Raw genomic sequence first — 57,671 nt, 5'->3', positions numbered from 1 at the left:
AAGTTTATATGCGGGGCTAAAGTACCTAATTGAATAGGTCTATTTAGGTCAAAAGGATTGGTAATGCGGGAGGATAGGCGTGGCTTTTGGCTATATCTACAGGGATAGTCCGAATGTTATTTAGTGAAGTCAATCACCACCATGAATGAAAATAGGTTTTGTCTTTTGTAATAAATTGGATTGCACAAAATAATAAATTCTATTTATAAGGAAACGGTTTTGAAACAGACGCAAAAAATAACCCGCAGCCGACTGCCTGTCTTCAACAGGACAGCCGCTTGAAGGTTATGAATGATCAGAATCAGCATTAGAATTAAAAAGGATTCATGACGTGGAAGAAGACGTTCGGGCTTGCCATCCGGTAATAATGGCTGCTCCAGCCAACTCCTCTGCTGTTAAAGCGATTGACGGTGCTAAATGGCAGCCGCTCCTGCTCCAATTCTTCGATTCGGTCGATTTCATTGTCAGCGAAGGCAAGCACACGGACCGATGCGGTATTGAGCCTATTGATGACGCCGCCGTAACGTATATCGAGCACTTCCCAGCCGAATGGCTTGAACATCTTAAGCCATTGCGTGCGGTGAGCGACGCGGAGTTCGTCAACCGCTGCTGCAATAACGGGAATTACCTCAGTCGCCAAATGCCGCAGCGCAGCTATATCCGCTGTATCGTAAGCGTGTTTTAACTGCAAACCTAATTCGCTTTTTTGTTTCAATACTGCGCACAGCTTCTGCGGAACTTCGAAGATCCAATCCAGCGCCGCGTCCTTGACCCTCGCATCGCTCAATTTCTCTTCAAGCGCCGCATAATGCGCATTTAATGGTAAGCCGTTGATCTGGCAGTCGAATAAACCAAGCAAGGCATCTTGGTAAAGCAGAAACTTCGAAGGATTGCTTTGTTTCCGGTTGTCCGGTTCAGATCCGGGCACTTCGTCCAAGTCTTTCAGCAGCAAGTACGCATCTGCGTCGATGCCGGTACAGAATTTTGCTCGTTCAGCGACGATGCGTGAGTCTGGTTGTTCCTCTGAATAGGCATGCTCCGCGTAGAGCTGCAGACCAAGCAGCGCCGCGAATGGATTGCCTTCGTTGCCATCATCGCCCCACATCGTCGCGTAAGCCTCGCGTATTCCTTCACGCTTACAGGTTTGAAGCGCGACATTAGTCGCATTGAGCGACATCCCGTAATTAACGCCAAATGTATTGAAGATCCACACCGCTCCAGCGAACACAAGGTTGCAGCCAAGCGGACGGTGATTGGCAATAACACCCTCATAGTGCTCCTGCTCCATATGGACATAATCCCAGTACACCATATCCACGTCTTTCGGAATCCGGCGGGCCATCTCTTCGGGGATTTTCGTATTCGTATTGTAATAATCGCTTTCAGTGCCTGTATTGCCAACCGCAAGTTTTAAGAACATATCGCTCCACATCATTGCCTTCAGCCCATGGCGGCGAGTAACATCGAGCACCTTGTCCAGATGTCCGGTCATGATGTCGATCCGGTCAGCAAAGCCGAAGCGGTCCAAATATTTGCCGCGCCCAAGCTCTTCCGCTTCATCCATACCGATATGAATTTTGCGGCTGCGGAACGGCGCCGAAGCAGAATGGATCATGCGCTCCACCAGCAGGTCTACTTGATTGTCGCCGACCAGAAGCGCGCCTTTTGTATCCTTGTATCCTTTCACAGGCTCCCACTTCAAGAATTCCTCCAGATGTGCAAGCGTCTGAATACTTGGGAAGGCTTCGATACCAAATAGGTCGGCATAGTCATCAATGGCTTTCAATTCCTCTGCGGAGTACCGTCCGCGCATATAGCCAAAGTAGGGCTCACCCTCGATCGCATAAGTATCTTCCATATATAGCATGACCGTATTAAGACCCATTAGCGCCATTCGGTTCAGCATCGTCTTGAACGCGTCCACGGTCAGTACCCCGTTGCGGGATAAATCGAACATCGGTCCAATTGTATCGAATTGCTGCTTCTCGATGCGCGTCAGAGGCTCGCCTTTGCGTGCGTGCTGCACAATCAAGCCAAGTCCGCGATAGAATTGATGTCTTCGCTCGTAACGGATATAAGCTTTTCCTGCGCCTGGTTCGTATTCTATCTCCAGGCCGTCTGAAGAGTGGCCGACGACCACCGTTAATCCTTCATTCTCATCGAGTGTACGCGCAAGCTCAAGCGTTATGCCAAGTTCCGGAACGATGGCCTGAATGCCAGGCAGCAATTCCTCCAGTTCGCCTTCGAAACACAATTTCATAGGAATACTCCTCCCAAATATGAATCTAGAGCCCATACCACATAGGCACGGACTCTAGTTAGACTTTAACCTTTTACAGCGCCAGCGACCATGCCCTGCATGATCGAACGTTGGAAAATCAAGTAGAGGATAATGGTTGGTATTACCGCGATGGTGAGTGCAGCCATCGTCAGTTCGTAATCGGTCATATATCCTGTTGCGAACTGCGATAAGCTAAGCGGTAAAGTTTTAAGCTCTGGCTTACTGATAAATACGAGCGCGAATGAGAAGTCATTCCAGAACCGCAGGAGCGCCAGAATGCCCACGGTAGATAATGCAGGAGCGGACAGCGGAAGCATGATTTTCAGGAATGTACCCCAGTATCCCATGCCGTCGAGATGAGCCGCTTCTTCGATTTCTTTCGGAAAAGTGTTCATATACGCCTGAATGATAAAGATTGCAATTGGCAGTTCAAATGCGACATACGGGAGTATAAGGGCACCGTACGTGTTGAGAAGATCAATCTTATTCATAACGATAAACAGCGGAACAAGCGTGCTGTGAACTGGAATGAGCATGCCGAGCAGGAATAAGCCCATGACAGCTAGTTTGAGGCGAAACTGGAAACGGGACAAAATGTATGCGGCCAGCGCGCCGATTATTAGTGTAAGTACAAGCGAAGCTCCCGTAACGATAATGGAGTTGAACATACTCGTCCCCATATCGGATACTTTCCACGCGCGGGTGAAGCTGTCCCAGTGCCAGGTTGTTGGCAGCTGGAACGGACGGGAATAAAACTCTTCGTTCGACTTGAATGCACTAGTAAACAACCAGAACAGCGGATAAAGCGTGACAAGCGCGTAAAGGGTCATCAGACCATTCGCGAGTCCGCTTGAAAAACGGCGTTGCAGCATGCGAGGTCCCCCTTAACGATTTTTCGATTTCATAAGATATTGGCTGCCGGCGATCAGGAACAGACTGATGATAATAATCGCGGTTGATACCGCGCTGCCGTAACCGAACCGGTAAATTGCAAATGTATTATTGTACATATAAGATGCGAGCAGTTCAGTCGAATGGGCAGGTCCGCCTCCGGTCATGATATAGATCAAGTCGAATGACTTGAGACTGCCGGAAATACACAGGACTACCGCGACCTTGATCGTATCCCATATTAATGGCAAGGTTAAAGAGAACAGTTTTCGGGAGCCTTTAGCTCCATCAATTTTGGCTGCGTCGTCCATCTCACTCGGAATATTGTGAAGAGCGGCAATGAACATAATCAAATACGGACCAATGTAGTTCCAGATGATTGGAACCATAAGCGAATACATCGAGACGGCCGGATCGCCAAGCCATTGGCGTTTCCAGGACTCAAGTCCAAGGCTGTCCAGCAGGAAGTTGAGAATGCCGATTTCCGGGTGATAAATATAACCCCAGATAATGCCGACAACAACCGACGATAATACCATCGGCATAAAAACAGCGGTACGGATGAATTTATGAATCCAAGAGTTTTTGAGCAGCAAAAGCGCAAGCACGAGTGCAATCGGCACTTGGCCAAACACGGATGCGGCGACAACAAGCATGTTGTTCTTTAATGAACGCCAGAACACTTCGTCATGAATAATCTCTGAATAGTTATCGAAGCCGATGAATTTCGCGGTGCCGATTCCTTTCCAATCGAAGAAACCGTAATAAGCAGACCAGATAATCGGGATGATGACAAAGAAAGAGAATAACAGCAGCGCAGGGAGAAGACCAATAACGATAAATCTTCTAGTCCGTACAGTAGACGTCATAACGCCCCCTCCATTTCAATCGCTAGTAGAACGGTAATCCGTTCCGCCCCCGGCCTTGCAGCATGAGGAAGAACGGACCCCGTATATTGCAGTGTGGTTATTACTTTGCTTCTTTTTCTTGTGCAGCCTGGACCTTCTTCGCGATCTCTTCCGGCTTGCCGCCCATAAGCAGATCCTGCAGACCGTTGTTCAGCTCATCGGCTACTGCGGAAGACATAACACCATCATAGACAGGAGTAGTGGTAACGCTGTTCACGAGATCATACACTTCGGCGAAGATTGGTGTAACCTTCGTTTTATCAAGATCAACCTTGTAGCTGACAAGCTGATTGCTTTCCAGCACACGTTTTTGAGCATCTGGACCAGCCATTGCATACATGAGGTCGTATGCAGCCTGCTTCTTCGCATCTTTTACTTTCGAGCTCATGCCGATACCCGTTCCAACCACACCAGAGATCGTATTAGGATCCCCTTTGCCGCCAGGGATAGAAGGCAGCACAGTCGCACCCATTTGCTCAAGCGTTTCCTTCGAGGCCGAGGCCGCTAGGTTCGTCAATGCCCAACCGCCGTCGATCATCATAGCCGCTTTGCCCTGAGCGAAATATTGTTCCATCTGCGTATTATCGATGGAGTTGAAGCCGTCTTGGAACGCGCCTGCTTTACCCAGATCTTGAAGGTAAGTTAGCGCCTCTACGAACTCTGGATCTGTGAATTTCGCACCGTCTTGCGCCGCTGCTTTCAGGAACCATTCCGTACCCGTCACGCGGTCAGCCAATGAACTGAAAATACTAGATTGTGCGAGCCATGCCGCTTTGTTGCCGAGCGCGATTGGCGTGATTTTCTTTTCTTTCAGCACGGTGACAGCATTCATGAGTTCATCCCATGTTTTTGGAGGCTGCAGACCGTTCTCTTCGAGAATTGATTTGTTGTAGTACAGAATGGAAGTCGGGGACAATGCAATTGGTGCACTGAAGATGTCCTCGCCAATCGAGAAGCCGTCAAAGGAGCCTGGCAGGAATCCGTCTTTCCATTCCTTCTTGCTGTCCAGCAGCTCGTTAATCGGTTGAAGCAGGTTGCCTGATTGGAATTCCTTCGTCATGACACCTGGCCACATAACGAACAGGTCCGGCATTTCGTTAGCAGCTGCAACCGTTTTCAATCGAGTGCGATAGCCGTCTGGTGGAATCGCCTGAACATCAAGCTCGACTTCCGGGTGATCCTTCTGATATTGCTCGATGATTGCACGCATCGTTTGAGCACGTTGATCATCGCCTGTATAGTTGTGCCAAAGCGAAAGCGTTACTTTCTCTTTGCCATTGCCGTTGGAATTAGAATCGTTGTTGCTGCCGCAGGCAGCCAGTAGGATTGATGCGGTGACGAGTGATGTCGCCACAATGGATAGCTTCTTATTCATCGGAAAATCCCCCCTGATTGAAGTTTATAATCGTCTAGCAATGTGTTGCGTTAGTATACTTTCAGTATAGACTTGGGTGTAGCGAAGAGGCAGGGGACACCCTTCAGGTCATGGGGGGACATCGATCAGGTCTTATTGCGATATTCGGACGGTGTCTGGCCGGTCGCCTTCTTAAATAATTGACCGAAATACTTCACGTCCTCGTAGCCAACCCGCCCGGCAATATCACTGATCTTGATTGGAGTACTGTCCAGCAGTTCCTTCGCACGAGTGATCCGCTCCTTAGTCACAAATTCGATATAGGTAAAACCAGTCTCCCGCTTGAATACTTCGCTGAAGTGGTTCGGATTCAAATGCACATGCTTCGCTACTTGCTGAAGCGTTAAGTTTCTGTCCAAATGGTCTTTAATGTAAGTAATCGCTCTTTTGATATAAGATACTCGATCGCCCGACATCGTTTCTCTGTACAGGTCCATGATCGAGTTCAGCAAACGGAACAGTGCTACATACGAATTTTCCGACTGATTAAGCAAATCTAGGCGCAGCGGTTCTGCTGCAGGCGGCGGTTCACCAACCGTTGAAGTGACCCTCTCCAGAAAGCGATGTCCAGACAGAACGATTGAGTTCAAGTATGCTTGCAGAGAGTCTGGCGTCACTTCTGGATCGGACAACTGCGCAGCTATCGTCTCGTTGACCCAATGCCGCAGATCGATAATGCTTCCGGATTTAGCAATGGCGATAAACTTCGCTTCCTCCTCTTCCGAGCAGACCGTCTTACCGCCTGTCCGATCCTTCACGAGCTCGTAGCGGATAAACGTGTCTTCGTTGGTGCTCGAAATGGAACGGTAGGTGAACGCATGCTCCGCTTCTTTGAAAGAACGTTTCAGCTCCTCTATTGACCCCACTGTTGAACCAACAGCCACGTAGAGCTTGCACTTGAGTTTCCGGCTGACTCTTCCAAGCTCTTTCTCCAGCTTATCGTCAGCCTCAACAGCCTTGTTATTCATGACAACGAGAACTCGATCCTTATGCAGGAGTGTCTCGCAGGGCAATATCTCCTGTACGATATTGGCGACGGCAAAATGTGCAAGCGAAGAGTCATCCGGCCGCCCTCCCCAACCACTCGCTGCCAATAGCAATACCTGCAGGGACAAGGGTTGTTCCTCAAGCCCAAGATGCGGCAGCAGCTCGCTGGCTGATTCGACGGATTGATCACTCAGTGTCCCTTCCCGGGTCAGACTCTCTAGCAGACGATCACGGAACGCCGAACGGCCGCGGCTTTCCTTCTTAATCGACTCCCATCGTACCTGCAGCCTCTGCTTTGCCTTCATCGCCGCCCTGATGATTTCTTCGGGACGGCTAGACTTCAGCAAATAATCGCTCACGCCTTCTCGGATCGCCTGCTGGGCATAAGAGAACATATCGAAGCCGGTCAAAATAATAATTTCTGTATCCGGCCATTTCATCTTGATTTCGGCTGCCAGGTTGATACCATTCATACCTGTCATCTGAATGTCGGACAGGACAATGTTAGGCTGTTCGTCCGGAAAACGGGCCAATGCCTCCTCGGCGGAAGCGGCTGGCGGGAGAAGCTTGAACCCGAGCTCCTCCCAATTGATGACGGTGCTTAATCCGTTTCGTATGATGACCTCGTCGTCTACAATCATTATTTTCATGCTATTGATTCCTCCGTTACCGGCAGCGAGAACGAAACGATCGTTCCAACGCCCTCTGTGCTTTCAATTTTCAGTCCGGCATCAGCGCCGTAGTGAAGCAGCAGTCTCAAATTCACATTCCGTAGTCCGTAATGTTCTTTGGACTCGCCACGTACATCCTCCGGCTCGTTAAGCCGGGTACGGATATTCGCCAGCTTCTCTGGAGCGATGCCCGCACCCGAATCTTCTACGGTGAATGTCATGAGTGATGCCTGCAGACTCGCGTGTACACTGATCGCCCCTTTTCCAGGCTTCTTCTGCAAGCCATGGACGAGCGCGTTCTCTATTAGGGGCTGCAGCAGCAGCTTCAGAATCTTCTTGCGATACAACTGCGAATCAATCGCGAATACGATGTCGAACTGATCCGGATAGCGGATCGCTTGAATATTCGCGTAATGGCGTACATGAGCAATCTCTTGCTCGACGGATGTAAATTGGGCACCTTTGTTAAGGCTAAAGCGAAGGAAATCACTTAAGTTGCCGACCATATCGGCTGTTTGATGATCCTGATTCATGAGCGCCATCCAATGGATCGACGAGAGTGTATTGTATAGGAAGTGGGGGTTGATCTGCGCCTGCAGAGCCTGCATATCCGCTTCCGTCTTCATCGCTTCGGTTAGCTTTACTTGGTCAGTGAGCGCCTCGATTTTACCGCTTAGCTTGTTGTAGCTTCGTACAAGCTGGCCAACCTCATCCATGGATTCGACCGGATACAAACGCATGGGCTCTTCCGGGTCGGTGTTGTTCAGGAAATTCGTCAGCATGCGAAGCGGCCGGGTGAGCCGTTGGACAAAGAAAACGACGAGCACAACAATGGCCAATAGCGCGACGCCAACTGCCGCGGCGGTAAGCGTGAGCACATAGCGGTTCTGCGACTTGTAATCTGCGAAAGGGATGACACCAATCAGTGTCCAGCCGGCTTCAGGAAGTTTACGGTACAGCAGCGTCTTTTTATCCCGTCCGGTTCCGTAGTTAATAGAGCCTGCCGTTCCGTCTATGGAAGGCATCTCTGGCAAGATGTCTGCGATTGCACTCGGAAGTGGAGACATGGAACCAGACAGGACATTTCCGTCCCCGTCGATGAGCAGCATAAACCCATTATCGCCGATACCTGATTTCTTAAGCGTCTTCGCCACCATGCTTTCGTCGAGACTAATGACAAGCTTGCCTAGATATTGGAACGTATTCACGTTACGGATCGGACGGATAAGAGAAAGGATGTTTTTCTTGCCTGCCGCCGTGTGAATGGGATAAAGCGATGTCCACCAGTAAGGATGATCGACGAAATAATCCGGTTCAGAGATTGTAATGTCCGGAACACTAACCTTAAAGATCGTCGTATTGGACACAGGAAGCGCCTGGCTGGCGGGATAAATCGTAATATCCGATACATAGTTCTTGGAATACATCAGGTTCGATAGAAATTCAGTCATGCGGTTCTGTCGCAGGTTTGCTTCTTTCTCGGAAACGTTCAAATACATTTGAACATCTTTGTTACCGATGAGGAATAAAGAGCTGTTCTCGATGTCGCGCATGAAAAACTCAAGGTTTGAGCCCATCTGTCTCATAATGCTCATCCCTGATTCTTTCACCTTTTCTTCCGTTATGTTGGATGCAATAAAGTAGGAAAACAAACCTAATGATAATAGCGGCAGCAAAATCGAAATGAGGAGCAGGAACGTGATTTTGCGCTTCAGCGATCTTCTAAACCAGCCGTTCATGCCGTCGATTCGACCTCCATTTAAGAAAATTCGTTCCTTATAAGATTTATTCTGAGCAATTAAGCTACAATAAACTCCCTCTCGGGAGAGAGGGAGTTGTCTCACACATCGTAATTGATAATGTAATGATGCTGGTCCGTATCGTAGAACCCTTCGCTGTATTCAACCGGCTCGCTATTCCCGGCGAAGGAGTAGCGTGAACGCTTTAGAAGCAGTCTCCCCACTTCGAGACCTAATGCCTCCATTACGCGTTCCGGCGCACTTCCGCAAACGGAAAATTCGTCACGGTACTTCTCGAGTGTCACTTGGCTTTCTTCGAGCAAGCCATATAACGACTGCTCGTTCAAGCCGGCAGATTCAATTCCAGACACCTTGCTCGTTAAGTAATGATTGAAATAGATGTAGGGCTTGCCGTTCAGCCGATAGAGTCGCTCGATCTTCACACAAGTATCACCGAACAATCGCCGCGCTATGGAGTCTTCCTCTGTAGGCACGACTTCCGCGGACAGCAGCTCCTTCTGAATACGGTATCCTTCTTCTACAAGCACTTCGGTAAACCGCTTCAGCTTGGACAGCTTCGAGATGGAAGTATTGCGGATGACCTTCGTGCCTTTACCGCTTCCTTTCTCTACATATCCATCCTGCGCCAGCTCCTTAATAGCGGCGCGCACCGTAATTTTGCTCACATTAAATTCAGCCTCTAACTGCGGCTCGGAAGGAAGCAGCGTGCCGACCGGATACTTCCCGTGAAGAATATGTTCTTTCAGTACGCTCATGACTTGTAAGTAAAGCGGTTTGTCGATGGAACGTCGCATAGACACAGGAATGGCCTACCTTTCTACATCAAGGGCAGCTTCCGTCATGGCTCGAATGATGTCCCGCTCGCTTGACATTGGCGTATCTCCAGTAATCGTATGAGCGAGCATAGCCGCTGCAACCGCGAAGCGGACCGTATAATCCGATTCAAATCCGCTAAGCTCGCCGTGAATAATCCCGCTCGCGAACGCATCGCCTGCACCGATTCTGTCATGAACAGCGAACGTAACAGGATCGGCGAAGAAGAATTCATCCTTGTATAGATAGCCTTGAAGGGTATGCGTATTATTTCCGTTAATCGTACGATGCGTCCCTGAAATGACGGATATGCCGTAACGGCTCGCGACTTGTGGGATGAGCTCGGTTAACTGCTCCTGACGGCTTGTCTGCTCCGTCGGCATGCCGAGGATACGCATCGCGTCCTGCTCATTCATCATGACGATATCCGCCAGGGAGAGCATCTCTTCGTAAAAGGGGCGGGCTGACGCATACCCGTCTTCTCCCCAATGAGCCGGGCGATAGTTGCAATCAAATACGATTCGGCCGCCTTTTGCCTTGACCGCGCGTGCTAAGGAGAGCAGATGGCAACGCACGAGATCGTTCATTGCAAGCGTAATACCGCAAAAATGCACAAGATCAACGCGCTCGGCTATAGCCGCATAATCGTACGTCTCAGCGGATGCCGTATTAAAGCTGCTTGCCTGGCGGTTGGAATAAGTGACCCGGCCGGGGCGTGCACCAAAGCCGTTCTCCAGGAAATACATGCCGATGTATTGCCCGGATCTGGCGACGAGGTCAGTCGACAAACCAAGCTTGCGCACGAACGCTGCAGCCGCGTCTCCAAGCGGATTGTCCGGCAGAGTCGTAACAAGCTCCGTACGATGCCCAAAGCGGGCGAGTGCGGAACCTACGTTAACACCTGTGCCGGAGAAAGAGTAATTTAAGCTGCTCGCCTGGGTTAACAGCTCGTAACCCGGCGTCTGCAAACGCATCATGACTTCACCAAATACGGCAACGGTCAGGCGATCACAGCTAGGACGATCAGCCATGGGCATCGACCAGCCTTTTCATTACAGCGAGCAGGGCTTGCACGTCTGCGACGTTAGTCTTGCCTGTAGCCTTGTCGATAATCGAAGAGTAGACATGTGGAATCACCTGCGGTACTCCTGCTTCCAGCGAGATGCGTAAGATTGGCTCGAAGTTGTCCATGTCAATGCCGCCCGTAGGCTCAAGCGCAAACCCTTCTTCACCGCATGCTTTAGCTACTGCACGAAGCTCGTCTTCCCGGCTAAGTCCGTTCATCGGGAAATACTTGAGTGCATTACCGCCCATGTCCCGGACAAGTGCGATAGCGGTCTTAACGGGTACGATAGCTTGCTCTGGCTGTGCAGCGCTGTAGGGACCAGTCGAGATATTTACGTAGCCAACTTGACCTGTCGGCGAAACAAGGCTGTTGATCCAGCTCTCCTGGCCGTTCAAATTGGCACGGGTTGCACCAACTGCCGGGAATACCTGGTTAATATGCGTTCCCGGATAATATTTCGCAATCTCAGCTACAACTCCCGCTTGCCGATTGTCTCCTGCTCCAAGCCCAATGGAGACAGCCTCTTCAATCGCTTCTCCATAACGCTTCATCGCTTCAACAGCAGCTTCAACAGTCGGATAGTCTTTGGATAGAACACCAACGAGTACATGCCCTTCTGCAGCGTCGAACACTTCTTTGGCATTGTCCACACTGTTTGCAAGTACATTTAGTGCTGCGCGGTTCTTATACAATCTTTTATTCATATTGGACATGTTAGTTGCCTCCTGTTAACTTGCGGATGGTTGCTGCGATTACGTCTATATCGTCGCCTAGAAGTGGACGTGGATCAATGTCGAAGTAGCCTTGCTTCACGCCGTAATCACGGGTATAGATAGCAATATCACCGTTCTGCAGCTGATGGACGACTTCTTTAGCCGTCGTGCCTGCCGTTGCCGGATCGATCTGAATTCTGGCACGGAAGATCGCCCGTCCTGCTTCATCCTGCACAATCGTCACTTGAACGCCCGGCTGCTCGCTCAGCGGCATAAGGATTTGAAGCGATGCTTTCTCCTGCTCGCTGTTATCCGGCTTATCAAGATATTCGTCCAGAGCCTGGAGCAGGCCAAACGTTGTCTCCTTGCCGACCTTCATGCTGCGGCCAATGCCATGCAGCTGAACCTTCACCATCTCCACATATTTGCGCTTGCCGCCAACAATCCCTGAGGTAGGCCCTTCGATTGCCTTGGAGCCGCTATAGATGGCGAGGTCAGAGCATTTCACATACTTGCGAATATCTTCTTCAGCTGCTGCATCAACAATAAGCGGAACGCCGCTGCGCTGTGCTACTGCCCATGCTTCTTCAACAGAAATCATGTTTTTTTGTACCGCATGATGCGATTTCACATACAAGATGGCAGCTGTACGATCGCCGACCGCATCCTCAATATGCTCAGCTTTACCTTCGTTCGCATAACCGACTTCAACGAGCTTGCCTCCGCCTAAGAACACCATCGTCTCAACTGGAGCACCGTATTGAACATTATGACCTTTTAAAATAAGGATTTCATTCTTCTCAATTGGATCTTGGTGCAGCCGTTCGCTTCTGCGACGGTTGCCTTGCGTCACGATACCGGCTACGCATAGGGCAATACCGCTTGAAGCTGAGTTGACAACGACAGCTGCTTCAGAGCCGAGGATACCGGCAATATAATCGCCTGCCTTATCTACGAGATCCGCAATTTCCACGTAGCTTTGCCCGCCGCGCTTCATTGCATCCATAACGGTATCGGTTGGTGCCGATACGCCAAGGATGCTCATGCGTCCGCTTGCGTTAATAACACGCTTCAATCCATATTTAGCATTCAACATATCTACCATTGACGAAAACCCCTTTAGCTTGAATATATTGATCTCCTACACGTGCTTCCCCTTCGGAATCGATGAACTCCGCTTTTTCCTGCTGCACAGTGAAAAAGGTGAGATGAGCCTTGTCACCAGCCTCGATACGTCCTAGCTCAGGCTTGTTAAGCCAATCGGCCGCCCGAACCGTAACGGCGTCGATCACCTCAGCTAGCGGGTAGCCCAGCAGCAAAAACTTGGACATGACATGCGCCAAGCTATATACAGGACCGCCCAACCGGTTGCCTCTGTATATATCTGAGCTGATGGTGTCGAACCTGATTCCACTTTCTTTCGCGGCTTCCGCTGTCCTAAACGAGAAGCTGGCGGTGCCATGCCCTACGTCCATACGGACCCCTTTGCCAATGGCATCCTTGAGCTCTGGCAACGGTTGTCCCGCTGTGTCGAACAGATTGTTGCTCTTTCCGTTCAAATAATGGGTTACAACATCATTCTTCTTCAACAATGGCAAGATCTCCTCGATTCGAGGCGGTGCCGACCCGATATGAACCATAATCGGCAAACCCGTCCGATCTGCGATTTCTCTAGCCCTTCGAAGCGGCTCAATTCCGCTTTCTTTAACGACGCTCCGGCTCATTCTTGCTTTCAACCCGACAATAAAGTCTGGATAGCTATGAATGGTTTCTATCGCTTGCTCCCGATCGATCCAGCTTAAATCGGATAGTTCATCAATTCGGGATAACCCTATCTTCGAGATGTTCAGCATCGCGAGCACGCTTGTCATCGATTGCTTCTGGCTTGCCGCCAAGTCTCCAATCCGGTCCGCGCCGCAGCTACCCGCATCTACGATCGTCGCTACCCCTTGCTTGACGCCGATTTCGTCAATCTCATCGCCGTACGGGTCAAGCTCGGCGAAGGCGTGAACATGCAGATCAATCCAACCGCTTGAGACATATAATCCGGTGCCATCTATATCAACGTCCCCGCTACTAGCGAGTCCAGCACCTGTTACTTCGATAATTATGCCGTTCTCGACGGCGATATCTATTAATTCGCCATCCGTTCGTTTAACGTTGCGCCATACGTGCTTTATGCGAATCACCTTCATTCTTCATTCTCAGTTAGTTATAACGTTATAATGTTAACCTACACTGATTTCGCGCTCAGGTCAATAAACATTATAATGTTTTATGCAAAAATAAAAAAAGCAGACACCGGATTTAATACCGGTGCCTGCTTCATTATGCGAATTTTGAGGAATACCTGCTATGTTTCACGTGAAAAAAGTCGAAATATAGCCCCCGCCTTATTTTTGCGGAATCATGTTGTTGTAAATGCGTGTTGCGTTTACTTTACCGGTGCTGAGATCCTCAGTCGTAAAGCCGGATACCACATTTCCGACTTTAAATTCCTTTTGCAGCAGCTCATCGGATGGTTCCGCCGCTGTTGGACCGTCAATGCCCATAATGGTGTCAGGAGTCACTGTCACCCATACATCATTAACTTTGAAGCTTTTGCCGTCTGCACTTACTTCAGAGATTACACCATCAATATTTACTTGCACTTTAGCTGTAGTAGCAGGCTTCTCACCGCTGTCCGCCTGAGGTGCCATATTGTTATAAATCACATCAGCCGTTACCTTGCCTGTGCTCACATCCTGAGAAGTATAGCCGGATACGATATTACCGACTTTGAACTCTTTTTGCAGCAGTTCTTCGGATGGCTTCTCCGCTGTTGGCTCATTGCTTCCCAGCTTCGTTTGATCCGTTACTTCTACCCAAAGATCGCCAACCTTAAAGCTCTTGCCATCTGCACTTACTTCAGAGATAACGCCGTCTATATTAACCGCAACTTTACCTGAAATAGGCGGTTTTGTTGTCGCCTCAGCCGTTTGCCCTTGATTAGTTGGTGTGGAAGCCGGATTGCTTTGATTTTGATTGATCGAAATAACACCAACCGCCAATATTGCCGCTGCTGCAAGACCTACAGTCAAACCCGTTAACTTTCTTTTGCTTGTTTTCTCCATTTTTACCCGCTCCTCATTCATAGTAGTTGTATGTGTTGTTTTCTCAAGTTCCAGCATTAACTTCTGATAGGTTGCCTCTTTGAAGTCCTCGCTGGTTCTCACACGGGACATCGCGGATTTATAGACAGATTTCTTCATCCTCCAGGCCTCCAATCTTCTCTTTTAAGAGTACACGTCCTCTGGCTAGCCATGTTCCCACTGTTGCGGACTTGGCCTGCATAATAACTGCGATTTCCTGAATCGAATAGCCTTCGTAATAATGCAGATGAATCGGAATACGATACTTCTTGTCCAAGGAGAGTACGGCCTGCAGGACCTCATTCTCTTCCTTGGGGAGGTAGCTCAGGTTTTCGGGAACAGGGTTTCTGCTTTTGAACCATCCGGTTTTCAGCATATTTTTGCTTTTATTAATGGTCGTTCGAATCAACCACGCTTTTTCATGTTCGCTGTTCTCAAATACAGGGCGCTTTTGCAAATAAGTGAGGAAAACCTCCTGCGTCACTTCTTCTGCATCGGCTATATTTTTCAAGTAAGCAAAGGCGATTTTGATCATGCTCTGCGAATATAGATCCAAGGCCCTTCGCACAGATTCATTGAGCTCATATGAATTGTACACCTCAGCACCTCCTTTCACTTGTAATACAACTGAGTGCCCCATTATTTTTCATTCGATACTAATTATTTTTAGTAGACGTAAGAAAGCCCGTGAATGACTGCAATTTGCCCACATGTAAAATAGCCCAAAAACAAAAAAGGCAATGCCCTTACCTGCTCTTGCAGGTAGGACTTTGCCATCTCGACTTATCTATATGAGTATCTATAAAAAAGTGCTAAAGCTTTCTCGCAGCTAACCGGCCATCACGAACGAACCGTGCTGCCTCTGCCATTTGTGATTCGCTTACCGCTTCCATCGTCGCAAAGCCATACGGCTTGTACTGCTCAAGAAGCTCGAAGAATAACGGATAGTTGAGCTCGCCTAAGCCAGCCGCTGTTTCCCTCAGAGTGCCATCTGCTGCACGGTTCAGGTCCTTCACATGCGCGCTTACGATACGTGGACCAAGCAGGCGGAAAGCTTCCCGAATAGTGTGCTCCTGATTTTCAAAACGAGCTGGGTTCATTAAGTTGCACGGATCCATCACGACGCCAACGCAGGAGGACGGGAACCGATCGATTGTCTCGGCCAGTGTCTCTGTCGTATCGATCATATGTCCCTGAGCGGCTTCCAGCCCAATCGTAACGCCCCAACGCTCGGCCTCTTCGACCAGTTCTTCAAGCGCACGGTTTAAACGCTGGACATGCTCGACACGACGCTCCGGATCCGTTACGCCGCCGACCTCTGTCGCCACAATAGGTGCCCCGAAGTGCCTTGCGTTCCGCAGATGCTCCTTAAATCGGTCAACATTATGCCGAAATACTTCATCATCTAGATCAACTAGGCTCGCGTAGCAGCCGAGTACTGCAATACGTACACCATTCTCCGCAAATGCCCCGCCCACCTCTTGCGCCAAACCGGGGCTTAGCTTACCAAGTCTGGCATCCACATCCGAGAAGGCTTTTGCCAAAGCCAATTGAACATAGGGAAACCCTTGTGCGGCAGTCTTCCCCGCCAATTCCTTATAGGGCATCGTTCCAAGTAAATGCGCTAATATTCCAACTGACATGACAATCTCCCTTTCCTGCTTTGGCTCTTATTTGTATCTATTATATACCAGATTTTTAGCTATGCCGAACAAAAGGGTACAGGTACAAAACAGGCCGCAACTAGTTGTTTTCTAGTCACGGCCTGTTCATTATACGTTAGATCTGTTCATCTATAACCTATTCCGCCTCAAACCCCTCGATCAACGCCAACGCTTCTTCATGATCTGGCTCAAGTCTGAGTAGTTCCCTCGTGTAATTCAAGGCTTCATCTATGAGCTCCAGCTCGAAGCAGCAGATGGCCAGGCAATAAAATACGGTGGATACAATCTCTTCCTCGTCTTCTTCTACCGAGATTTCCAAGTACCTTTTGGATTCCTCGTACAGCTCCATCTCGAACAGGACCAGTCCAGCCTCAAGAGAAAGATCATAACGCTGCTCCATAACATAGTACGATGATGTCATAATGTGGATCCCCATCAGGAGATCTTCCTTCTCATCGTCATTCGCATCCGGCAGCAGACTAGAGATCCGCTTCGTACTTTGAATGAAGAATTCCGCATCATAGCCGCCTAGGCGCCAGAAGCTTAAGAATTGCTGCATCCCCATGCTATCGATATTACGATCGACCAATTCCTTCAAGCTGAAGAAATCATCTGGCCCATATCGCGCAATAAATCGACGATAAGCTAATCTGGTTTGGAGACATTCCTCTGGGGAGTGCACATTGATCATACAACCCACATTTATATTTTTATAATGATGGGGTGGGAATAACGTAATGGCTCCTTGCTTCTCCAACACTTGCTGAATGGCATGGTAGTTCGCCGTAAAGGAGAAGCTGCCGTGCAGGATCAGCTCCGGTGGTCCCGCAAATTTAAAGTTGTCGATCAAGTGATCCCCTTTGTCTGCGGTTATTAATAAATATCCTGCTTCAGACAACAGATTAAGGCGGTCTAAACAGGTTAATGCGGAGCTTGGAAATAAAATATGGGAATCCTCCAAATGCTCCTGATAGAAGCCTATGAGCTCACGGTAAGGATAGGAATCTGCCTCGTACTCCGGTGCCCGGCGATGCTCGTAGCTTAAAGATATTTTATGGAGCAATTCGGATGGTTTAAGCCCTTCCCTGTTCTCCGGATATTCGACAGAAACATCTGTTTCATATATCTTACCTTCACCGACATACAGCAGCTCTTGCGGAATACCGTCAAAGAAGTAGTTAGCCACAATGACTAACGGCTGTTTCAAATCTCCCTGACTAATCGTCTCGCCCGATACAGCCAGCTTCAGATCCGTGTCATGAACGGCATCAAATCGTGCAAAATCAAGCATTCCTCGAGCGATAAAGGACTGCATAGCGGGATGCTTCTGCCATGCCACCACATTGTTCATCGCCAAATCCGTCATGATATATCGGAACGATGGCAGCTTGATCCCAGCATAGTCAATCAATTTACATAACTCGTGTAACACATGAAAAGCAAATCGGCCCGCTCCTGCTCCAAGCTCTACAATCTGTACAGACTCAGAGACATGCCCCTTATTTGCACGGTCTTGCAGAAACCCAAAGATCATCTCAGCATACGCCGTTCCGATCATCGGATTACAAGTGATATATTGAGGAACTTGGTCGTTGTTCCAAGCCTTCAGTCCTTCTTCTTCATAATATTCCCGCTGAATATTCCATATCGGGGCTTCGCTAAAACGGTAACGTTCGGTATGATTAACTGTCATTTAAACTAATCCTGCTCTCTGGAAATTATTCGATTCCTGCCAAGTGGGATTCTCCCCAATTGCGCATCAAATCATGTACATGCTTATCACAATATATTTCATTGTATCATTTTTGCCCATTTGCCGTATGCCATAACGTCTCGCCATGCTTTAACAGCTTCAGATTATTCGAATCCATGCCTCTTCGCTGCCACTCTGCAAGCAAGCGATCCAGCGCTTCCTTCGCCGTATCATCGGCCAATCGGAATGCTCCGTAATGCATAGGGATAAACTGCTTTGCTCTAACATCAACGAAGGCTTGTACAGCTTCCTCCGGCGATACGTGCTGCGCACCCATAAACCATTCCGGCTCGTAGGCACCAATCGGCATAAGTGCATACGTAATGTCTGGGAACCTCACTCCAATATCACTAAATCCTGCGAAATAACCACTGTCTCCGGCAAAATAGACCGTTTCTTCCTCTGAACGCTTGATCACCCATCCGCCCCAAAGGGACGTATTCGTATCCGTCAGAGTACGTCTTACCCAGTGCTGCGCCGGTACAAAATGAAACTCGACAGGACCTATTTTCACATGTCCCCACCATGGCAGCTCATGTACTTCTTTGCCGCGCATAAGTTTCCTCATCATCGAACCAAGTCCCTCAGGCACGAGCACAACAGGTGAACCTTTCAGTTTCCTCAAAGAACCCTTGTGAAGATGGTCATAATGCGAGTGCGACAACAAAATAACATCGATCGGCGGAATCTCGTCCAAGGTAAGTCCTGGTTCTTCAAGTCTCCGGGCAAAACCCATCCGGCTCGCCCATACGGGATCTGTCACAATCGTCAGGCCAGCGATTTGCACAAGAAACGTGGAGTGTCCGATCCAGGTAATCGTCAACTCACTTTTGTTACTGCTGAGCAGTGCCTGCTGCTTATGCTCGGCTTGTCCGATTCGGTAGCTTAGATCTTTCACTTTGCCTTTGCGTTCCTTTTGCCAGCGACGTACTTCACTGAAGGTTTTGACTGTCGCTGATGGGTCTAAATTGCTATACCGTTTCCGAGCCATTAGCATCACCTCTTCTTATATTCCAAGTTTAGTCGGAATGCGTGTGAAGTACAAACTGTCTATTACATTAATATCGGACAATTATACGATGAGATCCGATCTATTTTTTCCTCTTTCAATTGATTACTATATTTATAATAAGGGCTGGTAGCGCTTTCTTCTAACTGACCGACATTAAGCCATAGGAGGATAATCATGTCTATTATCGAAAAGCAAACACCCTGGCAAGGAAGCTGGATCTGGGGAGGATCTCAGGAGAGTCCGCGTAACGAATGGCGCTGGTTCAGAACCTCCTTCACCTGTCCGAGTGATTTGGATGCATTGGCGAAAGCCGTCTTATGGATTACGGCAGACTCTCGTTATGAGCTGTACGTCAATGGAACAAGAGTAGGCAGAGGTCCCGTTCGTTACTATTCGACGGATATTTTCTATGATGCACATGAAGTGGGCCATCTTCTGCGGCGCGGCGAAGTCAATACGATTGCGGTGCAAGTGATGCATTACGGCATCTCTAACTTCGTCTACTTAAGAGGTCGGGGAGGATTGCTTGCCCAATTAGATGTACTCTCGGAGGATGGAGAAATGACACTCGCCAAGACGGGAGCCGACTGGCGTACTTCTCTGCACGCAGGGCAGGATCCAGCCACTTCGCGCATGTCCTGTCAATTAGCCTTCTCGGAGCGAATCGATGGAAGAAAGCTGGCAGAGGATTGGACCTCATCGCAGTATTCAGATGCTCAATGGCAGCAGGCAGAGGTTATTGGTGCGGCTGGGATGGAGCCGTGGGTGCGTCTCCACCCAAGAGACATTCCTTACTTGACGGAGGAGCCTGTTCTGCCGACACGTGTCATATCGTTAAATCGGGTTGTCCCGTATCAGCTTACAGCATTTATAGATGCGTATCATTTGATGAAGACCCCAGGGGAAGAGAATGCCAACCATATCCGATTCTGCGGAGCCTTCATGACAACTTTGCGCTTAAAAGAAGCAGCCGAGGTTAAGCTGATGTTCCACGTTGGTGGACTAGGTATTGTCAGGCTGGGCGAGCAAGTTTATACGGCTGAGGATATGGAAGGAGATCCACCTCTTGCTGGCATTCGCGCTCATTTACCGGCAGGCGAACATGTATTGTTATACACCGTTTATGGCCCTGAACATGGTCATAGCAACCGAATAGGTGTAGATTCAGACAAAGAGATCGAGTGGGTCTCTCCTCTGGAGGTGGAATCCGGCAAGGCAGACAGGACGGTGTCCCCATTTGTTCGTATCGGCCCTACTTATTCTTATACGTGTATCGATTATATTGTTCAATATGACAAGTTCGCAGCGTGGGAGGCGGCAAGAGATCAGTTTGCTGATCGAATGCTCTCCATTACAACGATTGATGAACTGCGCGAAACCGGCTATCCGATTGAACCTGTTCCTCATTTGCTAGCTAACAGCGAAGATGCCTTTATGCCGCAATTCGCAAAACGGGAGACCGAAGCTTATGCTGTTCCCGCTTCGCTTCAGCGTATTGCGGTTGCCTCCTCGGATACGGCCATCGTTCCTGTATTCAATCATGCAGATACGGAATTTATGATTGATTTCGACAAGGAGTGGAGCGGCTTCCTCGAATTCGAGCTGGAGGCCGAGGCTGGCGTTACGATTGATTGGTACGGTATTGAATACCGTAAGGATACCTATATTCAACATACCTTTGGCTTGGACAATACGCTTCGTTATGTGACGAGGGAAGGCTACCAGCGTTACGCCTCTCCTGTCCGCAGAGGGCTTCGTTATCTGATCGTCACTGTACGTGGTGCCAAGAGTCCGGTGCACATTCGGGATGTCCGGCTCATTCAAAGTAACTATCCTGCACCAGAGATCGGAAGCTTCCAATGCTCGGATGATCGACTAGGCCGAATTTGGGACCTTGCGAAGCATACAACCAAGCTTTGCATGGAGGATACTTTCGTCGACTGCCCGGCGTATGAGCAGACCTTCTGGGTCGGAGACAGCCGCAACGAGGCGCTCGTCAATTACTATGCATTCGGAGGAACGGACATCGTAGAGCGCTGCCTTCGACTGGTACCAGGCTCTGCGTTCCAGACGCCGCTTTACGGTGACCAGGTTCCTAGCGCATGGACAAGTGTCATTCCGAACTGGACCTTCTTCTGGATTGTAGCCTGCCGGGAATATGCCGAGCACACAGGCAAGTGTGATTTTGCGGCAGAGATGCTTCCTTCCATCCTATTCACACTGGATCATTATCTGAAGCTTCTGAACTCGGATGATCTGCTGGATATGAAAGGTTGGAATCTGTTGGACTGGGCGCCAATCGATCAGCCGGATGACGGGATTGTAACGCATCAGAATGTGATGTTGAAGAAGGTTCTGGAGGATGCTGCTGCTATTGCTGCATTAGCGGGAGTTCCTGAGCAGGGGAAACCTTACGCAGAGATCGCCGTTAAAATGAAGTCGGCCATTAATCAGCATCTCTGGAGCGATGAACGCGGTGCTTATCTCGACTGCATTCATCCAGGAGGCCGCCGCTCGACCATCTTCAGCATGCAGACGCAGGTAATGGCGCTCCTTGCGGATGTTGCGGATGAAGAACGTAAGGCATTGCTGAAGGCGTACTTAACTGCTACTCCAGAAGGGTTCGTACCGGTTGGCAGTCCGTTTATGTCCTTCTTCTATTATGAAGCATTGATGGCTAATGGCAGCCTGCAGTGGATACTCGACGACATCCGAACGAACTACGGATTTATGCTTGATAACGATGCAACTACATGCTGGGAGATGTATGGCCACACCACGATGAACCGAGCAAACGAGAACGATCTGACCCGCAGCCATTGCCATGCCTGGTCTGCTGCACCTGGCTATTTCCTCGGTGCTTACGTACTGGGAGTAAGACCTGCCGCACCAGGCTGGACGAAGGTCCTTATTGAGCCACAAAGCGGCGACTTAAGCTGGGCCAAGGGAATTGTTCCTCTGCCGCAGGACGGATCTATCGAGGTAGCCTGGAAAGCCGTGAATGGTGCGATTACCGAGCTGACCGTCACCGCTCCCGAGCTCACAGAGCTTGATATCCGGGTTCCGGCTGCTTGCGCCGTGAAGATTCAGCGGGTGAAATTGCTGTAGAGCTTACAATAAAGAAACCACTCCTAATCAAGGAGTGGTTTCTTTTGTAATTACAACTCAACTATATAATTCGGCAAGCAGATCGTTCAGCCGATCAAAGTTCTGTTCATTCGCTTCCATTAGGAAAGTCCTGGCCCCTTCGACGAATTCCTCGTTCACAAACACCTGACGGAACGTCAATTTTGTTCGGCCATCAACCTCTTCAAAAGAAGCCGTCACCTGAAATTCAGGGGCATTCAGATGATGAATGACGATACGTTCCTCTGGTACGATTTCATCAAATTCACTGTGGTTCGGATAGTCTGTACCATTTGGTCCATGCATAACAAACCGCCATTGTCCTCCCGGTCTCACATCAAATTCATGAAACGTATTGGTAAAGCCCTTCGGTCCCCACCAACGAGAAAGCTGATCTGGCGTTGTCCAAGCTTTGAAGATGAACTCTCTTGGATAATCGAACTCTCGAGTGTTTATAACTTCATTTTTGCCTGCCGTTGCTGTCATGACGATGTCCCCCTCAAAATGATTTTGCCTTGCTATAGCTCAATCATAAAAGATGACGTTGCGTAAGGTGCAAGTGTTTTTTAGGGGATATGATCAGGTTTAGCACCTTACATGCTTACGCTTGAAGCCCGTCTGCCCTCTGTCTACCGCCTTTTGAATATTAACAGCTGCATGAATGAACTTGCTTTTAGCTGTTCCGGAATTCACTTCTACCGGACCTACTTCATTCGCGGTCTCGACGGCCTTCTCATGAAGCGGCTGATAGGATACCGCCACCGTATACATGAAATTGTTCATCGAGTATTTTGTCCGCTCAGGGGCTTCATGAATCGTGTTTTTCACAAGCTCCAGCATAGCGGCAAGCTTCTCTTCGGAGAACTCACGATCCGGACGATTGCCGAGCAGCCAGCAGTAACAGCTCCAGCCTGCTGACATTCTCAGATCGATACCACTTGCAATCCATTTATCTGACACTTCTTGTGCAATATCCGATTCTGACAAGGTTACAGCAACCACAAAGTCGGACAGCATATAAAAATAAGCTCCATCAATCCACCGCTCAAAGTCCGCCGCCGTCATCGCTTTAGGCTCTGCGATTATCCCAGCAAAGTACATCGCATCATAGTTTCCTGTCGCGTAGAGCTCTTCCGCTAATGGCTGGTTGAGCTTTATTTTTCGGAAGAGAGGCTTCATTGCCCCAGTCGCCACACCAAACAGAGGTTCATGCGCACCATTGGACTGATACATCTTTTTGCTTCGTTCCTTGCCAAGCGCTTCAAGCCCCTGCATAACCTCTTCTAGTTTCATTGCTGACACATCCTTTGGTTATTAGATAAAAATCGAATATTGCGTATTACTGAGCCTCAGAGTCAAACTGCTCGTAATCTAGTAAAGGAATAGAAACTTTTATTTCCGTGACTGATTCATTGCTGTCTACTATTTCAATATATCCACCATGACAATTTAAGATACGCTCAGAAATAGACAATCCCAGGCCCATGCACGCTTCTTTGGTTGTACCAAAGACATCGCTGCCATGAGGATAAAATTCATATCTTAACGAACCTACTTTCAATTCAGTAGTTAAAATGACAGCGCATTCATAAGAAATGATAGGGATAGATTCAACTACTGCCATAATAGCATAAATAAGCAGTGTGGTTGTCTAAAGGTTTTAATTGGGGACCGGAAATAGAATACATGAAAATAAAAGGGGCACCCCATTTGGAGTGCCCCTTCGTATAGTCCTTCTGAACAACCTGCGCAGCTTATACCTGCAAGCTAGCTGCAAGTTTCTTGAAATGATCGATCGATGGTTTTGCTAACCCCAAATGCTCCCGAAGCGTTGAGCCTTCATACTCTTCGCGGTACAGCCCGCGGCGCTGAAGCTCAGGAACAACGTGCTCAACGAAGTCATCCAGATCACCCGGCAATACCGGCGGCATAATGTTAAAGCCATCGCAGCCGTATCCTTCGTACCACTCTTCCATAAGATCCACAAGCTGCTCTGGCGTACCAACGAACTGCATATGCCCCCGCGCTCCAAGAAGCTTTCGTCCAAGCTCAATAATGGACAAGTTGTCTTTACGAGCTAGGTCCATAATCAGCTGAACGCGGCTCTTCATGCCATTGCTTGCTTCTACTGGATCTGGAATATCGGGCAGCGGCTCGTCGGCCGGATATTGGCTGAGGTCGGTCTGAAGCATACCGGATACCATCATTACCGCTTCCTGCGGATCAATAAGGTCGAGCAGCTCCCGCTCCTTGCGGCGAGCCTCCTCCACCGTCGAGCCAAGGATCGGAGATAATCCCGGCATGATAAGCAGGCTGCCCCGCTCACGTCCAATGGCAAGGAGCTTCTCGTTTACACTGCTATAGAAGCTTTGCGCTGAGGCAAGTGAAGTTTGAGCTGTGAAGATCACCTCGCCAATACTCGCTGCAAAATCCTGACCTGGCCCCGAGGATCCCGCCTGAATGAGGACTGGATAACCTTGTGGTGGGCGCGGCACGTTCAACAATCCATGGGATGAATAAAATTGTCCGCTGTAATCAGCAGCACGGAACTTGGACTCGTCTGCGAAGGTTCCCGATGCCCGGTTCATAACGAGTGACTCTTGCGGCCAGCTGTCCCACAGCGCCGTAACGACGTCGACAAATTCCTTCGCCATCTCGTAGCGCGTCGCATGCTCAGGATGCTTCTCTCTGCCGAAGTTACGAGCTTCTGTATCTACTTGCGAAGTAACAATATTCCACCCTGCACGCCCACCGCTGAGGTGGTCGAGTGTAGCGAACCGGCGTGCCGCGTTGTAAGGCTCGTTATAAGTTGTCGACAGCGTTGCTGTCAAACCTATTTTCTCCGTTACCGTCGACAGAGCAGACAGCAGAGCTACTGGATCAAGCATGCCTGCTGCTGCCCGGCTTGGGAAGATCAGGTGAAGCAGATCCGCGAAAAAGATCATATCGAACTTGCCCTTCTCCGCCGTTTGAGCAATCTGCTTATACCAATTAATGTCGAACATTTGCTCCACGCCTGATTCAGGATGGCGCCAGCCGGCATGATGATGCCCGGTAAAATAAATAAATGCACCTAGATGAAGCTGCCCTTGTCGTTGACGAGTCATGCATGATTCCCCGCTTTCCAGATCTAGATTTTATACTTTAACTTACAGGCCTCAATCAATCAGCCCTTATAGGTGTTATTCCATCGCAGGCATCTTCTCTCCACCAGCCGCACGACGGAGTCCGACAGCTTGCCGACCAGCGCGAACAGAAGAATACCAACGAAAACGATGTCTGTCTGTCCATACACACGAGCATCTTGAATCATATAACCAACTCCAGCGCTTGCGCCCATCATCTCTGCTACGGCGAGCAGCAGCCAAGAAGCCCCGACCGATAATCGGATACCCAGCAGAATGTTAGGCAATGCCGCTGGAATAATCAGCTTGGTCAGCAAATGAAGCTTGGAGTATTGCAGAATGCGGGTCACCTCGTACATTTTACGATCGGCACTACGTACCCCAAGATGCGTGTGGAAGTAGAGCGGGAAGAAGGAGCCAAGCGCAATAAGCAGCACCTTCGAGAATTCACCTACGCCAAACCAGAGAATAAAGAGCGGAATCACAGCAAGGAGGGGAACCGTCCGAATCATTTGAATACTTGGATCAAGCGTTCTCTCTGCCCATTTGCCAAGTCCAGTAAATACGCCAAGCAGCAATCCCGTCACACCACCAAGCAGAAAACCTCCGCCCGCCCGAATGGCGCTTGTCGAAAGATGCTTCGCCATATCCCCGTCTACACAGAGCTTCCAGAATGCCGCTGCAATCCGAGAAGGTGCAGGCAATGCCGATTCGGATACCAGCCCAAGAGCCGATGCTATTTCCCACAAGCCCAGTACGATTACAGGCAGTACCCATCCGTACAGCCATCTCGGCATCCCTGCCCGGCGCTCACGGCTGATTGCCGTCTGCTTCCCGCCTGACTTGGAACCTAAAGCAGCCTCATTTGTACTCATCTCATTACCCCTCCCCGCCTACGGAATCCTGCCAGCGCAAAAGTCTCTTCTCTACAAACTTCACGATAGAATCGGTCACTTTACCCACAACCGCGAACACAATGATGCCCACGAAAATAACAGATGTCAGCGAGAAGGAACGTGCATCATTAATGATGTAACCAATTCCTGAACTGGAGCCCATCATCTCGGCTACAACCAATCCGAGCCAGCTAACCGCAATGGAAAGCCGAACCCCGAGGAAGAGAGAAGGAAGAGAAGCAGGGAGAATGAGCTTCGTAATCGTCTGCCATCTCGTAAATTGCAATACACGAGCCACATCAAATAAATTACGGTCCACCGAACGAACACCCAAGAACGCATTCACGTAGAGAGGAAAGAACGCCCCTTTCGCGATGAGAAGGATCTTAGAAGTCTCGCCAAAGCCGAACCACAGAATGAACAACGGTGCGACAGCCAGGTGAGGCAGCGTCCGGAGCAGCTGCAGCGACGGATCGAGCAGCCTCTCGGCTTTGAGCGAGAAGCCTACCCATAATCCGGCCGCGAGGCCCAGCCCGCCGCCAATCAGGAATCCAAACAGCGCCCTTCCTGCCGATATGCGCAGATTGGTCAGCAGCTCACCCGAGGAGAGCATGCGTCCGAATTCGTCCACAATGTCCTTTGGGGGCGGGATCAGCACGGCATTTACCCAGCCGTTTGAGGATGCTATTTGCCAGATGACCAGTACCGCCGCCGGAACCATCATTCCGATAAGGAAATGAACCGTACGAAACGCAAGCTTATTCCTCATTATCTGCATGAGTGCACCTCTTCTTTATTTGAGAGCTTTTTCGATATATTGGTTGTCGAATACGTCTGCGACTTTAATCTGTTTGCGGATAGTCCCTACTTCGTATTGGAAGTCAGCCGTTTTTTGCTGATCTGCAATGGTCTCATCACTTACCGGAATATTAATCATCGTCGAACGAGATTGCATGCCTTTCACCAGATCAAGCGGAATGCTGCGCTCATCGGCATAACGCTGGTACGCCTCGTCTTGATTATCGGCTTCCCATTTGCGTGCTTCTTCGAAGGTTTTCAGATACAAAGTCACAAGATCCGGGTACTTCTTGGCAAAATCACTGCGGACCAGTTGGAACGACGGAGACAATACGCCTTCGCTCTCGCCATCAGCAAGCACGCGGGCTTTGCCGCTCAGCGTATTCAGGGAGATGTACGGATCCCATACCGCCCAAGCATCTACCTTGCCGCCTTCAAAGGAAGGCTGTGTCTCATCCGGCTGCAATTGAATCTCTTGAATATCCGATTGCTTCAGGCCTGCCTTATCGAGCACGCGATAGAGGAAGTTATAGGCGTTGCTGCCCTTGGTAACGGCTACCTTCTTGCCCTTAAGATCGGCAATGCTCTTAATGTCGCTGTCTGTCGGAACAATAATTGCAACGTTGTTCTTACCATCCAGCAGCTGCGAAATAATTGTGAAATCAATACCGGCCGCTTGTGCGGAGATTGGCGGCATATTGCCCATGCCTGCAAAATCGAGATGATTGGAAGCCATTGCTTCGATCATTGGAGGACCGCTTTGGAACTCTACCCATTCCACTTTAGCTCCCAATGCTTCAAATGCATTTTCAAACCATTTCTCCTCTTGTGCTTTACCAAACAAACCGCCTTTGCCCTGCACGCCAATTTTTACGGTTACGCCATCATAAGAGGCTGGCGCATTCGAAGCGTTCCCGCCCTCGTTAGCCGAAGCACCCGCTGATTCAGCAGGCTTGTTATTGCCGCTTGCATTGTTATTGGAATTGCCGCAGCCCGCAACGATTAACACCAAAGCGAGTATTGCCGTCATAAATCCGTATTTTTTTCTCATCTATTTTACATCTCCTTCAAGACCCTTTAATGGTTTAATAATGCCGGTTAGATACCTGCTCCATGATCAAGCAGAGGCGGCTGTTCTACCTTCTCGAACTCGCCGAGAACCTTGGAGCGAAGCTCCTGGAAGGAAACTCCCGTCCTCTTCCGTGGGTAAGGAAGATCTACGTTAATGACGTTGCGGATGTGTCCTGGCCGTGGATTCATGATCACAACTTTCTCTCCTAGGAACACAGCTTCATCGAGGTCATGCGTAACGAAAAGCATCGTCGTCTTGCTGTTCTGCCAGATGTCCAGCAATGCCTCCTGCATATGTGTGCGGGTAAAGGCATCAAGCGCTCCAAAAGGCTCGTCGAGCAGCAAGATTTCCGGCTTGCGGAGAAGTGCTCTAGCAATCGCGACCCGCTGCGCCATCCCGCCTGACAGTTCCTTCGGATAAGCCTTCTCGAATCCTTTCAGACGAACCAGCTCAATCAGCTCATCAACCTGACGGCGAACCTGCGCATTACCCAGCGACAGATTGGCCGCGATATTTTTCTCTACAGTTAACCAGGGGAACAGCCTTGGCTCTTGAAAAATAAAACCTTTATCCACGCCTGGGCCCGTAATTGCTTTGCCATTTAATTCGACCGTTCCTTCATAGGCTGTATCCAGTCCCGCCACGATCTTGAGCAATGTACTCTTGCCGCAGCCGCTTGGCCCGATAAAGGTAATAAATTGTCCCCGCTCCACCTGCAGCCGAATATTGCTTAACGCGATAAACGGTCCTGCAGGAGCCGCAAACGTTTTGTTCAAACGCTCAATCGTCAGCATAAGACGCCGCCTCCAGTTCAATCTAAATTTTTCACACCGTTTTACTAGGGATTATAATTAAAAAAAATGGGGCCTCTGCCCTCGTCATTTGTACCCTTACCAATCTCCGGATGTCCAGTCGATCTATTGGCGTACATTCCCACAAACCGAATAGTCGCTCGGTTTGTTAATGGCTAAATTGTAGCAGTGGCCCTTGTTCGTTGTCAATCATAAAAAAAAGCGAGTTCTGCGCGGCCGCGCAACCCGCTTTTCTATTGATTAGATCTAGCCGCGAACAAAGCTACAATGGAGCTCGCTTGCGCGCGGATCGGCACTTCCGCATTAGGCATTTTCTGAAGAGTTAAGCCTTGAATCAAGCTTACGAAATAATAGGCCAGTTCCAGCGGATCGCCGCTGATCACAAGCCCCTCCTCCTGCCCTTGCTTCATGACGGCTGCGACCGGCCCAAGGTTGTTCGTAAACCGTTCCGTTACCGCCTTGCGGATCTCTTCGGAGGAAGCATCGGACAAGCGCGACGTATGAATAAGGATCGTATACGCCCAGCTGTTCTCAAGAGCAAGCCAAGATTCGCATAATATAAGCAACTTCTCCAAGGCCGGACATTCCTGTTCGGCAATTAAGGTGACATGTTCCCCGTAGCCCGTCTGTCCCCTGCGCAGAATCTCGCTAATAATCTCATCTTTAGACTTAAAATAATGATACATATTGCCTATGCTCATGCCCGCAGCCGCAGCAATATCGTTGATGCTCACCGAGCCGATTCCTTTAACCGCGATGGTCTCGAGGGCCGAGTCAAGAATGTGATTAATCCTTTTCTCGCGTTGCAGGAGGTCCCTCTCTACGTTCCTAGGCGACATAAAATTAACGCAGCCCCTTTCTTGACCCCATTATAACAGAGGGTCTATTGAAACAGTCAATCAAGACGTTCATTTAAATGCCAGCATAGCATCGTGAAATAGAATGGTCTAGTAACAGGATTCACACCGGGCACAGCTACGGTTATGGCGAAAATTTTGCAGATTTTCACTATAAAATCAACAACGGCGGCCAGCAAAATGTAGCCATAATCACAACATCTTTTGAGATGCAATATACTTCCTGTATTAAATACAGTATTGTAAATACACATGACAAGAGGAACATTTTCCGTGAAAAAGGGGGACTTCTTAGTTGGAACTTGATGAGCGAGTAAGTAAATTAGAAGCAAGGATTACGGAGCTTGAACAAGAAATAACGGAATTGAAACAGAGCAGACTTCCCGCTTCACCGACGTCAAAGCGCACCAATCATTTAAAGAAGACTCCACATGAATCAACAGTGCGTCCTGCACAACCGCAGAAGATCAAAAAAGAAACCGATTGGGAGCATCTTATTGCAAGGGTATGGCTGCCAAGAATCTTTTTGTTCGTGCTGCTTATCGGGATGATCTGGGGATTTAAAGCAGCTGTTGATGGCGGATTCATAACGGAATCCATGCGATGTGTCATTGGCTATTTGGCTGCCGGAGTTTTTATATTCATGGGATTCAAACAGCAGAAGGCAAAGCGTCCATTGCTCTCACAAGTATTATTAGGGGGCTCCATTGCGATAGGTATGCTCACCACATTTGCAGCCCATAGCTTATATGAGCTAATGAGTGTACCCGTGGCCTTAATTCTAAATGTATTGTTTGTCATAGCAGGAGTCGTGTTCTCTAACAGCCTGAAATCCCAGCCCCTCGCTGTGTTGGCGAGTGCAGCAGGCGTGCTGACTCCATTCTTACTGGATAGCGATCATCCATCCGCCTTGTTCTTTGTTACTTACGAATCCGTGGTATTCATTAGCTTCATGGTTTACGCGATAAAGAGCAAATTTGCTGCCCTGTTCTATCAATCCTTTGTATTACTTCAGGTTGCATTAGCGATCTACCAGTTAATTGCGGATGGGAATGAACGAGTTGTTGCTATAGGAGTACTTGTCCAGCAAATCGTATTGCTTCTCTCCATATTCTCGAAAACCACAATCATGAGCCATCAACTTAGAACGCTTGTTCCAAGCTTTGCATTGACTGCGCTCTGGTTTAAATTATCCTATTCAGACCTGCTATTTAACGTTGTCATGCTAATCATGTTTGTTGTATACGCCTTATTAACCGTTTGGTTTTGGAGGAAAGCAGAGCACAAAGGTAAAGTGCCCTACACCCTTACAATAACAAGCTATGCCCTATTATTCTGTCTAGCTAATTTACTTGGCTCAGAAGCATTACCAGTCGTCTTATTAATTGAGGGTATTGCGGCATTATGGCTTGGATTCGTTGTGAAGTCCTTATTGCAAAAAATGAACGGTATTCTGATCTATGTACTTGGATGCTTGATTGGAATCAATACGGTAACAGGAAACCTGGACAGCATTTTCTCAGTTGAAATGCTCATTTGGATCGTATTACTTGGAACGTTAGGTGGCTTAATTAGACTGGTTTATCACTTCGAATTGGGCAGAAACACAAAAAGCACTCTAATTCTTCTGTGGTATAGCATCGGCTTAGCCTTCTTGGCCTTCCTTACCGAGTTAACCAATCTATTAACAAAGGACTTCAGTACAAATGCCCAGCATCTTTTAGTGTCAGCGGTATGGGTGGCGTACTCGGTTGTCGTCATTGGATACGGATTGAAAAAGCAGATAAAGCAAGCTAGGCTGACAGGCATTGCCCTGTTATTCCTGACCTTAATGAAGGTCATTCTAATGGATTTGCCAAGTGTATCCTTACTTGCTAAAGCGATATTATTTATCGGGCTTGGCTTCATCGGAATCTTACTATCGAGGTTCTTCTACAAAAAAGATTAAAAAAGAAACCATGCTTAGGCAAACTGGAGGTACTCCGTTTGCGAAAAGCATGGTTTCTTTGCTTATTAACTGCCAGTACTCGGCTTTAAGTTCGTTTCATTCCTCAAACCTGCCCCATATTCCTGGGTCCACGCCCACATAGCCGCAAATATTGGCTGCAAGCCTTGCCCACTCTCGGTAAGTTCATATTCAACATGCAGTGGTACACCCGGATAAATCGTACGAGTAACAATCCCCTTATCCTCTAGTAACCGTAAGCGGTCAGTCAACGTTTTTGGACTAATAGGCTGAAGCTTGCGACGTAATTCCCCAAAACGCTTTGTCCCGTTAAACAATTCGAACAAGAGAAGAAGCATCCATTTCCCATCCAAAATCTCCAGAATCGGCTCAACAGTGCCAGGACAAGACTGGTCCATCATGTATTTTTCCTCCATAGTTCATTTTTTGAAACTATTGCACTTTAATGTAACTACTTTTCAAATGTACCATAGAACCTTTAATATGTGAATCAGGAAAGGAAAATGTTGTTAGTATTTCACAGAAGGAGGAAGACCTTTTGAATAGACCGTTTCAAGTAGATCAGGCGGAGTATCCGTTCACCGATCATTGGCTGCCTTATCGTGATGGACACATCCATTACCTAGATGAAGGGAAGGGACCGGTGGTCCTTCTGCTCCACGGCAACCCTACATGGTCATTTCTTTATCGTAACGTCATTAAAGAGCTTCGCGATGAGTTTCGTCTTATCGCTCCAGACTACCCCGGATTCGGCATGTCAAAGGCACCAAGCGGCTACGGCTTCACTCCACAAGAGCAATCGGAAGCCGTTCATGAATTGATCCGTCATCTCGATCTAAAGCATTTCTTATTAGTCGTTCAAGACTGGGGAGGCCCGATCGGCTTGAACTATGCGGTTCAGCATCGGACTAACCTGCGCGGCATCGTTGTGATGAATACTTGGGCCTGGCCAGCAGAAATTTTACCGATGAAATTATTCTCGTTCGCGATGGGAGGCTGGCCTATCGGATACTGGCTTCAGACACGGCTTAATTTTTTCGCCAAAGTCATTGTCCCGCATGGCATCTACCAGACCGATAAGGTCACGAATAGTTTGCGATCCGCTTATACTGACCCTTTTCCTACTCCAAAGTCCAGGAGGCCAACATGGATATTCCCCAGACAGATCCGTAAAGCACGAGCATGGCTCGCTAATATTGAATTGAGGTTGTCTAACTTATCCGATCTGCCTGCACAAATTTTGTGGGGAATAAAGGACAGCGCCGGATTCCCGCTCGGGCAGATGGCCAAATGGCAAAACGTCCTGCCGTTGAATGAGACCGAGATCCTGGAAGACGCATCACATTATGTCCAAGAAGATCGTCCTGATCGGGTTGCGGCATCCATTCGAACCATACGAAACAGAACATGAGGAGGAAATTTACGATGAAAACTATTTTATGGGCAACTTTAACTGTTAACGGCAATTATGCACAATCTGGTGCCAATAACCCGCCAACCAAAGAAGCCTTAAATGACTTCGCGGCACAGGCTGAAGCAGCAGGGAATTTCATTGTTGGGAGGAAAACATTCGAGGCAATGCGTGGAAGTGGCGGTGGAGGTCCCTCTGCCGAAATCGATATCGTTGTAGTTTCAAAGAATGCCTCCGAAATCCTAGGCGTAACGGTAGTAAGATCACCTCAAGAGGCCTTGACCTGCCTTCAGCAAAAAGGCCATCAAACCGCTCTCATTAGTGGTGGGGCAGATATTCATAACTCATTTCTGGGTGAAGGACTTGTCGACGAAGTGATTTTCAATGTAGCACCTGTATTAGAAGGCAAAGGGTTAAACCTATTAATCAACAAAGACAACTACGAATATAAGCATGTTCAATTGTTGGACTGCAAGCCTCTGGGCGGTGGCGTTATACAGTTGCGCTACGGGATTGAACGATAAATGCCTGTTGGCAAGTCGACATTAAATTACTGGACTGATCGTTCCTGAAATGATATGCTGTACTTGAAAGGGGGCATTCATCATCGGACGCATCAAAGAATTCGACCGGGAGCAAGTCCTTCACAAAGCTATGCTGGTGTTCTGGGAAAAGGGCTACGAAGCAACCAGCATTCCTGATCTGCTGCAAGCCATGGGCTTAAGCCGATCAAGCCTATATGAGACATTCACAGACAAAGAAACACTTTACTTGGAAGCCATTGAACGTTATAAGACCCTGAGCTTGAGCAAAAGAAGCCTCTTGGAGAGCTCACCATCCGCGAAGGAAGGCATCCGCCGATATTTCGATCGCCATGTATCCGCCGCTTTGGATGAGGCTTTGCCCCATGGCTGCTTGATCACAAATGCTGCTGTCGGCATGGATTCCCCGGATGATCAGGTGCAAGCTGCGATCCGGGACAGCTTCGACGGACTGGAGAAGTGCTTTACCGATGCACTTAAGAGAGGACAGCAGACAGGTGAAATTGCTCCGGACAAAGATCTAAATACGATGGCGATCCTACTTCTGAACCTGAACCATGGAATCAATGTCGTTACCAAGATGAAGCCTGATAGAAAGCTGTATGATGACATGGTCGAGGCCGTTCTCAACATGCTGTAAGAGAGGGCTTCACTTTTTTTGCTAATATCGGAACGATTGTTCCGATAAAATGCGCGATAAGCGTCAAACAAAGGAGATGTAAGATGAACACACTTGAAAAGCAATCATCAATTGAGAAGCCTTTTTCGCCGGGAATCATCCTTATTCTCGCCGCTGCCTGCGGCCTGATTGTAGCTAACCTCTACTATGCCCAGCCCTTGATTGGGCCAATCAGCGCTGATCTTGGACTGTCCTCTGGGGCATCAGGCCTAATCGTTACGCTTGCCCAGATCGGTTATGGCATTGGGCTACTATTCCTTGTCCCCTTGGGAGATATCGTGGAGAACCGGAAACTGGTGGTCATCCTGCTGGTATTAGCAGCTATCGTTCTCGCAATCGGTGGAGGCATTCATAACATTACTTTATTTCTGCTTGCTTCCATGCTAATCGGAATGGTTTCCGTAGCGGCCCAGGTTCTAGTGCCGTATGCGGCTCATCTATCTCCGGAAGCAACTCGAGGCCGCAATGTCGGTAACGTCATGAGCGGCCTGCTGCTCGGGATTATGCTGGCCCGACCGGTATCAAGCTTGGCGGCAGAGTATATGGGCTGGAGAGCCGTTTACTATTTATCTTCCACCGCTATGCTAGCTTTGGCTTTAGTGCTGCTGCGGACGCTTCCGCCCCGGAAGCCTCAGACCTCGACTCGTTATCCGGCTCTGCTCAGCTCGATGTTGCAATTACTGAAGTCGACGCCGATCCTGCAGCGAAGAGCGCTTTACCATGCTGGGGTATTCGGAACATTCAGTTTGTTCTGGACAACGGTTCCGCTTTACTTGACTGGCCCGGCCTTCCATTTCTCTCAGCAGGAAGTCGCTTTGTTCGCCTTAGTCGGGGTATCCGGTGCGCTAGCGGCGCCCGTTGCCGGCCGAATGGCAGACCGAGGATGGATTCGTCCCGCTACCGGCATTGCACTGGGACTCGTCCTGGTCTCGATCGCACTGCCTCTGACCGCTCCAAGCGGCTCAACGTTTGCTCTGATTCTTCTCGTCGTTACAGCCATCGTTCTTGACATGGGGGTATCGGCTAACCTAGTTCTAAGCCAGAGAGCAATCTTTTCGTTGGGGGCCGAGGTTCGAAGTCGGCTTAACGGCTTGTTCATGGCGATATTCTTTGCCGGAGGTGCCACCGGCTCTGCGCTTGGCGGATGGGCATACGCGGCGGGAGGCTGGCAGGCCGTCTTGTGGATCGGAATCGCTATGCCGGCTCTCGCATTAATCTATTATGCAACTGACAAATAAAAAAGAAACCATGCTTGGGCAATTAGAGGTGCTACCTCCATTGCGAAAAGCATGGTTTCCTTGTTTATTCACTGCCCATTTTAGACTTTAAACTGGTCAAGCAACGCTTTAATCGCAGGATTCAAATTCAGTACACGCAGTATAATGCTTAAAGCTTCAGCTCTAGTTGACTGTTCTTGTGGAGCGAAGACACCATCGGCACGGCCGTTGATGATGCCGGCAGATGCTGCGCTGTGAATATCGTCCGCATTCCAGGAATTTGCAATATCATTGAAGTTCACTGTCTGATACGCCCCTACCGCCTTGAAGTCTACAATACGGCTGATCATAGCTATAATCTCCGCACGCGTGATAACCTCATTAGGCCGGAACGTACCATCTGTATAACCTGCAATGATACCACTCGCGGCAAGTGCCTTGATATCTTGACTCGCCCAGTAATTGTCCTTCACGTCAGAGAAAGTCTTATTGCTGCTTGAGGTGTCGAAATTGAACACCCTTACCATTACGGCAGCAAATTCTGCACGCGTAATCGATGCATTCGGGCGGAAGGTAACGTCCTGATACCCTGTAATAAAGCCCATTTTGACGAATAGATCGATATTCGCTTTGCTCCAGTGCTGATTAACATCAGAGAAATGCTCGCTAACCGGGTTCTTAAGTGCTTGCTCGAGCTTGTCCTTCAAATAGTCCATCAATTTCTCTTGATTGATAACAGACTTAAAGATTGGCGAAGAAGGCTTTGGAGTCGTTGGCACGGATGGTACGTATGGTACCAGCTTCCAAGTGGCATAAAGCACCACATTCGCGTTATCTATGTCGAGCGTATCGCCTGCTTTATAGCTCGTCCCAGTGCCGTCCGCTGCAGTGTTCCAGCCGTCAAAGGAATACCCGGATTTCCACAAAGCACCCGTGTTACCGAGTACTGCTGCGCTTTCCTGATCCTCATAGAGCTGGCTGTCTGCCGGAGTGCTTCCAGAAGTGCTGCCATTCCCGTCATACGTTACCGTAAATACAGCCGTCCATTTCGCATACAACGTGAATCCATTAGCCGGAACGGTGTCCGTGTCAAAATCCCACGCTGTCGTTAATGCCGCTTCCTTATACCAGCCATCGAATCGATAACCTGCTTTTGTTGGAGCAGTTGGAGCTGTAATCGCTGCTCCATAATCGGCATCCAGATCAACTACTGCGCTACCGCCGTCGCTGTCAAAGCTTACCGTGTAGCTGTTGACGTCATATTGTGCCGTTACCGTCAGGGCGCCCGTTACATTCGTGAACGCAGCATCCCAGCCTGTAAACGTATAGCCGGTACGAGTTGGATCAGCCGGTGCTGATGCCGCACTGCCATGGTTCACCGTCTCTATCTTTAATACATTACCGTCCCAATCCTTGAACGTCACCGCGTACGTCTTGATATTCCATTTGGCATAAAGCGTGAAGTCGCCTGCTGGAATCGTGTCCGTGCTGAAATTCCACTCCGTCGTCAAGCCTGCATCCTTGTACCAGCCTCCGAAGTCATAACCAACCAGGGTTGGTGCTGCTGGTGCTGTGATCTTCGTGCCATAATAGGCTACCTGATCAGCTGCCGCGCTGCCGCCTTTGCTGTCAAAGCTGACTGTATAGCTGTTGACGTCATATTGTGCCGTTACAGTAAGTGCGCCCGTCACATTCGTGAATACCACATCCCAGCCGGTAAACGTATAGCCGGTACGGCTTGGATCTGCTGGTGCTGTTGCAGCACTGCCATGGTTCGCCGTATCTGTCTTCAGTACGCCGCCGTCCCAATCCTTGAACGTTACAGCGTACGTCTTGATCGCCCATTTGGCATATAGCGTAAAGTCGCCTGCTGGAATCGTATCCGTGCTGAAATTCCATTCGGTCGTTAACCCTGCATCCTTGTACCAGCCAACAAAGTTATAGCCATCAAGGGTTGGTGCGTCTGGTGCTGTAAGAATCGAGCCATAATTCGCGGTCATATCATCTATTGAGCTGCCGCCTTTGCTGTCGAAGCTTACCGTGTAGCTGTTGACGTTATATTGTGCCGTTACCGTCAAGGCGCCGGTCACATTCGTAAATGCTTTGTCCCAACCTGTAAACGAGTATCCTGTACGGATTGGATTGGCAGGTGCCACCGCATTGCTGCCATGGTTAACTGTCCCTGTTTTTAATACGCTGCCGTCCCAATCCTTGAACTTCACTGCGTAGGTCTTGATAGCCCATTTGCCATAAAGCGTAAAGTCGCCTGCTGGAATCGTGTCGGTGCTGAAATTCCATTCGGTCGTTAAGCCTTCATCCTTATACCAGCCGGCAAAGTCATAGCCAACAAGAGTTGGTGCTGCTGGTTCTGCGATCTTTGTGCCATAATCGGCATCCAGATCAGCTACCGCGCTGCCGCCTTGGCTGTCAAGGCTTACTGTGTAGCTATTGACGTCATATTGTGCCGTTACCGTCAAGGCGCCGGTCACATTCGTGAATGCCGTGCTCCAGCCTGTAAAGGAGTAGCCAGTACGGCTTGGATTCGCAGGGGCTGTGGCATTGCTGCCATGGTTTACCGTCTCTGTCTTCAGTACGCTGCCATCCCAATCCTTGAACGTAACCGCGTACGTATTAATTGCCCATTGTGCATATACGGTTACATCCCCGGTTACAGGTGTTACTGCGCTAAAGCTTGTACCTGTACCAAGCTGATCCGTATTCCAGCCTGTGAACGTATAGCCAGCTTTTGTTGGTTCAGTCGGAAGACTGCCTACGCTGCCGCTGTATGGCGCTGTCTTGGAGGCTGGAGCTGCATCCACATCTCCTCCATTTTTGTCGAAGGTTACAGTATACATATTTGGCGTCCATACTGCATACAAAAGCGCATCACTGCCGCTAATCGCGAACGTGTCTCCCGCTGCATAAATGGTGCCACCACCGTTAGGCAGCGTGCTCCATCCTCCGAATGAGTAACCGGTCTTTGCCAGACCACCTGTATTGTCAGCGACCGTCACGGTATCGCCGTTCTTATATGAAGTGTTGTCCGCCGGCACGGTTCCGCTCGTCTGCCCGCTTCCGTCATACGTTACTTTTAACGATGTGATGACGTTATGCAGAGTAACGTTGCCAGTCAAAGCGTTATACGCAATAAAACCTTGGTCATACCCTTTATAGAGCTTATATCCCATTAAATAAGTATACGGGTATGTAGCATTATCCGCTGACGGATCAGTGTCAGGCGCTTTCCAATCCGTTACCATATTCCCGTTATTATCGAACTCTCTCACTTGCTGATCATAAGAATGCAGATCATACCAGGGAGCTACATCCAGATAGTCACCTACTGTGCTCGAGTCTGTAACCAGAAAACCACCGTTTTCTAGCGATAAGAAATCCGCTGCATCGTCGCCAAGCTTAACCGATGCATTATTAATGGCACTGCCAATTGCTGTACCATCCGGTGTAATGATTTTTGCCATTTTTGCGCCGTTTTTCTTATAAGCAACGAGGAAATTGCCGTTCGACAACGCTTCTGTATGAACATAAGAAGAGTCGTTGTATTCTCTGTTGTCACCGTTAGCAACAATAAAATGCTGATAACCGTTTACGGTTTTCTGAGAACCGTCGTTGTTGTAGAGAACACCATAGAAATCCATACTGTTATAAAATTTATACACGATCAGGTAGGTGCCATTGTTATTAGCTGCTATCGAATGTGTGTAAGTAGAGTTCTGTGCAGGATTACCTTCGCGGTCACCTGTCGTTTCGATTGGGCTTTGTGTTGAGAACGACGTTCCATCTGCATTGAAAATTCTCGTAAAGTAAGTGCTGCCGTCATTCTGCCAGAGAAATGCGATTTTACCGTCCGAAAGTTCGGCCGTATCGGTATAGCAGTTATAATTGGCTGTTTGGGTACTGATATCTGTCGCCGGCTTATATACCGTTCCATCCTCATTCAGCATTAGGAACTGATACATGCTGTTCATATTATTATCACAGCCGCTCGTATTCCCTTCCCACGTAATGAGCGATCGGCCATTAGCCAGAGCCATTACTTTCAAAGCATAGATATTCGACCCACGTGGAATGAGCGCAGTAATATTTACTGACTTGATCAGTGATCCGGTAGACGAGTAAATCTCATAATAACTCGTACTACTTTTCTTAATCAGTACTCCCGTCTTACCTTCGCTCAGACCCGCAATCCCCCAAACATAGTTGGATGACGTATCTGTGTTTACGTTGAACTTCGTTGAACTACCCGTATCAACCGCAGCACCAAAGGCCGTTCTAGGAACAACGAGTCCGCACCCTAATAATAAAATAAACACCAAAAAAAGCAGTAACTCACGCTTGGAGCCTGCCGCTTGCCGAGTTAACCATGAACTCATTATTCTCCCCCTATTAGTTAATGAACAAATGTTCTATAGCAAAATTCGACATCGTTCTACATAAACCTCTAGAAAATATTGTATTTTAAACAATAAAAATCCGCCCTTTGAACATAAAAAAAAGACCACCCAGTAGCATAACGGCGGCCTTTGATCTCTATTCACTATTATTTCAATCATATTCTATTTATTCGACAATATTTTACAAATCCTCCGATTGATCTTCACCATACAACTCATTCATATGCTCCAGATGAGCCTCTCCCCAATCGTTCATGACCTGCAGCACCTTGCCTAAGCTCTTGCCATATTCCGAAATCGAATACTCTACCTTCGGAGGGACTTGGTTATACACCTCACGGTGTACAATATCGTTATGCTCCAGTTCTCTTAATTGCTGAGTAAGCATCTTTTTATTAATATCGGGTATCGCTTTTTGAAGCTCGCTGAATCGCATCGTACCGTTTGCAATAAGCTGAAGCAAGATGACGGGCTTCCATTTGCCGATCAATATTTCCAGTGCCGATTCGAACTTACAGTATTGTTTCATGGAACTCTCACCTCTTGCGCTTCGCTAGGTTACTTTTTATTTACTCTGTTTAGATTAAGTGCCTACTTCCTCAATCCGTTTTCTTGGGTCTATTATACCTTAGAGGATCGTTAAAAAGGATAAGGAGGTCAATACTATTCATGAATATTACATTATGGATTATTCAAGGGCTTGCAGCTCTTGCTTTTGTCTACTCAGGTTGGCTGAAGGCGTTTCAGTATAACAAAGCCAAAGCAGAGTGGGGATGGGTAAAAGACGTTCCACAAGGGCTTGTCGTCTTTATCGGACTAGCAGAGTTACTTGGTGCAATTGCGCTCATTCTGCCTGAAGCTTTGAACGTCGCACCTATACTAACACCCATTGCCGCCACTGCACTTGCAGCAGTTGTATTATCCGGAGCAGTCCTGCATCTGACACGTAAGGAATACCGGGAGATCGGCGTGAACCTTGTCTTTATCCTGTTAGCGGCAGTTGTTGCTGTTGGCCGTTTTCTTTAATAGAGTATTTTGAATAATGAAGGGCAGGCTGCCGATACAACTCGGCACCTGCCTTTTTTCTGTTCCCTTAAGTTTTTCCAAAAAATATCATCGAACGCCCTTCTTCCCTGACAGACAGTTGTCAACAAGGGTAGCTTATGATGATCTTAGATGATCGCTCAAGCAACTCATTCAGGTAAAAGAAAGGAAGGATTAGATATGAAAAACAAACTGGCAGCCATCGTTGGAGGACTATTGCTTGCCATATTAATGGCGTCCATGGATAACACGGTTGTATCAACAGCAATCGGCACAATCGTTGGCGAGATGGGAGGCCTCGACAAATTCGTTTGGGTCACCACCGCGTACATGGTCGCAGAGATGGCGTGCATGCCTATCTTCGGCAAGCTGTCCGATATGTATGGGCGCAAGCGATTTTTCATCTTTGGGATTATCGTGTTTATGATAGGTTCCGCCTTGTGCGGAATGGCGCATTCCATCGTGGAGTTAAGTATTTACCGGGCCGTGCAAGGAGTTGGAGCTGGGGCGATGGTGTCCATTGCATTTACGATTTTGTTTGATGTCGTGCCATCCAAGGATCGCGGGAAAATGATGGGGGCATTCGGGGCAGTATTTGGTCTGTCGAGTGTAATTGGCCCGCTGCTTGGCGGGTACATCACCGACCATCTCAATTGGTCGTGGATCTTCTACATCAATTTGCCGCTTGGCTTTATTGCCCTGCTGATGATTACCCTGTTCTATAAGGAATCAGCAGCGCATTCCCGGCAAAAGATCGACTGGGCAGGCTCTGTTCTACTGGTAGGAGCTATCGTCTGCTTTATATTTGGACTTGAGCTCGGCGGCAAAACGTATGCCTGGGATTCTCCGCAAATTATCGGATTGTTTGCCGGATTTGCCATTCTTACCTTCTTGCTTATATTGGTCGAGAGTAAAGCTGCTGAACCAATCATCTCGTTCCGCTTGTTCCGAAGCAGACTTTATACGACAAGTAATCTGGTCGCCATGCTCAGCGGGGCGGCATACATGACGGCTGCAATTTTTATCCCGATCTACGTACAGGGCGTAATTGGCGGATCTGCCTCCAATTCCGGCTTGACCTTATTGCCGATGATGATGGGTTCGGTTGTTACCGCGACGCTTGGCGGGTTTCTGATGACAAAGCTGCAATACCGGACCATTATGATCGGGACGCTGGCGATCCTGCTGGCAGGTCTTGCCCTTCTTTCACAAATTACGGTAGAATCTTCTAGACTTTCCATTACGGGAATTATGATTCTGATCGGTCTTGGAATTGGCGCTTCCTTCTCGGTATTAAGCACCTCCGTGCTTCATACGTTCCCTGCAGCGCAGCGCGGGGCGGCAAGCTCAACGTTAAACTTCAATCGCTCGCTTGGCATGTCGCTTGGCATTACGATTTTCGGAATTGTACAAAGCCACAGCCTGCTCTCGAAGCTCAGTAATTCTCTAGGCAATGGTAGCGCAGCAGTCCCTTCTGACTTGAACTTAAGTGACCCTCATGCCCTGCTGAATCCAGCGTTTCGTCAAACGGTCGATCCTCAGCTTCTGGATACCATTACCGCCGGGCTGTCCAGCTCCATTGGAGCAACCTTTGCCTGGAGCATGGTCCCTGCTGTATTAGCGCTGATTGCTGCCTTCCTGATGACGAAGGATAAAATGGAGCCGGCTGTAGAAGGCGAAGAATTGGCAACCGCACACTAATTCATAGATCGGCTAGCTCTGAAGCATGCCGGCTTTAGGAGAGATAACCATGAAGCTTGAACGGTTAATGACCATTACGATCTTGCTGCTCAATCGAAAACGGGTGCAAGCGCAAGAGCTGGCAGATCAGCTTGAAGTGTCTCTGCGCACGATTTACCGCGATCTCGATTCGCTAGGTCAGGCCGGCATTCCCATCGTCTCCTATACCGGCATGGAGGGCGGTTATGAGATTATGGACAGCTTCAGGCTGGATCGGCAGCTGCTGTCGTTCGATGAGCTGACTGCCCTATCTACTGCGCTTCGCGGACTTGAATCCACGAAGGCTTATGACCGATCGAATATGGATCTCCTTCTCAATAAGGTCGGCGCAATGGTGGCACAAGCCGAGCAGGGCAGGGTCGGAGAAGGCGACCGTATTCATATCGATTTTACCCCTTGGAAGAATAGCGATGAGGATCAAAGCCGTTATAATTCGCTTCGCCAGGCCGTGAATGACCGTAAGCTCATCCGGTTCACATACACGAGCAGAAGCGGCGGCGAGCAAGAGCGCGAGGTGGAGCCTATGGCACTTGTGCTCAAAAATTATGCGTGGTACCTTCACGGCTATTGCCGCCTGCGCGACGATTATCGCATTTTCAAGCTGACACGTATTAGGGAGCTCGACATACAAGCTGGCACCTTCATTCGTCGAGAGGAGTCGCTTGCACAGCTGAATGAGAGGTGGAAGACACCCGCGAAGAATGAATCGAATGAGGGGATTTCAGCTGTCCTTCGGTTCAAAGCCTCTGCTGCTTTGTCCGTAATGGACCATTTTGATGAAAAAAATATTGAACGGCTGCCGGACGGTCAGCTTATTGTGCGCATGACTTACTCTAGTGAACACTGGCTGATTCGCTCGGCACTCCATTATATGACCGATGTTATTGTACTTGAGCCCGATTCCGTTGCCGCAAAAGTAAGGCAGCTGGCACTCGATATTGCAAGTCAGTATGACGGTTTGGATAAAGAATAAGTTCAGGGCAGGAGGCTGGATCATGATATCCTTGCAGGGAAAAATCGCGGTTGTTACCGGGGGCACCAATAGGATTGGAAAGGCAACATGCAAACAGCTTGCTAGACAAGGAGCGAGGGTTGTTGTGAGCGGCTTGGAAAAGGAATGGTCCGCTGAATCGGTCGCGTCCGAGATTGTTGCGGATGGCGGTGAAGCCGTGTCGATTCCGGCGGATGCTCGTAATAAGAAGCAAATGGAACGGCTCGTGGAAGCCGTGAATCAAGCATATGGCCGTATCGATATTCTCGTATGCACGGCAAGTCAGCGTGCTGAAGCTACCGCTTTTGCGGAGCTCTCATGGGAAGCATTCGAGCGGCAGCTGACCGATGAATTGCAGTCGGTGTTTGAGCCTACAAAGGCAGTTATTCCCATCATGACAGCACAGCAATTCGGCAGAATCATCTATCTATCCAGCACAGAAGGCAAGGATCCTTCCCCTCAACATATCGCATATGGTACAGCGAAGGGTGGACTTGATACGTTCGCGAAATATATTGCGCAAGAGTTTGGCCTTTGCGGAATTACGGCTAATATCGTTGCTCCCGGCTTCGTTAGATCTGTTGAGCCCTTTATGATATCCGAAGAGGAAAGCCGCGTCATAGGCAGCTTCACGCCGCTTGGCCGGATTGCCGAACCGGAAGATGTCGCGGGCGTTATTTCTTTCCTCGCCGGAGACGGCGCGCGGTTCTTGACAGGAACCTACACGCCTGTAACCGGCGGGCTTGTTATGGAGTAAATTGCTTCAGTCCGGCTAACCTATCTGCTCTCCCGGACTTTCGGGACAATCCCTACTGTACAGCGGGAGATGCAGATTAACCGATCTTCCTCGTCGGTAATTTTTATATCCCAGACCATCGTTGTTCTTCCTTTGTGCAAAGGTGTCGCAACGGCGGTGACAATGCCGTCCCGCTTGGAGCGAATATGGTTGGCATTGATCTCCATCCCTACGGCCAGCTGGTTCTCTTTATCGATCAGATTGTACGTGCCCACGCTCGCCGCCGTTTCGGCAAGAGCTACCGATGCCCCGCCGTGCAGGACTCCAAAATATTGCCGGGTAGCCGGACCAACGGGCATGGTAGCAACAACACGCTCCCCCGTGCATTCCGTAATACGCATCCCCAGTATACCAAACATCGTTGTTTCATAAGATACATCTTCGCTTAACATGAAGTGGTTGTCATTGTTGTTATTCATTCGGAATCTCCCTCTAATGCTCTCCTAGCATATATCTATAATTTTTTATAATTTCGGATTTTACTAAAAGGTCGCCCCTGCACTTATCAGCATACGCTCAATTTCCTTAAATCCATTCCTTCTGGCATGCTGCAGCGAGGTTACTCCGTCTCGATCGGCAATATTTACGTCTGCTCCGTGTTCGATAAGCAGCTGAGTGATTTTTTGATGCTTTGAACCACCATTGCCAAGGATAGCGACCTCAAGCAGAGCGGTCCACCCTAAGTTATTGATATGGTTAATGTTCACATCTGTAGTTGAGAGCAAGGCTCTTACATTCTCAACATGCCCTTTCTCACTTGCAGGAATGAGCGCATTCCCTCCATAACGGTTCGTTATTGTTGTATCCGCCTTAGCTTCAATAAGGAGCTTCAAAATTTCTAGGCGGCCTTGGGCCCCGGCATAAAGGAATGGATTATCATGTATGTAGTCCTGCAAGTTCATATCCGCACCGGCATCTATCAGTATTTTCACGATCTCCGGCTTGTTCGAATGGGTTGCCGCCAGCATGGCCGTTCTCCCCTTATGATCTTGTGTATTAAGATTTGCCCCGGCTTTGATTAACTCCTCAAGCTTCTTCAGATCTCCCCGTTCAGCAGCTAAAATCAGTTCGTTATTCAACGTATCCCGCCTTTTCACTTTTTATTATTGAAGCTTGCCTTCGCGGAGCAGCTCGACGGATTTTTCAATACGACGCTGTCTGGTTTCAATGCTTTTAGCACCCTCAATATTCAATACAAACCGGCGTTTGTTGCTGTAAGATAAACTTTCGAAAAACTGCTGTGCCTCGCTTTCGCGATTCATCGCCTCAGCAAAATCATCTGGCACAATGACTTCACGTGGTGTTGTGTCCAGTTCGACTTCGACCTCAAGCTCGTCTCCAGCCTGAATGCCTGCCCCGCTTCGATGCTCTTGGCTGACCGGCAGCATGTATTTCCCACCCATTGATCCTATCGTACTGAGGTAGCTGTAGGAACCAATTGTCACTTTGACAGCAGGCTTCTTTCCCGCTCCAAGTGCCTCAACGATTTCGTCCGGAACTTGAATGCCGGTTGCTGTTTTTTTACTCAGCTCAAGCGTGGCGTTAAATCTCATTTTCCTCATCCCCCTTTACTTGCTTTATTTTCTCAATCAGCTCGAGATATTGGGTATCTCCGTACCCTACTTCTGGGAAAGCCTCGAATAATTGCTTAAGCAATTCAGATGTAGGTAAATGTTCATTGTCTATAATATAGGTTCTAACGGTATTATCTTCTGTCTGCATTTCTAAAAACAATTTAATTGCCTGATCCATCAAGGGAAAAAGTTCAATTGCTGGCTTCTCATGATGAATCAATACTTCCTCATAAACGGAATAATAGCTGCCTAAAGTAAGCTCTATTGGGCTTATTTTAAACTCATTCTCTTTAAAACTATTATAAACCACTTTGCCCTTATACTGAGACTGCTCGAGATAGGCAAGGATCGTTAGTAGATTCATCTGACAAAACATGTCCTCCCCAAACCATAGAACAATTTCGTTATACTTTTTCTGAAACAGCTCATCTAAGGGCTTTATAACCTTGTTGCGGTAATTTTCAACTGACTCATGATGTCCCGATGCTCTAGTTTCAATAAACGCCTGATCGAAAATAAATGCCGTAGTCGCATGTACACACATGGCCTCATTAAAGGGGACATAGCTACCCATAAACTTTTTACTTTTAAATTTCTCATACATCGCTTGACCGTTTAAGATGTGCAGTACGTCTTGATCACTCATTCCGCAACCCCTCCCCTGATGGAAAAGTCCAAAAAGCCTATCCAAAACGCAAGTCTTGAATAGGCTTTTCTTTAAGATTAATATTCTCCTTTAATGACAAAGAATGAGCCCCGAATGGTTCCAGCCAGCTTAGACTTCTGCCGAGCAAACTTAAACTTCTCTTCTAACTCCTTTGGAATTTCCATTCCTTCAGAAAGCTTAAAGCCAACGGCCCTTTTCTTAGGATCATCAACTGTATACATGACATTAATTGAAAGCCCATCCTCATAAAAGACATACGTAAATTTGATATTTTCCACTTGGAATTGCGATGTTTCTAAAGGTTTCGCCGCAAACTGAATATCACGTTCTTTCAAAACTCTGTTCGCGTAATCAAGGGCTTCCTGACTTTCGCTAGCTGGCACCACCGTAAATTCATGCTTGTATTTGTTCATAAAATAACGGGCTTCATTTGCACGTAAACCAGCAAGCGCATCTGCTACAGGTGAAGACTCTAAACCAACCGTGGATACATTTTTAAAATCAACAACATAAGACATTTTCATTCCTCTTTTCTATTATTATTTCGTATAAATAGGATTCCACCGTTTATCAAAAACTAATCCTCGTATCTACCAAATATTATAGCAAAAACAAAAAACCGTTTCTTCCTAAATAGGATGACCTATTTAAGAAAGAAACGGCTCTTATATTTCAATTAATTATTTAATAACGACGTATTCCAAGTTAACCAGCTTCGCGTAAGTTACGATTTGATCTGTCGTCAGGTTCAAGGAAACAACCGTATGGTGACCGCCGCCATTCTCAAGCCAAGCTTTGATCCCATCTTGGAAGTTCGGCTTCACTGTCCACAGGACGCGAGCTACTGGAAGATTTGGAGCTGGAACGGTAGGTTCGAATGCGGAAACCTCGTTGATCAGCAATTTATAATGAGTGCCAAAGTCCGCCATGGATACGACTACGCCATCGCCTGCTTTACCATCAAACACAAGACGAGCCGGATCTTCACGATCGCCAATTCCGAGTGCGGAAACGATAATTTTCGGCTTATTGCTTGCCAAGGAAGGATCAACTTCAAGCATATGGGATTGCAGGATGGCTTCTTGACCAGCCGCCATCTCGTACGTGTAATCCTCCATAAAGCCTGTGTTCTGATTGCGGCTCATTACCTTCATCAAGCGGTCAAGCGCAGCTGTCTTCCAGTCGCCCTCGCCAGCGAAGCCGTAGCCTTGTGCCATCAGACGCTGTACAGCAAGACCAGGAAGCTGCTTCATGCCATGCAAATCTTCAAAGTTTGTTGTGAAGGCATTATAGTTTCTCTCGTCCAAGAAACGTTTAATGGCAATTTCATAGCTCGCTTGGATTCTAACACTAGCTTCCCAAGCCTCTTTGCTGTTCGTGCCGTAATCGAAATCGTAGAGCTCCGCATACTGGCCCATCAGATCATCGATCTCTTGCTCAGTAACAGCATTCACGTATTGTACGAGATCGCCGATACCATAGTAGTCGACAGTCCATCCGAATTGGATTTGAGCCTCGACCTTGTCGCCTTCTGTTACGCCAACATTACGCATGTTGTCGCCGAAACGAGCCACTTTAATATTGAAGCTTTCGTTGTAAGCAACGGCTACGTCCATCCAATCTGCAATTTGCTGCTGAACGCCCGGACGTTCCCAATAGCCTACAACGATTTTATTTTGTTTATTCAGGCGGGCATTAATAAATCCGTATTCACGGTCGCCGTGAGCCGCTTGGTTCAAGTTCATGAAGTCCATGTCGATTGTTGCCCAAGGAATGCTCTCATTATATTGCGTTGCGAGGTGAAGCAAAGGCTTCTGCAGCAGCTTCGTACCACGGATCCACATTTTCGCAGGCGAGAAGGTATGCATCCAAGTGATAACACCTGCTACCTCATCACGATAGTTAACTTCTTTCATGATGCTTGTAATTTTATCAGCGGTTACTGCCAGGTCTTGCAGGACAAGCGGATAAGGGAGCACACCACTATTATTCAGGGCATCAGTCATTGTCTGTGCGTGAGCTTTTACTTCTGCCAGTGCTTCTTCCCCGTACAAATGCTGTGAACCTACAACGAACCAAAATTGTTTTTCTGCCATCTTAATCATCCTCTTTTCTCAATTTAGTAAGGTGTAAAATCTATTATTTCTGCCCGTAATAGGCGTCTTTACCGTGTTTCCGAAGATAGTGCTTATCTAGAATGCCTTGCGGCAGTTCTTTGGCAAAATGGTTTAATTGCCGTGCATACAAGTTCATCTTGCAGACTTCCTCCAGCACGACACTGTTCACGACTGCCGACTTCGCATCTTTCCCCCAAGTGAAAGGTGCATGTCCTGAAAGCAGGACAGCCGGAACGGCCATAACATCCAGTCCACGCTGCTCGAACGTTTCGATAATGACATGACCCGTCTCCGCTTCGTAACCCCGGTCAATCTCCTCTTGATTCAAGAAACGTGCACAAGGCACGGAGCCATAGAAGGTGTCCGCATGTGTTGTTCCCATAACAGGTACATCTAGTCCCGCTTGCGCCCAGATCGTAGCCCAGGTGGAGTGGGTATGAACGATGCCTCCGATTTGCGGATAATGTTTGTACAATACAGCGTGAGTCGCGGTATCCGAAGAAGGTCTCATCTCTCCCTCAACCACATTACCGTCAAGATCCACAACGACCATGTCGCTTGGTTTCATCTTGTCATAGCTGACTCCGCTTGGTTTGATGACGAACAGGCCGCTATCCCGATCAACAGCGCTCGCATTACCCCAAGTGAATTTTACAAGTCCGTGCTTCGGCAAATCTAGATTCGCTTCATATACCTCTTCTTTCAGTTGTTCTAACAACGTTAGTCCCTCCCATTCTCCAGCAGATGTTCTACAGCAGCTTGTTCAATCGCAAGCCCTGCTTGATATCGTTTGATGAAGGCTTCGAACCCTCTTACATCAGCTGCATCCGGAGCAATCTCTTGTCCTTCAACATCTTTAAAGACCTTCTGCTCGAGGAAGTCGTCCAAGCCCTCTTCTTGATCCTTGTTGATAAGGTAAGAAGCCAGAAGCGCCATGCCCCATGCTCCGCCTTCACCAGCCGTGGACATAACCGAGATCGGTACGTTCAGCGCGCCAGCTAAGATTTTTTGTCCAACGACAGGAGTCTTGAATAAGCCGCCATGAGCCAAAATGCTGTCGATAGCTACATCTTCATTTTCAGTCAAAATATCCATGCCAAGCTTTAATGCTCCAAAGGCCGTGAATAAGTGTGTTCGCATGAAGTTAGCAAGCGTAAAGTTGCTTTCAGGTGAGCGGACGAAGAGCGGACGCCCTTGGTCAATTCCTGTAATATTCTCGCCCGAGAGATAACCGTAGCTCAACAAACCGCCGCCATCCGGATCAGCTTCCAATGCCTTACCCAGCAATACGCTGAACAACTTGCCGGAATCTGCGCCAAACCCCATCGCTTCGGAGAATTCACGGAACAATCCCATCCAGGCGTTAAGATCGCTGGAACAGTTGTTGGCATGCACCATGCCGACTGGACTGCCGTCAGGCGTTGTGACCATATCAATCTCCGGATAAACCTTCGATAATTCCTTCTCGAGTACAATCATAGCAAAAACAGAAGTACCAACGGATATATTACCCGTACGCTTCCTTACGCTATTCGTCGCTACCATGCCTGTGCCGGCATCGCCCTCTGGCGGACACAGCTGAATGCCAGACTGCAGATCCCCTGCTGGGTCCAGAATGCGGGCGCCAGCCTCCGTCAACTCACCAGCTTGCTCACCGGAGAGACATACTTTAGGGAGAAGATCCTCAAGCTTCCACGGATAACCTTTGGATGCGATTCGATCATCAAATTGCTTAATCATCGTTGGATGGTAATTATGAGTGGCTTCATCAATAGGGAACATACCGGAAGCATCGCCAACACCAAGTGCTTTATTGCCGGTGAGCAACCAGTGGATATAGCCCGCCAGCGTCGTTACATAATCAACGCGAGGCAGATGCTCCTCTTCGTTTAAGATTGCTTGGTACAAATGGGCGATACTCCAGCGCTCAGGGATATTAAATTGGAACAATTCCGTAAGTTCCTTAGCTGCCGCACCCGTTGTGGCGTTACGCCAAGTCCGGAATGGTACAAGCAGTTCGCCATTGCTGTCGAATGCCATGTAACCATGCATCATAGCGGAAAATCCAATTGAACCGAATGTACGGAGCGTAACTCCGTAATTCCGTTCCACTTCCAGCTTTAATTCACCATAAGCGGCTTGGAGACCAACAAGAATGTCCCCCTGGTTGTACGTCCAATAGCCGTCTTTGAGCAGATTCTCCCACTCATAGCTTCCTGAAGCGATGGTCTCAAAACGACGATCGATCAGTACCGCTTTAATCCGTGTAGAGCCGAATTCGATACCTAGTGAGGTCTCGCCATTAATAATTGCTTCCTTCAGACTCATAGTTAACCTATCTCCCCTCTCCGTTTAACCCCAACAATTTCTCATCCTATAAAAGCCTCAATCCAATCGAAAGAAGGCGCTTTCTCATACTGACAGCCCTAGTATATTTTCTGTACGTACATTTGTCAATATAGTCTAATAGTTATACCTACATGAGTTGCAAAAGCATCCCTTTTCATCATTATTATTGCGTCCATATGTAACTTGTACCATTGAGAAAATAAGCAAATAGGACTGCATTTGCATTCCAAGCAATGTATGCTAGAATGTGTACGTACAACTTTATGAAAGTAGTGGATTACATGAAGCCAAAATATCAGGTCATCATTGATGATCTTAAAAGTTATATACTCTCGGGAACATACAAATCTGGCGAGAGAATCCCTTCGGAGCTTGCTTTGCAGGAAGACTACAGCGTTAGCCGGCAGACGGTCAGAAAAGCGATTTTGGAGTTATCAAATGAGGGATTCCTAAGAAGTGAGAAAGGATCAGGCACGTACGTCAGTACCCAATATCGCTCCAAAGCTGGCGGGAAAACCACCAATAAAACAATTGGCGTCATCACGACCTATATTTCGGATTACATCTTTCCTTCCATTATCCGCGGCATTGAAAGCCGATTAAATGAAGATAATTATTCTTTGCTGCTGGCCAGTACAAATAACGATATCTCCCAGGAAAAAAAAGCGCTCGAAATGATGCTGTCCTACGGTGTTGATGGACTGATTATTGAACCTACTAGAAGCAATGTTTACAACCCCAATATTGCTTACTACCTGTCTTTTAAGGAGCAGGAAGTCCCTCTCACGATGATTAATGCCTATTACGAAGAGCTCGAGGTTCCTTTCTTCTGTCTGGATGATGTGCAGTCCAGCTATCTCGCAACCCGGGAGCTGATTGCCAAAGGACATACTCAGATCGGCATTATTGCGAAAATGGATGATTTGCAAGGGAAGTTTAGAATGAAAGGATTTATTAAGGCACTTGGGGAAGCCAAATTACGGTTTCAGCAAGAGCATGTCCTTTCATTCGATACGGCGACAAAGCCGGACCTATCTGCAAACCTCGAAGGTTATCTGAACGACAATCGGGATGATGTGACCGCCCTTGTATGCTACAACGACGAGGTAGGACTCGAAGTTGTACATGTCTGCAGAAAGCTGGGCATCTCCATTCCAGACGAGTTATCCATCATTGGCCAGGATAATTCCTACATCGCAAAGAACGCGAATATCAAGCTCACAACGCTGACCCATCCCCAAGAGCAAATGGGCCGTGACGCAGCAGACTGGATTATCAAGAATCTTCAAGGCAAAAAAGACCTGCCCACAAGCACCTACTACCAGCCTGTACTCATTGAGGGTGAAACGGTAAAAGAGATTGAAGTGGAATAGATAAGGTTAAAGAAAATGCCGCTCCTGCAAAGGGAGCGGCATTTTTTTGCTTTTACAACCATTGGTCAAATTTGTTAAGCCTCACAAATGGTGTCTTTTGGGGGTCAAAAACAACACATTATCCGCTTGTCATCACCTCTTGTCAAATGCCCGCAGGCCTGCTGTTATGCGCCTTCCGGGCATGCCTAAAACGACATATTTACGAGAGTTTAACATCTCGGCTATCGTAAATGTGTAAGCGTTATCAAGCTAGTGTTGCAAGCAGCGACGGCTGGTGAATGATCCCGAAATCAGAATGAGTTGTGAAAGGAGTGGTTCTATGCAGCATACAAGAACGATCCTTCCCAGGGATTCGGCGTTAACTACAAAACAAAAAACAAAGCGCACGAAGACTTGGAAGGGAATCATTAAAAACTGGGAATTGTACCTCTTTATTGCCCCAGCGCTTCTCTACTTCCTTATTTTCTGCTACGGACCGATGTACGGCATTCAAATCGCCTTTAAAAACTTCATCCCAACAAAAGGGATTACGGGGAGCCCGTGGGTCGGCTTCGACCATTTTGTACGATTCTTTCATTCCTATTACTTTTGGGACCTGATATGGAATACGCTCAGCATCAGTTTGTATTCCTTAGCGGTCGGTTTTCCGATTCCGATTATACTGGCGCTTGCCTTTAATGAGGTACGGAACGGCTACTTCAAGAAATTGGCCCAAACGGTCACCTACGCACCACACTTTATATCGATGGTCGTTATGGCAGGTATGATTATTACCTTTCTTTCCCCATCTACAGGCATAGTAACGAATATTATTGAGGGACTTGGTTTCCATTCACCCGATTTCCTTACAGATCCACGTTGGTTTAAAACCATGTACGTCTTCTCGGATGTGTGGCAGAGTGCGGGCTGGGGTACCATTATTTATTTGGCTGCACTGTCCGGTGTTGATCCTGGACTTCATGAGGCGGCCATCATTGATGGAGCCTCACGGTTCCAGCGTGTCCGTCATATCAACATTCCAACCTTAGTGCCAACTATGACGATTCTGCTCATATTGAGCATGGGTAGCTTACTTGGCGTTGGCTTTGAGAAAATATTGCTGCTGCAAAACCCGCTCAACATGACCGCGTCAGATGTGATTTCGACATTTGTCTATCGTTCAGGGCTTGTGAGCGCTCAGTACAGCTTCTCAACAGCCATTGGATTATTCAACTCTGTCATCAATGCGGTGCTGCTTATTGTGGTCAATCAGGTCGTTCGCCGTATAAGCGATAACAGCTTGTGGTAGAGAGGGGGAGCATTCTGTATGTTATCAGGTATTAATGAGAGTGGCCGAGATAAAGTATTCCTGGTTTTCAATTATATTTTCGTATTTCTAGCGTTTCTTGTCGTGTTTTATCCGCTCATTTATATGGTCAGTGCTTCCATCAGTAATCCAAAGCTTGTTGGATCAGGCGAAATGTGGCTGTGGCCGATGGAAATTACGTTTGACGGCTATAAACGGGTGTTCGAGAATTCGAACATTTGGAACGGATATGGCAACACCATTCTCTATACCATCGTTGGTACGGCCATTAATCTGGCGGTGACGCTGCCCGCAGCGTATGCGCTGAGCCGGAAGGACTTTATCGGCCGCAATATCTTCATGGGGCTGTTCATGGTCACGATGTTCTTCGGCGGCGGGCTTGTACCGACTTACTTGCTCGTTAAGAAACTTCATATGATTAACACCATCTGGGCGATTGTCCTTCCGTCGGCTGCTTCCATCTGGAATATTATCGTCGCCCGTACCTTCTTCCAAAGCTCGCTTCCGAGGGAGCTGCAGGAGGCTGCACAGATCGATGGCTGCACCAACCTGCGGCTGTTTATGAAGATTATCCTGCCGTTATCGATGCCAATTATTGCGGTTATGGCTCTGTTCTACGGGGTCGGCAACTGGAACAGCTACTTCTCGGCACTCATTTATTTAAACGACGCGGCAAAATATCCGCTGCAGCTGGTACTGCGTCAAATTCTTGTCTTGCAGGAGGCCTCGGCGCAGGGCGGGGGAGCGATGGACATCGCCTCGGCTTCGGCGCTAAACAGTAAAGCTGAGATTGCCGCGCTCGTCAAATACGCCGTCATCATTGTAGCGACGGTACCGGTTATTGCGATTTATCCTTTCTTACAGCGCTATTTCGTTCAAGGTGTTATGATCGGTTCAGTCAAAGGCTGATTCCGACTTACCATAGGTGCACCCAAACTATAAAGGGAGTTGTTGTCATGAATAAGATTCGTAAGGCATCATTGATCCTCCTTAGTCTAACAACATCCGCAGCACTGCTTCAGGCCTGCGGCGCAAATTCAAACGATGGTAACACAGGTACGACAAACACGAACGTTAGCGAAGGAGCTATTAGTAAAGATGCCTTCCCAATTGTGGACAAGCCGCTGACCCTCAAGATGATGTCGCAAGACGTCGGTGTTGCCGATTGGAATAAGATGCCGGTCATGCAAGAGATGGAGAAAATAACGGGCATCCATATGGAATATCAGAACTCCCCGGTCGACAGCTTTGCAACAAAGAAGAACCTCGTGTTCGCAAGCGGTGACCTGCCGGATATTTTCTATGCCGCAGAACTGACATCCGCTGAGCAAGTCACATATGGAACGCAAGGCGTGCTCCTGCCGCTTGAAAAGTATATCGATGGCGGCTATGCACCAAATATCAAGAAAATTTTTGATGAGTATCCCGACATTCGCAAGTCGTACACAACACCTGACGGCCATATCTATTCCTTGCCAAACATCGATCTGTCCGCCGTGTGGTACCGTGGGCCAATGTGGTACAACGGCAAATTCCTGAAAGCGTTGAATGCCGAAGAGCCGAAGACAACCGAAGAGCTGTACAGCTATTTAAAACGGGTCAAAGAAGAAGATCCAAACGGCAACGGCAAGCAGGACGAAATCCCGCTCACTTCCGTTAAGCTCGACGATCTGCGCATGTACTTCCTCGGCTTCTGGGGCATCTACAACGAAGTGTATTATGCCGACAAGGAAGGCAAAGTACACTATTCACCTCAAGAAGAAGGCTATAAAGGCTACTTGACGTTCCTGAACCGTCTATGGAAAGAAGAGTTGCTGGACCACGAGACCTTCTCACAAACCGATGATCAGAAGACAGCAAAAGGCAAGAATAATCAGGTCGCTTTGTTTAACAATTGGTTCCCGTACTTCATGCTTGGCGGCGAGCCTAGCGGTGACAATCCACTCATGACGCCGGTAAAGAGCGAAATAGCTGGATCTCCGGTATACGGTAAGCATCCGGGACTCTCCACGAACGGTACCTTTGCCATCACAAGCTCGAATCCGTCGCCGGAAGCGTCGATGCGCTGGGTCGACTACCTATACGGCTATGATGGCGCTACATTATTTGCACAAGGTCCGGAGAACATGCTGTGGAAGTACAAGAACAAGGATACTCATGAGAAAGAATGGCTGCCGCTAGAGGCTGGCCAAGACCGTGAAGAGCTTCGCGGCACGCTGACGCCGAACTACGGCATCCCGGCGCCAGGCATGGGCTCGGCTGAGCTGACCAAAGGCTTGAGGAGCGAATTCGACAGCTGGCTTGATCAACAGAATGCGGAGAAGCTGACGCCAATTGCCAAGTCACCATTCCCGTACGTCTATCTGACGAATGACCAACAGACAGAAGCAACGGCGCTGCTGGCAGATCTGGGCACATACGTGACACAGATGGAAGCAAAATTCGTAACTGGACAAGAGCCGCTTTCCAATTGGGACAAGTATGTAGCTCAGCTTAAGAAAATGGGCAGCGACAAGATCGTTGAGCTTTACCAAAGCGCCTACGACAGCTGGAACAAGTAACGACAATTTATGATTGAAAAGCAAATAGCCAACCTTTCCCGGCGCTTAACCGGGGGTTGGCTATTGTACTATTCATCTTCAAGTTCGGAAAATTGCCGGGCTTGTTCGTTTTCCGAGAACAGCTTGCGATATTGCCCAGGTGTATAGCCGGTTTCTTTTTTAAACTTGCGTGTGAAGTTTGGCGTATCCTGGTAGCCAACGCGAAGAATGATGTCCTTCAGCGGGTCGCTTGTGGTCTTGAGCTGCTGAATCACCATTTCGAGCCGCTTCTGCCAAATGTATTGGATGAAATTCTGTCCGATCTTCTCTTTGAAGGAACGGCTGACATGCGACGGTGAAACGCCAAATGCAAAGGCAACGGATTCGAGGCTCAATGAATGATCCGTATACCTCTCGTCAATATATATGGCGATACGCTCCATTAAGGTCTGTTCTTCCTTCCGGTTATTCTGCTCTACTTGATTGCAGATGCGGGAGGCCAGAGCCAGGAAGGTGCGTTCCAGCTCGTCCAGGGAATTGCCGTAGATCGCAGCAGGGGCCAGATCTAGGGCAGCACTGTGGATACCAAGCTCGGATGCCGTTTTTAGCATTGTATTCAACAGATCGAAGCAAGTGCAGCGTGTAAGCAAAGCGGAAACTTGCGTCGTCTGCAGGTTCCGAAACACCGATTCTATAATGGGCACGGCAACATCGTAGCTGCCTTGCTTCAAACTTTGTGCAAGCTTCATCAACGTGTTATTTGGAATCCAATCCGCATGCTGCGGTTCGTCGGAGAGCCTCTCGAAATAGGTAATGCTGCCCGGCTCGATAGAAGACCGGAGCTCAAAGGCTGAGCAAGCCTCAATAAAGGACTGATTCAGCTGGTCCGGGCTCTCATAGCAGGTGCCGACACCGATGCCGATCATTGGGATGTCGTCCATAATGGCAAGCACACGGCTTCGCATAGCTTCGACAATCTTGCGGACGCGGTTGAACACATCCGCTTGACCGACATGCCAATCAAAGCTGACGATAAGCCCCAGCTGATCCAGCTGGGAAAGCTCGACACCGTACCCGACTGCTTTCAGCTCCAGGAACTCGATCTGGTTCAGCAGTTTAATCAGTTCTTGCCTATCGCTTGGGGAACCGCCATTGTTGCCCGATCCGATAACCACGACAAAATAGTGCGAACGGTCA

Annotated in this window: 51 protein-coding genes and 1 pseudogene (1 of these 52 only partly in view); 15 read left to right on the top strand and 37 right to left on the bottom strand. The window is 48.4% G+C overall.

Annotated elements, in window-relative coordinates; genetic code table 11:
- Positions 1 to 313 precede the first annotated feature (313 nt).
- From AC0YNT_RS08725 to AC0YNT_RS08650, 16 genes are all read right to left on the bottom strand, one after another.
- Positions 314 to 2,260, bottom strand: a complete 1,947-nt coding sequence (locus AC0YNT_RS08725) for a family 20 glycosylhydrolase (protein WP_475804210.1) — start codon at positions 2,258 to 2,260, stop codon at positions 314 to 316.
- A 65-nt stretch (positions 2,261 to 2,325) separates the two neighbouring features.
- A complete protein-coding gene (locus tag AC0YNT_RS08720) occupies positions 2,326 to 3,153 on the bottom strand; it encodes a carbohydrate ABC transporter permease (protein WP_475804209.1) in 828 nt (275 codons plus the stop codon).
- 12 nt (positions 3,154 to 3,165) lie between these two features.
- Positions 3,166 to 4,041 carry a carbohydrate ABC transporter permease gene (locus AC0YNT_RS08715; protein ID WP_167281444.1) on the bottom strand — a complete coding sequence of 292 codons (876 nt, stop codon included), beginning with the start codon at positions 4,039 to 4,041 and terminating at the stop codon, positions 3,166 to 3,168.
- A gap of 100 nt (positions 4,042 to 4,141) precedes the next feature.
- The gene (locus AC0YNT_RS08710) at positions 4,142 to 5,455 is read right to left on the bottom strand and encodes an extracellular solute-binding protein (protein WP_475804208.1); all 1,314 of its coding nucleotides are present in this window, start codon (positions 5,453 to 5,455) and stop codon (positions 4,142 to 4,144) included.
- 125 nt (positions 5,456 to 5,580) lie between these two features.
- Positions 5,581 to 7,131, bottom strand: coding sequence for a response regulator (locus tag AC0YNT_RS08705; RefSeq protein WP_475804207.1), 1,551 nt, complete (start codon positions 7,129 to 7,131; stop codon positions 5,581 to 5,583).
- Positions 7,128 to 8,891, bottom strand: a complete 1,764-nt coding sequence (locus tag AC0YNT_RS08700; protein WP_475804206.1) for a sensor histidine kinase — start codon at positions 8,889 to 8,891, stop codon at positions 7,128 to 7,130. Before AC0YNT_RS08700 ends, AC0YNT_RS08705 begins: the two co-directional genes overlap by 4 nt.
- A 101-nt stretch (positions 8,892 to 8,992) precedes the next feature.
- Complete coding sequence (locus AC0YNT_RS08695) at positions 8,993 to 9,706, bottom strand: GntR family transcriptional regulator (RefSeq protein WP_475804547.1); 714 nt, start codon at positions 9,704 to 9,706, stop codon at positions 8,993 to 8,995.
- A gap of 15 nt (positions 9,707 to 9,721) precedes the next feature.
- A complete protein-coding gene (locus tag AC0YNT_RS08690; protein ID WP_475804205.1) occupies positions 9,722 to 10,756 on the bottom strand; it encodes a sugar kinase in 1,035 nt (344 codons plus the stop codon).
- The gene (gene dagF / locus AC0YNT_RS08685) at positions 10,749 to 11,504 is read right to left on the bottom strand and encodes a 2-dehydro-3-deoxy-phosphogluconate aldolase (RefSeq protein WP_475804204.1); all 756 of its coding nucleotides are present in this window, start codon (positions 11,502 to 11,504) and stop codon (positions 10,749 to 10,751) included. The genes AC0YNT_RS08690 and dagF overlap by 8 nt, the downstream gene beginning before the upstream one ends.
- A 1-nt stretch (position 11,505) precedes the next feature.
- The gene (locus tag AC0YNT_RS08680; protein WP_475804203.1) at positions 11,506 to 12,609 is read right to left on the bottom strand and encodes a DgaE family pyridoxal phosphate-dependent ammonia lyase; all 1,104 of its coding nucleotides are present in this window, start codon (positions 12,607 to 12,609) and stop codon (positions 11,506 to 11,508) included.
- On the bottom strand, positions 12,587 to 13,690 hold the full coding sequence (locus tag AC0YNT_RS08675; RefSeq protein WP_475804546.1) for an amidohydrolase/deacetylase family metallohydrolase: 1,104 nt from the start codon (positions 13,688 to 13,690) through the stop codon (positions 12,587 to 12,589). Before AC0YNT_RS08675 ends, AC0YNT_RS08680 begins: the two co-directional genes overlap by 23 nt.
- A 207-nt stretch (positions 13,691 to 13,897) precedes the next feature.
- The gene (locus AC0YNT_RS08670; protein WP_475804202.1) at positions 13,898 to 14,755 is read right to left on the bottom strand and encodes a DUF5666 domain-containing protein; all 858 of its coding nucleotides are present in this window, start codon (positions 14,753 to 14,755) and stop codon (positions 13,898 to 13,900) included.
- Positions 14,736 to 15,233 (bottom strand): RNA polymerase sigma factor, encoded by a 498-nt coding sequence (locus tag AC0YNT_RS08665; protein WP_475804201.1) that lies wholly within the window; start codon positions 15,231 to 15,233, stop codon positions 14,736 to 14,738. Before AC0YNT_RS08665 ends, AC0YNT_RS08670 begins: the two co-directional genes overlap by 20 nt.
- Positions 15,234 to 15,447: 214 nt before the next feature.
- A complete protein-coding gene (locus tag AC0YNT_RS08660) occupies positions 15,448 to 16,278 on the bottom strand; it encodes a sugar phosphate isomerase/epimerase family protein (protein ID WP_475804200.1) in 831 nt (276 codons plus the stop codon).
- Between the two features lie 157 nt (positions 16,279 to 16,435).
- Positions 16,436 to 17,992, bottom strand: coding sequence for a tetratricopeptide repeat protein (locus tag AC0YNT_RS08655; protein WP_475804199.1), 1,557 nt, complete (start codon positions 17,990 to 17,992; stop codon positions 16,436 to 16,438).
- A 106-nt stretch (positions 17,993 to 18,098) separates the two neighbouring features.
- Positions 18,099 to 19,043, bottom strand: coding sequence for an MBL fold metallo-hydrolase (locus AC0YNT_RS08650; RefSeq protein ID WP_475804198.1), 945 nt, complete (start codon positions 19,041 to 19,043; stop codon positions 18,099 to 18,101).
- Between the two features lie 195 nt (positions 19,044 to 19,238).
- Between AC0YNT_RS08650 and AC0YNT_RS08645 the strand changes: the two genes are divergently transcribed.
- Positions 19,239 to 22,172, top strand: coding sequence for an alpha-L-rhamnosidase-related protein (locus AC0YNT_RS08645; RefSeq protein WP_475804197.1), 2,934 nt, complete (start codon positions 19,239 to 19,241; stop codon positions 22,170 to 22,172).
- 57 nt (positions 22,173 to 22,229) lie between these two features.
- Here the strand turns inward: AC0YNT_RS08645 and AC0YNT_RS08640 are convergent, their stop codons facing one another.
- The 9 genes from AC0YNT_RS08640 to AC0YNT_RS08600 form a co-directional block, all read right to left on the bottom strand.
- Positions 22,230 to 22,676, bottom strand: a complete 447-nt coding sequence (locus tag AC0YNT_RS08640) for an SRPBCC family protein (protein WP_475804196.1) — start codon at positions 22,674 to 22,676, stop codon at positions 22,230 to 22,232.
- 99 nt (positions 22,677 to 22,775) lie between these two features.
- Positions 22,776 to 23,483 carry a DNA alkylation repair protein gene (locus AC0YNT_RS08635; protein ID WP_475804195.1) on the bottom strand — a complete coding sequence of 236 codons (708 nt, stop codon included), beginning with the start codon at positions 23,481 to 23,483 and terminating at the stop codon, positions 22,776 to 22,778.
- A 46-nt stretch (positions 23,484 to 23,529) separates the two neighbouring features.
- Entirely contained in the window at positions 23,530 to 23,814 is a 285-nt protein-coding gene (locus AC0YNT_RS08630; protein ID WP_475804194.1) for a hypothetical protein, read from the bottom strand.
- A gap of 130 nt (positions 23,815 to 23,944) precedes the next feature.
- Positions 23,945 to 25,297 carry an LLM class flavin-dependent oxidoreductase gene (locus AC0YNT_RS08625; protein ID WP_475804193.1) on the bottom strand — a complete coding sequence of 451 codons (1,353 nt, stop codon included), beginning with the start codon at positions 25,295 to 25,297 and terminating at the stop codon, positions 23,945 to 23,947.
- A gap of 59 nt (positions 25,298 to 25,356) precedes the next feature.
- A complete protein-coding gene (locus AC0YNT_RS08620; protein WP_475804192.1) occupies positions 25,357 to 26,190 on the bottom strand; it encodes an ABC transporter permease in 834 nt (277 codons plus the stop codon).
- A 4-nt stretch (positions 26,191 to 26,194) separates the two neighbouring features.
- A complete protein-coding gene (locus AC0YNT_RS08615; RefSeq protein ID WP_475804191.1) occupies positions 26,195 to 26,989 on the bottom strand; it encodes an ABC transporter permease in 795 nt (264 codons plus the stop codon).
- 15 nt (positions 26,990 to 27,004) lie between these two features.
- The gene (locus AC0YNT_RS08610) at positions 27,005 to 28,060 is read right to left on the bottom strand and encodes an aliphatic sulfonate ABC transporter substrate-binding protein (RefSeq protein ID WP_475804190.1); all 1,056 of its coding nucleotides are present in this window, start codon (positions 28,058 to 28,060) and stop codon (positions 27,005 to 27,007) included.
- 47 nt (positions 28,061 to 28,107) lie between these two features.
- Positions 28,108 to 28,875, bottom strand: a complete 768-nt coding sequence (locus tag AC0YNT_RS08605; protein WP_475804189.1) for an ABC transporter ATP-binding protein — start codon at positions 28,873 to 28,875, stop codon at positions 28,108 to 28,110.
- Between the two features lie 251 nt (positions 28,876 to 29,126).
- Positions 29,127 to 29,732 (bottom strand): TetR/AcrR family transcriptional regulator, encoded by a 606-nt coding sequence (locus AC0YNT_RS08600; protein ID WP_475804188.1) that lies wholly within the window; start codon positions 29,730 to 29,732, stop codon positions 29,127 to 29,129.
- A gap of 98 nt (positions 29,733 to 29,830) precedes the next feature.
- Here AC0YNT_RS08600 and AC0YNT_RS08595 point away from each other — a divergent pair, with 98 nt between their 5' ends.
- Together AC0YNT_RS08595 and AC0YNT_RS08590 are read left to right on the top strand one after the other, a co-directional pair.
- Complete coding sequence (locus tag AC0YNT_RS08595) at positions 29,831 to 30,067, top strand: hypothetical protein (protein ID WP_475804545.1); 237 nt, start codon at positions 29,831 to 29,833, stop codon at positions 30,065 to 30,067.
- Positions 30,046 to 31,698: a DUF2339 domain-containing protein gene (locus AC0YNT_RS08590; protein ID WP_475804187.1), complete on the top strand. Its 1,653-nt coding sequence runs from the start codon at positions 30,046 to 30,048 to the stop codon at positions 31,696 to 31,698. Before AC0YNT_RS08595 ends, AC0YNT_RS08590 begins: the two co-directional genes overlap by 22 nt.
- A 65-nt stretch (positions 31,699 to 31,763) precedes the next feature.
- Here AC0YNT_RS08590 and AC0YNT_RS08585 read toward each other — a convergent pair whose 3' ends face one another.
- Positions 31,764 to 32,117 carry a winged helix-turn-helix transcriptional regulator gene (locus tag AC0YNT_RS08585; RefSeq protein WP_475804186.1) on the bottom strand — a complete coding sequence of 118 codons (354 nt, stop codon included), beginning with the start codon at positions 32,115 to 32,117 and terminating at the stop codon, positions 31,764 to 31,766.
- A gap of 137 nt (positions 32,118 to 32,254) precedes the next feature.
- Here AC0YNT_RS08585 and AC0YNT_RS08580 point away from each other — a divergent pair, with 137 nt between their 5' ends.
- The 4 genes from AC0YNT_RS08580 to AC0YNT_RS08565 all read left to right on the top strand — a co-directional run bounded on the left by AC0YNT_RS08580 (position 32,255) and on the right by AC0YNT_RS08565 (position 35,586).
- Positions 32,255 to 33,127, top strand: coding sequence for an alpha/beta fold hydrolase (locus AC0YNT_RS08580; RefSeq protein WP_475804185.1), 873 nt, complete (start codon positions 32,255 to 32,257; stop codon positions 33,125 to 33,127).
- 14 nt (positions 33,128 to 33,141) lie between these two features.
- Entirely contained in the window at positions 33,142 to 33,651 is a 510-nt protein-coding gene (locus AC0YNT_RS08575) for a dihydrofolate reductase family protein (protein WP_475804184.1), read from the top strand.
- A gap of 130 nt (positions 33,652 to 33,781) precedes the next feature.
- Positions 33,782 to 34,309: a TetR/AcrR family transcriptional regulator gene (locus tag AC0YNT_RS08570; protein ID WP_475804183.1), complete on the top strand. Its 528-nt coding sequence runs from the start codon at positions 33,782 to 33,784 to the stop codon at positions 34,307 to 34,309.
- A gap of 83 nt (positions 34,310 to 34,392) precedes the next feature.
- A complete protein-coding gene (locus AC0YNT_RS08565) occupies positions 34,393 to 35,586 on the top strand; it encodes an MFS transporter (RefSeq protein WP_475804182.1) in 1,194 nt (397 codons plus the stop codon).
- A gap of 80 nt (positions 35,587 to 35,666) precedes the next feature.
- On the opposite strand, the gene AC0YNT_RS08560 is transcribed toward AC0YNT_RS08565, so the two are convergent.
- Positions 35,667 to 39,956, bottom strand: a complete 4,290-nt coding sequence (locus AC0YNT_RS08560) for an InlB B-repeat-containing protein (protein ID WP_475804181.1) — start codon at positions 39,954 to 39,956, stop codon at positions 35,667 to 35,669.
- Between the two features lie 202 nt (positions 39,957 to 40,158).
- The gene (locus AC0YNT_RS08555) at positions 40,159 to 40,506 is read right to left on the bottom strand and encodes a winged helix-turn-helix transcriptional regulator (RefSeq protein WP_475804180.1); all 348 of its coding nucleotides are present in this window, start codon (positions 40,504 to 40,506) and stop codon (positions 40,159 to 40,161) included.
- A 140-nt stretch (positions 40,507 to 40,646) separates the two neighbouring features.
- Here AC0YNT_RS08555 and AC0YNT_RS08550 point away from each other — a divergent pair, with 140 nt between their 5' ends.
- From AC0YNT_RS08550 to AC0YNT_RS08535, 4 genes are all read left to right on the top strand, one after another.
- Complete coding sequence (locus AC0YNT_RS08550; protein WP_475804179.1) at positions 40,647 to 41,003, top strand: DoxX family protein; 357 nt, start codon at positions 40,647 to 40,649, stop codon at positions 41,001 to 41,003.
- A gap of 150 nt (positions 41,004 to 41,153) precedes the next feature.
- Positions 41,154 to 42,722, top strand: coding sequence for an MDR family MFS transporter (locus tag AC0YNT_RS08545; RefSeq protein ID WP_475804178.1), 1,569 nt, complete (start codon positions 41,154 to 41,156; stop codon positions 42,720 to 42,722).
- Between the two features lie 49 nt (positions 42,723 to 42,771).
- Positions 42,772 to 43,734 (top strand): helix-turn-helix transcriptional regulator, encoded by a 963-nt coding sequence (locus AC0YNT_RS08540; RefSeq protein ID WP_475804177.1) that lies wholly within the window; start codon positions 42,772 to 42,774, stop codon positions 43,732 to 43,734.
- Between the two features lie 22 nt (positions 43,735 to 43,756).
- Positions 43,757 to 44,509 carry an SDR family NAD(P)-dependent oxidoreductase gene (locus AC0YNT_RS08535; protein WP_475804176.1) on the top strand — a complete coding sequence of 251 codons (753 nt, stop codon included), beginning with the start codon at positions 43,757 to 43,759 and terminating at the stop codon, positions 44,507 to 44,509.
- A 20-nt stretch (positions 44,510 to 44,529) separates the two neighbouring features.
- Here AC0YNT_RS08535 and AC0YNT_RS08530 read toward each other — a convergent pair whose 3' ends face one another.
- From AC0YNT_RS08530 to AC0YNT_RS08495, 8 genes and pseudogenes are all read right to left on the bottom strand, one after another.
- A complete protein-coding gene (locus tag AC0YNT_RS08530; RefSeq protein ID WP_475804175.1) occupies positions 44,530 to 44,967 on the bottom strand; it encodes a hotdog fold thioesterase in 438 nt (145 codons plus the stop codon).
- Positions 44,968 to 45,030: 63 nt separating this feature from the next.
- On the bottom strand, positions 45,031 to 45,627 hold the full coding sequence (locus AC0YNT_RS08525) for an ankyrin repeat domain-containing protein (RefSeq protein WP_475804174.1): 597 nt from the start codon (positions 45,625 to 45,627) through the stop codon (positions 45,031 to 45,033).
- Between the two features lie 24 nt (positions 45,628 to 45,651).
- On the bottom strand, positions 45,652 to 46,101 hold the full coding sequence (locus AC0YNT_RS08520; protein ID WP_475804173.1) for a YdeI/OmpD-associated family protein: 450 nt from the start codon (positions 46,099 to 46,101) through the stop codon (positions 45,652 to 45,654).
- A pseudogene (locus AC0YNT_RS08515) lies at positions 46,091 to 46,762 on the bottom strand (AraC family transcriptional regulator); the annotation flags it as partial. The pseudogene AC0YNT_RS08515 and the gene AC0YNT_RS08520, both read right to left, overlap by 11 nt.
- 83 nt (positions 46,763 to 46,845) lie before the next feature.
- The gene (locus AC0YNT_RS08510) at positions 46,846 to 47,307 is read right to left on the bottom strand and encodes a phage tail protein (RefSeq protein WP_475804172.1); all 462 of its coding nucleotides are present in this window, start codon (positions 47,305 to 47,307) and stop codon (positions 46,846 to 46,848) included.
- A gap of 162 nt (positions 47,308 to 47,469) precedes the next feature.
- Positions 47,470 to 48,894: an L-arabinose isomerase gene (gene araA, locus AC0YNT_RS08505; protein ID WP_475804171.1), complete on the bottom strand. Its 1,425-nt coding sequence runs from the start codon at positions 48,892 to 48,894 to the stop codon at positions 47,470 to 47,472.
- Between the two features lie 34 nt (positions 48,895 to 48,928).
- Positions 48,929 to 49,624 carry an L-ribulose-5-phosphate 4-epimerase gene (locus AC0YNT_RS08500; protein WP_475804170.1) on the bottom strand — a complete coding sequence of 232 codons (696 nt, stop codon included), beginning with the start codon at positions 49,622 to 49,624 and terminating at the stop codon, positions 48,929 to 48,931.
- 2 nt (positions 49,625 to 49,626) lie between these two features.
- Entirely contained in the window at positions 49,627 to 51,234 is a 1,608-nt protein-coding gene (locus AC0YNT_RS08495) for a xylulokinase (RefSeq protein ID WP_475804169.1), read from the bottom strand.
- Between the two features lie 302 nt (positions 51,235 to 51,536).
- On the opposite strand from AC0YNT_RS08495, the gene AC0YNT_RS08490 reads away from it, so the two are divergent.
- The 4 genes from AC0YNT_RS08490 to AC0YNT_RS08475 all read left to right on the top strand — a co-directional run bounded on the left by AC0YNT_RS08490 (position 51,537) and on the right by AC0YNT_RS08475 (position 56,495).
- Entirely contained in the window at positions 51,537 to 52,628 is a 1,092-nt protein-coding gene (locus AC0YNT_RS08490; protein WP_475804168.1) for a substrate-binding domain-containing protein, read from the top strand.
- A 319-nt stretch (positions 52,629 to 52,947) separates the two neighbouring features.
- Positions 52,948 to 53,916: an ABC transporter permease gene (locus AC0YNT_RS08485; protein ID WP_475804167.1), complete on the top strand. Its 969-nt coding sequence runs from the start codon at positions 52,948 to 52,950 to the stop codon at positions 53,914 to 53,916.
- Positions 53,917 to 53,934: 18 nt separating this feature from the next.
- A complete protein-coding gene (locus tag AC0YNT_RS08480; protein WP_475804166.1) occupies positions 53,935 to 54,843 on the top strand; it encodes a carbohydrate ABC transporter permease in 909 nt (302 codons plus the stop codon).
- Between the two features lie 47 nt (positions 54,844 to 54,890).
- Complete coding sequence (locus AC0YNT_RS08475; RefSeq protein WP_475804165.1) at positions 54,891 to 56,495, top strand: extracellular solute-binding protein; 1,605 nt, start codon at positions 54,891 to 54,893, stop codon at positions 56,493 to 56,495.
- A 68-nt stretch (positions 56,496 to 56,563) separates the two neighbouring features.
- Here AC0YNT_RS08475 and AC0YNT_RS08470 read toward each other — a convergent pair whose 3' ends face one another.
- Positions 56,564 to 57,671, bottom strand: the 3' portion of a protein-coding gene (locus AC0YNT_RS08470; RefSeq protein WP_475804164.1) for a helix-turn-helix domain-containing protein. 1,193 nt of this gene lie beyond the right edge of the window; 1,108 of the gene's 2,301 nt are visible here — the last part of the coding sequence; its start codon lies beyond the right edge, outside the window; the stop codon is at positions 56,564 to 56,566.

It is taken from the genome of Paenibacillus sp. J22R56, assembly GCF_056269375.1.
The sequence above is the reverse complement of the archived record's forward strand: the minus strand, read 5'-3'. Positions and strand labels throughout refer to the sequence as shown.

Excerpts from the sequence above, each read along its gene's own strand:
- AC0YNT_RS08695 (WP_475804547.1), bottom strand. The coding sequence starts at position 9,706 with ATGCGACGTTCCATCGACAAACCGCTTTACTTACAAGTCATGAGCGTA.
- AC0YNT_RS08705 (WP_475804207.1), bottom strand. The coding sequence starts at position 7,131 with ATGAAAATAATGATTGTAGACGACGAGGTCATCATACGAAACGGATTA.
- AC0YNT_RS08655 (WP_475804199.1), bottom strand. The coding sequence starts at position 17,992 with ATGACAGTTAATCATACCGAACGTTACCGTTTTAGCGAAGCCCCGATA.
- AC0YNT_RS08490 (WP_475804168.1), top strand. The coding sequence starts at position 51,537 with ATGAAGCCAAAATATCAGGTCATCATTGATGATCTTAAAAGTTATATA.
- AC0YNT_RS08605 (WP_475804189.1), bottom strand. The coding sequence starts at position 28,875 with ATGCTGACGATTGAGCGTTTGAACAAAACGTTTGCGGCTCCTGCAGGA.
- AC0YNT_RS08480 (WP_475804166.1), top strand. The coding sequence starts at position 53,935 with ATGTTATCAGGTATTAATGAGAGTGGCCGAGATAAAGTATTCCTGGTT.
- AC0YNT_RS08670 (WP_475804202.1), bottom strand. The coding sequence starts at position 14,755 with ATGAAGAAATCTGTCTATAAATCCGCGATGTCCCGTGTGAGAACCAGC.
- AC0YNT_RS08630 (WP_475804194.1), bottom strand. The coding sequence starts at position 23,814 with ATGGCAGTAGTTGAATCTATCCCTATCATTTCTTATGAATGCGCTGTC.
- AC0YNT_RS08540 (WP_475804177.1), top strand. The coding sequence starts at position 42,772 with ATGAAGCTTGAACGGTTAATGACCATTACGATCTTGCTGCTCAATCGA.
- AC0YNT_RS08725 (WP_475804210.1), bottom strand. The coding sequence starts at position 2,260 with ATGAAATTGTGTTTCGAAGGCGAACTGGAGGAATTGCTGCCTGGCATT.
- AC0YNT_RS08690 (WP_475804205.1), bottom strand. The coding sequence starts at position 10,756 with ATGGCTGATCGTCCTAGCTGTGATCGCCTGACCGTTGCCGTATTTGGT.
- AC0YNT_RS08575 (WP_475804184.1), top strand. The coding sequence starts at position 33,142 with ATGAAAACTATTTTATGGGCAACTTTAACTGTTAACGGCAATTATGCA.
- dagF (WP_475804204.1), bottom strand. The coding sequence starts at position 11,504 with ATGTCCAATATGAATAAAAGATTGTATAAGAACCGCGCAGCACTAAAT.
- AC0YNT_RS08555 (WP_475804180.1), bottom strand. The coding sequence starts at position 40,506 with ATGAAACAATACTGTAAGTTCGAATCGGCACTGGAAATATTGATCGGC.
- AC0YNT_RS08560 (WP_475804181.1), bottom strand. The coding sequence starts at position 39,956 with ATGAGTTCATGGTTAACTCGGCAAGCGGCAGGCTCCAAGCGTGAGTTA.
- AC0YNT_RS08530 (WP_475804175.1), bottom strand. The coding sequence starts at position 44,967 with ATGAATAACAACAATGACAACCACTTCATGTTAAGCGAAGATGTATCT.
- AC0YNT_RS08535 (WP_475804176.1), top strand. The coding sequence starts at position 43,757 with ATGATATCCTTGCAGGGAAAAATCGCGGTTGTTACCGGGGGCACCAAT.
- AC0YNT_RS08680 (WP_475804203.1), bottom strand. The coding sequence starts at position 12,609 with ATGGTAGATATGTTGAATGCTAAATATGGATTGAAGCGTGTTATTAAC.
- AC0YNT_RS08645 (WP_475804197.1), top strand. The coding sequence starts at position 19,239 with ATGTCTATTATCGAAAAGCAAACACCCTGGCAAGGAAGCTGGATCTGG.
- AC0YNT_RS08625 (WP_475804193.1), bottom strand. The coding sequence starts at position 25,297 with ATGACTCGTCAACGACAAGGGCAGCTTCATCTAGGTGCATTTATTTAT.
- AC0YNT_RS08720 (WP_475804209.1), bottom strand. The coding sequence starts at position 3,153 with ATGCTGCAACGCCGTTTTTCAAGCGGACTCGCGAATGGTCTGATGACC.
- AC0YNT_RS08610 (WP_475804190.1), bottom strand. The coding sequence starts at position 28,060 with ATGAGAAAAAAATACGGATTTATGACGGCAATACTCGCTTTGGTGTTA.
- AC0YNT_RS08495 (WP_475804169.1), bottom strand. The coding sequence starts at position 51,234 with ATGAGTCTGAAGGAAGCAATTATTAATGGCGAGACCTCACTAGGTATC.
- AC0YNT_RS08620 (WP_475804192.1), bottom strand. The coding sequence starts at position 26,190 with ATGAGTACAAATGAGGCTGCTTTAGGTTCCAAGTCAGGCGGGAAGCAG.
- AC0YNT_RS08485 (WP_475804167.1), top strand. The coding sequence starts at position 52,948 with ATGCAGCATACAAGAACGATCCTTCCCAGGGATTCGGCGTTAACTACA.
- AC0YNT_RS08660 (WP_475804200.1), bottom strand. The coding sequence starts at position 16,278 with ATGTCAGTTGGAATATTAGCGCATTTACTTGGAACGATGCCCTATAAG.
- AC0YNT_RS08545 (WP_475804178.1), top strand. The coding sequence starts at position 41,154 with ATGATCGCTCAAGCAACTCATTCAGGTAAAAGAAAGGAAGGATTAGAT.
- AC0YNT_RS08710 (WP_475804208.1), bottom strand. The coding sequence starts at position 5,455 with ATGAATAAGAAGCTATCCATTGTGGCGACATCACTCGTCACCGCATCA.
- AC0YNT_RS08475 (WP_475804165.1), top strand. The coding sequence starts at position 54,891 with ATGAATAAGATTCGTAAGGCATCATTGATCCTCCTTAGTCTAACAACA.
- AC0YNT_RS08715 (WP_167281444.1), bottom strand. The coding sequence starts at position 4,041 with ATGACGTCTACTGTACGGACTAGAAGATTTATCGTTATTGGTCTTCTC.
- AC0YNT_RS08600 (WP_475804188.1), bottom strand. The coding sequence starts at position 29,732 with ATGTCGCCTAGGAACGTAGAGAGGGACCTCCTGCAACGCGAGAAAAGG.
- AC0YNT_RS08650 (WP_475804198.1), bottom strand. The coding sequence starts at position 19,043 with ATGGCTCGGAAACGGTATAGCAATTTAGACCCATCAGCGACAGTCAAA.
- AC0YNT_RS08510 (WP_475804172.1), bottom strand. The coding sequence starts at position 47,307 with ATGTCTTATGTTGTTGATTTTAAAAATGTATCCACGGTTGGTTTAGAG.
- AC0YNT_RS08700 (WP_475804206.1), bottom strand. The coding sequence starts at position 8,891 with ATGAACGGCTGGTTTAGAAGATCGCTGAAGCGCAAAATCACGTTCCTG.
- AC0YNT_RS08640 (WP_475804196.1), bottom strand. The coding sequence starts at position 22,676 with ATGACAGCAACGGCAGGCAAAAATGAAGTTATAAACACTCGAGAGTTC.
- AC0YNT_RS08570 (WP_475804183.1), top strand. The coding sequence starts at position 33,782 with ATGCTGGTGTTCTGGGAAAAGGGCTACGAAGCAACCAGCATTCCTGAT.
- AC0YNT_RS08520 (WP_475804173.1), bottom strand. The coding sequence starts at position 46,101 with ATGAGATTTAACGCCACGCTTGAGCTGAGTAAAAAAACAGCAACCGGC.
- AC0YNT_RS08565 (WP_475804182.1), top strand. The coding sequence starts at position 34,393 with ATGAACACACTTGAAAAGCAATCATCAATTGAGAAGCCTTTTTCGCCG.
- AC0YNT_RS08615 (WP_475804191.1), bottom strand. The coding sequence starts at position 26,989 with ATGCAGATAATGAGGAATAAGCTTGCGTTTCGTACGGTTCATTTCCTT.
- AC0YNT_RS08635 (WP_475804195.1), bottom strand. The coding sequence starts at position 23,483 with ATGAAACTAGAAGAGGTTATGCAGGGGCTTGAAGCGCTTGGCAAGGAA.
- AC0YNT_RS08550 (WP_475804179.1), top strand. The coding sequence starts at position 40,647 with ATGAATATTACATTATGGATTATTCAAGGGCTTGCAGCTCTTGCTTTT.
- araA (WP_475804171.1), bottom strand. The coding sequence starts at position 48,894 with ATGATTAAGATGGCAGAAAAACAATTTTGGTTCGTTGTAGGTTCACAG.
- AC0YNT_RS08585 (WP_475804186.1), bottom strand. The coding sequence starts at position 32,117 with ATGATGGACCAGTCTTGTCCTGGCACTGTTGAGCCGATTCTGGAGATT.